Source organism: Pseudochrobactrum sp. XF203 (assembly GCF_020341615.1).
Lineage (GTDB): Bacteria > Pseudomonadota > Alphaproteobacteria > Rhizobiales > Rhizobiaceae > Pseudochrobactrum > Pseudochrobactrum saccharolyticum.
Map to the genome: position 1 here is coordinate 3,316,105 of NZ_CP084392.1, position 57,671 is coordinate 3,373,775.

48 protein-coding genes and 1 pseudogene (2 of these 49 only partly in view) are annotated in these 57,671 nt (G+C 52.6%); 33 read left to right on the forward strand and 16 right to left on the reverse strand.

What is annotated here, in order from left to right; genetic code table 11:
* The 8 genes from LDL70_RS15220 to trxA form a co-directional block, all read left to right on the forward strand.
* Nucleotides 1–173, forward strand: partial view of an HPr family phosphocarrier protein gene (locus LDL70_RS15220; RefSeq protein ID WP_022709257.1) — the 3' portion only. It extends 139 nt beyond the left edge of the window; only the last 173 of its 312 coding nucleotides appear in the window; its start codon lies off the left edge, out of view; its stop codon occupies nt 171–173.
* Between the two features lie 169 nt (nt 174–342).
* Nucleotides 343–1,743, forward strand: coding sequence for an adenosylhomocysteinase (gene ahcY, locus LDL70_RS15225; RefSeq protein WP_075653932.1), 1,401 nt, complete (start codon nt 343–345; stop codon nt 1,741–1,743).
* A gap of 199 nt (nt 1,744–1,942) precedes the next feature.
* Nucleotides 1,943–4,558 carry a PAS domain-containing sensor histidine kinase gene (locus tag LDL70_RS15230; protein WP_225685561.1) on the forward strand — a complete coding sequence of 872 codons (2,616 nt, stop codon included), beginning with the start codon at nt 1,943–1,945 and terminating at the stop codon, nt 4,556–4,558.
* 87 nt (nt 4,559–4,645) lie between these two features.
* Nucleotides 4,646–6,172 (forward strand): tRNA (adenosine(37)-N6)-threonylcarbamoyltransferase complex ATPase subunit type 1 TsaE, encoded by a 1,527-nt coding sequence (gene tsaE / locus LDL70_RS15235; RefSeq protein WP_225685570.1) that lies wholly within the window; start codon nt 4,646–4,648, stop codon nt 6,170–6,172.
* Nucleotides 6,173–6,177: 5 nt separating this feature from the next.
* The gene (locus LDL70_RS15240; RefSeq protein WP_225685572.1) at nt 6,178–6,918 is read left to right on the forward strand and encodes a nucleotidyltransferase family protein; all 741 of its coding nucleotides are present in this window, start codon (nt 6,178–6,180) and stop codon (nt 6,916–6,918) included.
* 134 nt (nt 6,919–7,052) lie between these two features.
* Nucleotides 7,053–10,181 carry a double-strand break repair protein AddB gene (addB, locus tag LDL70_RS15245; protein ID WP_225685574.1) on the forward strand — a complete coding sequence of 1,043 codons (3,129 nt, stop codon included), beginning with the start codon at nt 7,053–7,055 and terminating at the stop codon, nt 10,179–10,181.
* Nucleotides 10,178–13,708 (forward strand): double-strand break repair helicase AddA, encoded by a 3,531-nt coding sequence (gene addA / locus LDL70_RS15250; RefSeq protein WP_370637844.1) that lies wholly within the window; start codon nt 10,178–10,180, stop codon nt 13,706–13,708. The genes addB and addA overlap by 4 nt, the downstream gene beginning before the upstream one ends.
* 110 nt (nt 13,709–13,818) lie before the next feature.
* Nucleotides 13,819–14,139 (forward strand): thioredoxin, encoded by a 321-nt coding sequence (trxA, locus tag LDL70_RS15255; RefSeq protein WP_022709960.1) that lies wholly within the window; start codon nt 13,819–13,821, stop codon nt 14,137–14,139.
* A 74-nt stretch (nt 14,140–14,213) separates the two neighbouring features.
* Here trxA and LDL70_RS15260 read toward each other — a convergent pair whose 3' ends face one another.
* The 9 genes from LDL70_RS15260 to LDL70_RS15300 all read right to left on the reverse strand — a co-directional run bounded on the left by LDL70_RS15260 (nt 14,214) and on the right by LDL70_RS15300 (nt 23,160).
* The gene (locus LDL70_RS15260; RefSeq protein WP_225685579.1) at nt 14,214–15,551 is read right to left on the reverse strand and encodes a folylpolyglutamate synthase/dihydrofolate synthase family protein; all 1,338 of its coding nucleotides are present in this window, start codon (nt 15,549–15,551) and stop codon (nt 14,214–14,216) included.
* A 262-nt stretch (nt 15,552–15,813) separates the two neighbouring features.
* Nucleotides 15,814–16,719, reverse strand: a complete 906-nt coding sequence (gene accD / locus LDL70_RS15265; protein WP_151158823.1) for an acetyl-CoA carboxylase, carboxyltransferase subunit beta — start codon at nt 16,717–16,719, stop codon at nt 15,814–15,816.
* Nucleotides 16,720–16,836: 117 nt separating this feature from the next.
* Nucleotides 16,837–17,676, reverse strand: coding sequence for a tryptophan synthase subunit alpha (gene trpA, locus LDL70_RS15270; RefSeq protein ID WP_075653940.1), 840 nt, complete (start codon nt 17,674–17,676; stop codon nt 16,837–16,839).
* A 2-nt stretch (nt 17,677–17,678) separates the two neighbouring features.
* Complete coding sequence (gene trpB, locus LDL70_RS15275) at nt 17,679–18,923, reverse strand: tryptophan synthase subunit beta (protein ID WP_225685581.1); 1,245 nt, start codon at nt 18,921–18,923, stop codon at nt 17,679–17,681.
* 48 nt (nt 18,924–18,971) lie between these two features.
* On the reverse strand, nt 18,972–19,634 hold the full coding sequence (locus LDL70_RS15280; protein WP_213599640.1) for a phosphoribosylanthranilate isomerase: 663 nt from the start codon (nt 19,632–19,634) through the stop codon (nt 18,972–18,974).
* 67 nt (nt 19,635–19,701) lie between these two features.
* Nucleotides 19,702–20,499 carry a M48 family metallopeptidase gene (locus LDL70_RS15285; protein WP_225685583.1) on the reverse strand — a complete coding sequence of 266 codons (798 nt, stop codon included), beginning with the start codon at nt 20,497–20,499 and terminating at the stop codon, nt 19,702–19,704.
* Nucleotides 20,500–20,601: 102 nt separating this feature from the next.
* Nucleotides 20,602–21,033, reverse strand: coding sequence for a DUF2852 domain-containing protein (locus tag LDL70_RS15290; protein WP_151158819.1), 432 nt, complete (start codon nt 21,031–21,033; stop codon nt 20,602–20,604).
* A gap of 180 nt (nt 21,034–21,213) precedes the next feature.
* A complete protein-coding gene (locus tag LDL70_RS15295) occupies nt 21,214–22,359 on the reverse strand; it encodes a benzoate/H(+) symporter BenE family transporter (protein WP_225685596.1) in 1,146 nt (381 codons plus the stop codon).
* A 33-nt stretch (nt 22,360–22,392) separates the two neighbouring features.
* Entirely contained in the window at nt 22,393–23,160 is a 768-nt protein-coding gene (locus tag LDL70_RS15300) for a carboxylesterase (RefSeq protein WP_225685598.1), read from the reverse strand.
* A 367-nt stretch (nt 23,161–23,527) separates the two neighbouring features.
* On the opposite strand from LDL70_RS15300, the gene infC reads away from it, so the two are divergent.
* From infC to pheT, 5 genes are all read left to right on the forward strand, one after another.
* A complete protein-coding gene (gene infC / locus LDL70_RS15305) occupies nt 23,528–24,067 on the forward strand; it encodes a translation initiation factor IF-3 (RefSeq protein WP_075653946.1) in 540 nt (179 codons plus the stop codon).
* Nucleotides 24,068–24,375: 308 nt separating this feature from the next.
* On the forward strand, nt 24,376–24,579 hold the full coding sequence (rpmI, locus tag LDL70_RS15310; protein ID WP_028233248.1) for a 50S ribosomal protein L35: 204 nt from the start codon (nt 24,376–24,378) through the stop codon (nt 24,577–24,579).
* 24 nt (nt 24,580–24,603) lie between these two features.
* The gene (gene rplT / locus LDL70_RS15315; protein ID WP_022709387.1) at nt 24,604–25,005 is read left to right on the forward strand and encodes a 50S ribosomal protein L20; all 402 of its coding nucleotides are present in this window, start codon (nt 24,604–24,606) and stop codon (nt 25,003–25,005) included.
* Nucleotides 25,006–25,183: 178 nt separating this feature from the next.
* Nucleotides 25,184–26,293: a phenylalanine--tRNA ligase subunit alpha gene (gene pheS / locus LDL70_RS15320; RefSeq protein ID WP_075653947.1), complete on the forward strand. Its 1,110-nt coding sequence runs from the start codon at nt 25,184–25,186 to the stop codon at nt 26,291–26,293.
* 20 nt (nt 26,294–26,313) lie between these two features.
* Entirely contained in the window at nt 26,314–28,731 is a 2,418-nt protein-coding gene (pheT, locus tag LDL70_RS15325) for a phenylalanine--tRNA ligase subunit beta (protein WP_225685600.1), read from the forward strand.
* Between the two features lie 66 nt (nt 28,732–28,797).
* Here the strand turns inward: pheT and LDL70_RS15330 are convergent, their stop codons facing one another.
* The 3 genes from LDL70_RS15330 to LDL70_RS15340 are packed head-to-tail and all read right to left on the reverse strand — an operon-like array spanning nt 28,798 to nt 30,174.
* Entirely contained in the window at nt 28,798–29,151 is a 354-nt protein-coding gene (locus tag LDL70_RS15330; RefSeq protein ID WP_225685602.1) for a VOC family protein, read from the reverse strand.
* 7 nt (nt 29,152–29,158) lie between these two features.
* Nucleotides 29,159–29,545, reverse strand: coding sequence for a GFA family protein (locus tag LDL70_RS15335; RefSeq protein ID WP_075653950.1), 387 nt, complete (start codon nt 29,543–29,545; stop codon nt 29,159–29,161).
* A 20-nt stretch (nt 29,546–29,565) separates the two neighbouring features.
* Nucleotides 29,566–30,174, reverse strand: a complete 609-nt coding sequence (locus LDL70_RS15340; RefSeq protein ID WP_022709392.1) for a TetR/AcrR family transcriptional regulator — start codon at nt 30,172–30,174, stop codon at nt 29,566–29,568.
* 136 nt (nt 30,175–30,310) lie between these two features.
* Between LDL70_RS15340 and LDL70_RS15345 the strand changes: the two genes are divergently transcribed.
* Nucleotides 30,311–31,507 (forward strand): MFS transporter, encoded by a 1,197-nt coding sequence (locus tag LDL70_RS15345; protein WP_225685603.1) that lies wholly within the window; start codon nt 30,311–30,313, stop codon nt 31,505–31,507.
* A 53-nt stretch (nt 31,508–31,560) separates the two neighbouring features.
* Here LDL70_RS15345 and LDL70_RS15350 read toward each other — a convergent pair whose 3' ends face one another.
* Complete coding sequence (locus tag LDL70_RS15350; protein WP_225685605.1) at nt 31,561–32,541, reverse strand: aldo/keto reductase; 981 nt, start codon at nt 32,539–32,541, stop codon at nt 31,561–31,563.
* Between the two features lie 100 nt (nt 32,542–32,641).
* Here LDL70_RS15350 and LDL70_RS15355 point away from each other — a divergent pair, with 100 nt between their 5' ends.
* The 11 genes from LDL70_RS15355 (at nt 32,642) to LDL70_RS15405 (ending at nt 44,292) form a co-directional block, all read left to right on the forward strand.
* The gene (locus tag LDL70_RS15355; protein ID WP_225685607.1) at nt 32,642–33,526 is read left to right on the forward strand and encodes a LysR family transcriptional regulator; all 885 of its coding nucleotides are present in this window, start codon (nt 32,642–32,644) and stop codon (nt 33,524–33,526) included.
* A gap of 14 nt (nt 33,527–33,540) precedes the next feature.
* Nucleotides 33,541–34,167, forward strand: a complete 627-nt coding sequence (locus LDL70_RS15360; protein ID WP_225685609.1) for a nucleotidyltransferase family protein — start codon at nt 33,541–33,543, stop codon at nt 34,165–34,167.
* 15 nt (nt 34,168–34,182) lie between these two features.
* A complete protein-coding gene (locus LDL70_RS15365) occupies nt 34,183–35,154 on the forward strand; it encodes a Gfo/Idh/MocA family protein (protein ID WP_225685611.1) in 972 nt (323 codons plus the stop codon).
* A 317-nt stretch (nt 35,155–35,471) separates the two neighbouring features.
* Nucleotides 35,472–37,379, forward strand: a complete 1,908-nt coding sequence (gene dnaK / locus LDL70_RS15370) for a molecular chaperone DnaK (RefSeq protein WP_225685618.1) — start codon at nt 35,472–35,474, stop codon at nt 37,377–37,379.
* Between the two features lie 390 nt (nt 37,380–37,769).
* On the forward strand, nt 37,770–38,915 hold the full coding sequence (dnaJ, locus tag LDL70_RS15375) for a molecular chaperone DnaJ (RefSeq protein WP_022709399.1): 1,146 nt from the start codon (nt 37,770–37,772) through the stop codon (nt 38,913–38,915).
* A gap of 200 nt (nt 38,916–39,115) precedes the next feature.
* On the forward strand, nt 39,116–39,715 hold the full coding sequence (gene pmtA, locus LDL70_RS15380) for a phospholipid N-methyltransferase PmtA (protein WP_028233481.1): 600 nt from the start codon (nt 39,116–39,118) through the stop codon (nt 39,713–39,715).
* A 130-nt stretch (nt 39,716–39,845) separates the two neighbouring features.
* On the forward strand, nt 39,846–40,406 hold the full coding sequence (locus LDL70_RS15385; RefSeq protein ID WP_022710327.1) for an NADPH-dependent FMN reductase: 561 nt from the start codon (nt 39,846–39,848) through the stop codon (nt 40,404–40,406).
* A 67-nt stretch (nt 40,407–40,473) separates the two neighbouring features.
* Nucleotides 40,474–41,193 (forward strand): orotidine-5'-phosphate decarboxylase, encoded by a 720-nt coding sequence (pyrF, locus tag LDL70_RS15390; RefSeq protein WP_370637712.1) that lies wholly within the window; start codon nt 40,474–40,476, stop codon nt 41,191–41,193.
* A gap of 22 nt (nt 41,194–41,215) precedes the next feature.
* Nucleotides 41,216–41,509, forward strand: coding sequence for a DUF1330 domain-containing protein (locus LDL70_RS15395; protein WP_028233483.1), 294 nt, complete (start codon nt 41,216–41,218; stop codon nt 41,507–41,509).
* Nucleotides 41,510–41,686: 177 nt separating this feature from the next.
* Entirely contained in the window at nt 41,687–42,628 is a 942-nt protein-coding gene (gene gshB, locus LDL70_RS15400) for a glutathione synthase (protein WP_221719088.1), read from the forward strand.
* A gap of 128 nt (nt 42,629–42,756) precedes the next feature.
* Entirely contained in the window at nt 42,757–44,292 is a 1,536-nt protein-coding gene (locus LDL70_RS15405) for a YifB family Mg chelatase-like AAA ATPase (RefSeq protein ID WP_225685622.1), read from the forward strand.
* A 27-nt stretch (nt 44,293–44,319) separates the two neighbouring features.
* Here the strand turns inward: LDL70_RS15405 and LDL70_RS15410 are convergent, their stop codons facing one another.
* Complete coding sequence (locus LDL70_RS15410) at nt 44,320–44,949, reverse strand: transglutaminase-like cysteine peptidase (protein WP_116088675.1); 630 nt, start codon at nt 44,947–44,949, stop codon at nt 44,320–44,322.
* Nucleotides 44,950–45,194: 245 nt separating this feature from the next.
* Nucleotides 45,195–45,482 (reverse strand): annotated as a pseudogene (locus LDL70_RS15415) (septal ring lytic transglycosylase RlpA family protein); the annotation flags it as partial.
* Between the two features lie 801 nt (nt 45,483–46,283).
* Here LDL70_RS15415 and LDL70_RS15420 point away from each other — a divergent pair.
* The 4 genes from LDL70_RS15420 (at nt 46,284) to guaD (ending at nt 50,794) form a co-directional block, all read left to right on the forward strand.
* Nucleotides 46,284–46,757 carry a YbaN family protein gene (locus tag LDL70_RS15420; protein ID WP_083646731.1) on the forward strand — a complete coding sequence of 158 codons (474 nt, stop codon included), beginning with the start codon at nt 46,284–46,286 and terminating at the stop codon, nt 46,755–46,757.
* Nucleotides 46,758–46,811: 54 nt separating this feature from the next.
* Complete coding sequence (locus LDL70_RS15425; RefSeq protein WP_225685623.1) at nt 46,812–47,996, forward strand: aminotransferase; 1,185 nt, start codon at nt 46,812–46,814, stop codon at nt 47,994–47,996.
* Nucleotides 47,997–48,182: 186 nt separating this feature from the next.
* Nucleotides 48,183–49,415, forward strand: coding sequence for a urate hydroxylase PuuD (locus LDL70_RS15430; protein ID WP_075653962.1), 1,233 nt, complete (start codon nt 48,183–48,185; stop codon nt 49,413–49,415).
* A 53-nt stretch (nt 49,416–49,468) separates the two neighbouring features.
* Entirely contained in the window at nt 49,469–50,794 is a 1,326-nt protein-coding gene (gene guaD / locus LDL70_RS15435; protein WP_225685625.1) for a guanine deaminase, read from the forward strand.
* A 66-nt stretch (nt 50,795–50,860) separates the two neighbouring features.
* Here the strand turns inward: guaD and LDL70_RS15440 are convergent, their stop codons facing one another.
* Entirely contained in the window at nt 50,861–52,183 is a 1,323-nt protein-coding gene (locus tag LDL70_RS15440) for an MFS transporter (RefSeq protein ID WP_075653963.1), read from the reverse strand.
* 685 nt (nt 52,184–52,868) lie between these two features.
* Between LDL70_RS15440 and LDL70_RS15445 the strand changes: the two genes are divergently transcribed.
* The 4 genes from LDL70_RS15445 to pstC all read left to right on the forward strand — a co-directional run.
* A complete protein-coding gene (locus LDL70_RS15445) occupies nt 52,869–53,717 on the forward strand; it encodes a DMT family transporter (protein WP_022709186.1) in 849 nt (282 codons plus the stop codon).
* 266 nt (nt 53,718–53,983) lie between these two features.
* A complete protein-coding gene (locus tag LDL70_RS15450; protein ID WP_075654715.1) occupies nt 53,984–55,057 on the forward strand; it encodes an AI-2E family transporter in 1,074 nt (357 codons plus the stop codon).
* A 205-nt stretch (nt 55,058–55,262) separates the two neighbouring features.
* Nucleotides 55,263–56,309, forward strand: a complete 1,047-nt coding sequence (locus LDL70_RS15455; RefSeq protein WP_225685627.1) for a PstS family phosphate ABC transporter substrate-binding protein — start codon at nt 55,263–55,265, stop codon at nt 56,307–56,309.
* 76 nt (nt 56,310–56,385) lie between these two features.
* Nucleotides 56,386–57,671 carry the 5' portion of a phosphate ABC transporter permease subunit PstC gene (gene pstC / locus LDL70_RS15460; RefSeq protein ID WP_022709189.1) on the forward strand. 202 nt of this gene lie beyond the right edge of the window, so only the first 1,286 of its 1,488 coding nucleotides appear in the window; the start codon lies at nt 56,386–56,388; the stop codon falls past the right edge of the window.

Below are 57,671 nucleotides of genomic sequence, written 5' to 3' on the forward strand. Positions count from 1 at the left end.
TCCGTGTTGAAAAAGACGGAATGAGTGTTGGTGGCACATCGATTATGGGGTTGATGATGCTTGCCGCATCACCGGGATGTTGCATTGATGTCAGCGCCTGCGGCGTTGAGGCAACAGCCGTACTTGATGCGCTGGAACAGCTTGTCGGCGATAAATTCGGCGAAGAATGCTAAAGAGACTTATTTCAGTTTTTAAAAGCACCGGTCACTCCGGTGCTTTTTTATTGGCTGACTCAGGTTACATAAAGATATAAAGATTACCTTATATTTTTGTTTGAGCCGCTTTCTCTGATCTGCTACACATATTTTTATTGAAGTTGTAACAGCTGAAAGCGGAGTGCAGATGTCTGTATCGGGAGAATATATCATCAAGGATATCGGTCTGGCTGACTGGGGACGCAAGGAAATTGTCATTGCGGAAACAGAAATGCCGGGTCTGATGGCATCGCGTGAGGAATTCGGGCCGAAACAGATATTGAAAGGCGCACGGATTTCCGGCTCCCTGCATATGACAATTCAGACTGCCGTACTGATTGAAACACTGCAGGCGCTGGGTGCGGAAGTGCGCTGGGCATCCTGCAATATTTTCTCGACACAGGATCATGCGGCTGCGGCAATTGCGGCTGAAGGTACACCGGTTTTCGCAATCAAGGGCGAAACTCTGGAAGAATACTGGACCTATACGGACAAAATTTTCCAGTGGCCGGATGGCGAGCCTTCCAATCTGATCCTCGATGATGGCGGCGACGCTACCATGTATATTCTGATCGGTGCACGCGCTGAGGCCGGTGAAGATGTGCTGTCAAAACCGGGCAGTGAAGAAGAGGAAATTCTCTTCGCTCAGATCAAAAAACGTATGGCAGAAACACCGGGCTTTTTCACCCGCCAGCGCGCGGCGCTGAAAGGTGTGACGGAAGAAACGACTACCGGCGTAAACCGCCTTTACCAGTTGCAGCGTGCCGGTCAGCTGCCTTTCCCTGCGATTAACGTCAATGACAGCGTAACCAAATCGAAATTCGACAATAAATACGGTTGTAAAGAGTCGCTGGTGGACGGTATCCGTCGCGGTACCGATGTGATGATGGCCGGTAAAGTCGCTATTGTTTGCGGCTATGGCGATGTGGGTAAAGGGTCTGCCCAGTCACTGCTCGGTGCCGGTGCCCGCGTGAAGGTCACGGAAGTTGATCCGATCTGCGCTTTGCAGGCGGCAATGGATGGTTTTGAGGTGGTCACGCTCGACGATGCCGCAGCGGATGCGGATATCGTCATCACCACAACCGGCAATAAAGACGTCATCACCATCGAGCATATGCGCAAGATGAAAGATATGGTGATTGTCGGCAATATCGGCCATTTTGATAATGAAATTCAGGTCGGTGCGCTGCGCAATCTGAAATGGACAAATATCAAGCCGCAGGTGGATATGATCACCTTCCCGGATGATAAGCGTCTGATCCTGCTATCCGAAGGTCGTCTGCTCAATCTCGGCAATGCAACCGGTCATCCAAGCTTTGTGATGTCGGCCTCTTTCACCAATCAGGTGCTGGGTCAGATCGAGCTGTTCACCCGTGGCGAGACTTATAAAAACGAAGTCTATGTGCTGCCGAAACATCTCGATGAAAAGGTTGCGCGGCTGCATCTGGCCAAGCTTGGCGTGAAGCTGACTGTGCTTTCTGAGGAACAGGCTGCATATATTGGTGTAACACCGCAGGGGCCGTTTAAATCGGACCACTACAGGTATTAACTATAGTTTAATTAACATACAACATATTGTGGCCGGAAGGATTGACATTCTTCCGGCCTTTATTTTTGCGCCCGCAGCGCTTCAAACAGATTCCCTGTAGCTGTATTGTGCTATGATTCGAAGATAATGGCAGAAAATTCTGCCGCTGATTTTTAAACAGTTATGAAGCAGCAAATGCTGCGGCGGAGAATTTTAAGGCATGTCAGGTGTCAGTTCATTTCGAAATATTGGCTCTGTTATAAGCCGTCATTTTCGCAAAGCTCTGGCAGCGACAGCCGCATTTTCTTCTGTTTTGGTATCCGGTCAGGCACTGGCGCAAAGCTATGATATCGGACGAATTCCGATGCCGGGCGGCAGCACATTAGGCCCGAATGAAGTGGTGCAATTTGCCATTGTTGTGGGGGTAACAGGTGCCGCACTTTTGTCGGTCAGCTGGATCATTCGCAGCCGTAACCGTGTGAACCGCGAGAACAGTGCTTTGCGTGCCCGTGTTGCTGATCTCAGCCATGCGGTGACACGCAGCGAAACCCTGCTTAATTTGAAAGATCAGCGTATTGTGGTCTGGGCAAGCGCGGAACCGGCAAAACGCGGGACGCCACAACATAATACGCAGACAGAAGTGCTGGGTCAGTTGCCGGTGGCCAGCGGAGTGCCGCAGGATCCGGCGGCTTTTTTAAGCTTCGGGCGCTGGTTGCGCACCGATTCCGTAGTGGCACTGGAACGCGCGATTTTATCGCTGCGCGAATATGGCCGCTCTTTCGATTTTCTGGTTGAGACCAATAATGGCACCATGCTCGAAGTGCAGGGGCAGACAACCGGTGCCTATGCCATTACCCGCTTCATTAATGTTGACGGTGTTCAGGCCAGAGCGGCGCAATTACAGGTACAGAATAATGAGCTGTCCGACACGCTGACAATGCTCCATGCACTTCTGAACCGTCTGGATCAGACTGTCTGGACACGGGATGTGGAAGGGCGGCTGAACTGGGCGAATAATGCCTATGTACAGGCTGTCGGTGCGAGTGATCTCGATCAGGTGCTGCAGGAAGGGCGCGAATTGCTGGGTGAGCAGGCGCGCCAGAAGATTGAGCGTGAGCGCGTTCTGTCTGCCGATCCGTCCGCGGTTAATCTGAGCCATCAGCCGGCTATGATGCAGGCAGCACAACAGGGCACATCCATTGCCACTTTCCGTGACCGGCTGGCCACGGTTATTGCCGGTGACCGCCATATGCTGGATGTGGCGGAGGTTTCCTGCTCGGCTGGTTCTGCCGGTTTTGCAGCTAATATGAGCGATCTGGAGCAGGTGCGGGCAGAATTGCAGCGCACGCTCCGCAGCCATGCGGAAACTCTCGACCAGCTTTCAACAGCTGTGGCGATTTTTGATCCTGAAATGAAGCTGCAATTCTTCAATCAGGCTTTTGCCAAATTATGGTCTCTGGATATTGCCTATCTGGAAAGCCACCCGAGCAATGCCATGCTGTTTGATGGTTTGCGCAGTGACGGCAAATTGCCGGAACAGCCGGAATGGCGACGTTGGAAAGAATCCATGCTGTCGGCCTATCGTGCTGTTGATCCGCAGGAACATTGGTGGCATCTGCCGGACAGCCGCACCTTGCGCGTGGTTGCCAATCCGCATCCGCAAGGCGGTGTGACATGGTTCTTCGAGAATATGACCGAGAAATTCGATCTCGAAAGCCGCTATAATACTTTGATGAAGGTGCAGGGCGAAACGCTGGATCATCTTGCGGAAGGTGTGGCTGTGTTTGGTGCTGACGGGCGTATCCGCCTGTCCAATCCGGCCTTTGCCGAATTGTGGTCGATCCCGCCGACAATTGCCGTTGAAGGCACGCATATTTCGGTCATTCGCAAGCAGTGCAAAGAACTGGCCGATGACCGTTATTGGGACGAGTTTGTCTCGGCCGTCACCGGTATTGCCGACAAGCGCGAAGGCACGCAGGGGCAGGCGGAACTGTCTACCGGCACGATCCTTTCTTATGCCGTTGTGCCGCTGCCAAAAGGCCAGATGATGCTGACCTTTGTCGATGTGTCCGATACGGTGCATGTGGAACGTGCGCTGAAAGACAAGAATGAAGCGCTGGAACTGGCCGATCAGATCAAGAATGATTTCGTTCAGCATGTATCCTATGAGCTGCGTTCGCCGCTCACCAATATTATCGGCTTTACCGAATTGTTGCAGACACCGGGCTTCGGTGAGTTGAACAACCGTCAGCGCGAATATGTTGAACATATCAGCACATCGTCCCTGACTCTGCTGACCATTGTGAATGATATTCTTGATTTGGCGACCGTTGATGCTGGTATCATGGAGCTGGATGTCAGCGATGTACCGGTGCGTGATGCTGTTACCGCTGCCAGCGAACGCGTCGCAGACCGTCTGCGCGAACATAATATTGCGCTGCAGATCAATATTGAAAATGCTGTCACCAGTTTCCGCGGCGATGCCAATCGTGTGCATCAGGTGCTGTTCAACCTGCTGAGCAATGCGGCCAATTATGCGCCGGAAGGTTCGGTTGTCGGTCTGGATGCGCGTCTTGATGGTGATCATATTCTTTTCAGTGTCCACGATAACGGGCCGGGCATGCCTAAGGAAGTGCTGGATACGGTATTCAAACGCTTCCAGTCGCACAGCAATGGCGGCCGTCGCCGTGGTGCAGGGCTTGGTTTGTCACTGGTGAAAAGCTTTGTGGAGCTGCATGGCGGCACGGTTGATATCCGCACGGCACCGTCGTCAGGCACAACTGTGCTTGTTCGTTTCCCGCTGGATGCGCGCCTATATCGTGCAGCAGCCGAATAACCGGATCAGGCTGTCTTTTCCTCTGAATATCATTATTCTCATCATGTCCGGAGATGACGGGCAGAGCATATAATAACGGAAGCTGATATGGCTGATGAACAGGATAGCAGCACTCTCTATACGGTAGAGTTGGTGTTGGAAAATGAAGCCGCGATGATCCGTTTTGCGGAAGATATCGCACTGGCGTTGGCTAAAGGCGACCTTGTCACCTTGAAAGGCGATCTGGGCGCAGGCAAATCCACTCTGGCGCGCGCGATCATCCGCACCATAGCCAATGATGATTTTTACGAAGTACCGAGCCCGACTTTTACGCTGGTACAGTCTTATCCTGAATTGCGTTTGCCCATAGCTCACACAGATCTCTACCGCCTGTCCTCGCCTGAAGAGCTGGATGAGCTGGGGCTTGATGAGGCGCTGGAAAGCGGTGCAGTGCTGGTGGAATGGCCGCAGCAGGGTGAGGGCGTTTTACCTGCTCCAATTATTGCGATCAGTATTGATCATGAAGGTGATGGCCGCCGTTTGACGATGGAAGTCACTGCTAAAGCTGCGCGGCGTATTTCCCGCTCGCTCGGTATCCGCAGTTTTCTGGAAAAATCTGACCGCTATCATGCTTCCCGCCGTTATCTGCTGGGCGACGCATCGCCGCGCGGTTATGAGCTGATTACCAGTGAGAGCGGTACCGAAATACTGATGAATGCACCGGCTATGCCCTATGATCCGCCGGTTAAAGATGGTCGTCCGTATCGCCAGATTGCCCATCTGGCGGAGAATATGGATGCTTTCGTTGCGATGAACCGGTTGCTGCGTGAAAAAGGTTTCCGCGCACCGGAAATTCTGGCGCTTAATCTCGATCGTGGTTTTCTGCTGATGGAGCATCTGGGCGCAGAAGGCGTTCTGGATAGTGAAGGCAAACCAATCGCAGAGCGCTATGTAGCGGCAGCACGAATGCTGGCGCATTTGCATCAGCATGATTGGCCGCAGGATACTGCGATCAGTGAAGACCGTACCCATCATCTGCATATGTTTGACCGTGATGCGATGCTGATCGAGGCGGAATTACTGCCGGTCTGGTATCTGCCCTATGTGCAGGGCGAGCCTGCCAGTGCTGACCAGACACAGAGCTTTGAACAGGCATGGGACAGCGTATTCAAAAGCCTTGAGAATGCAGAATATAGCCTGCTGATGCGCGATTATCATTCACCGAATATTCTCTGGCAGGATAAGGCAGAAGGCATAGCCCGTCTTGGCATCATTGATTTTCAGGACGCGATGATAGGCCCGTCCGCCTATGATCTGGCGTCACTGGCAATGGATGCCCGTGTGACAATTCCTGATGAGTTACAAGATCAGATTGTCGTGGCTTATTGTGATGAGCGCCGCAAGCTGGCCAAGGCTTTTGACGAAGAGGCCTTCCGTTCGGCCTATGCGATTATGGCTGCGCAGCGTAACACCAAAATTCTTGGCATTTTTGTACGCCTGTTCAAACGCGATGGTAAGCCGGCTTATTTGCAGCATCTGCCGCGTATTCAGGCCTATGCAGCGCGTGCCTTGCAGCATCCGTCTCTCGCACGGTTACACAAATGGTATCAAGACAATGGTCTTTTGCAGGATTAATACCCATGCCGGATAAGAAGAACTCAGAAGCATTCGCCCCTGATACAGCCATGGTACTGGCGGGTGGCTTGGGTACGCGGATGCACCCGCTGACCCTGACCAAGCCAAAGCCGCTGATTAAAGTGGCGGGGCGCACATTGATTGATCGCGGGCTGGATGTGCTGGTTGAGGCCGGTGTTAAAAAGGCAGTGGTTAATGTGCATTATCTGGCCGATCAGATGGAAGAGCATCTGAAAACCCGTGATGACATTGCGATCACCATTTCCGATGAGCGCGAACTGCTGCTCGATTCCGCAGGCGGTATTGTCAAAGCTCTGCCGGAGCTCGGCGATAAGACATTTTATATCCTCAATGCCGATACATTTTGGGTTGATAGCCAGAATTCCAATCTGAAGCGTCTTGCGCAAAACTGGGATGAAAGCAGAATGGATATTCTGCTGATGCTGGCAGACCGTCATCATTCCACCGGCCATGAGGGGCGCGGCGATTTTCATCTCAATGAAGACAGCACATTGCGCCGAGTGCCTGTGGATGAGCGTTCCGATTATATTTATGCCGGTGCGGCACTGGTTAATCCGCAGCTCTTTGCCGGTAAAGAGATCAGCGTTTCTTCGCTCAACAGCTATTTTAACACCGCCATTGCCGCAGGCCGGCTTTACGGTATGGTCATGCAGGGACATTGGCTGACGGTCGGTACGCCGGAGGCAATCGGCGAGGCAGAAGCTGCCCTTTTGACACTCGCGTAAAGCAGAATATTCAGAGCATTTTCGGTTTGCCGTAACCTATAGAAAATGCTCTATCTATTTATTTCTACGCGTATCTTATCCGAAAACCGCTTCACACTTTTCGGGATACGCTTTGGTATCAGGGAGACGGGTCTATGAGTGAGCGGCGTCCGCGTCTTTATTCGATTGCATCGGGAACACCATTTCTGCCGCGTTTTGCCGATGCTTTGCTGAATGGCGAGCTGATCGAAGGCTTTGGCGCTGATGCAGGCAATCCGCTGGCTCTGGCAGACGCGGTGATCTATGTGCCGACACGCCGTGCGGCACGTGCTTTGCGCGCTTTGCTGGTTGACCGGAATCCGGCTAATGCCGCTCTTTTGCCGTCTATCCGCCCGCTGGGTGATGTGGAGGAAAGTGCAGCGCTGTTTGACAGTGCTGCGGAAGAGTTTCTCCAGCTTGCCCCGCCGATGAGTGAGCCGGAACGACTATTATTGCTCGCGCAGCTGATCCGCCCGTGGCGGGAAAGCCTGCCGTCGCATATTCGTGCCATGTTCGGTGCAGAGGATATTGCCATTCCGGCAACCACTGCTGATGCTATCTGGCTGGCGCGTGATCTGGTGCGGCTGATGGATCAGGTGGAGACAGAAGGGGCAGACTGGAGCGAGCTTGGTCTGATTGCACCGGAAGAGCTTGCCGACTGGTGGCGGGTGACACTGCAATTTCTGGAAATCGTCACCAAAATCTGGCCGGATGTTTTGGCTGAACGCAACCGTTCCAATGCTTCGCAGCACCGCAACTGGCTGATTGAATTTGAAACGCAGCGGATGCAGAAAAATCCGCCGCAAGGCCCTGTGATTGTCGCCGGTTCCACCGGCTCTATTCCGGCAACAGCAAAGCTGGTAGCAACGATTGCCCGCCTGCCAAAGGGCGCCGTGGTATTTCCGGGGCTGGATCGTGATCTGGATGAGAAAGCATGGACCTTGCTTGCCGACGGGCTGAATAATCCGTCCACCTATGGTCATCCGCAATATGGGTTGCGCAAGCTTCTGGATCAGATGCAGTGTCGTCGTGAAGATGTACAGCATCTGGAAATTACGAATCCGGCTAAGCGTATGCGTGAGCACATTGTCAGTGAGGCATTACGTCCGGCAGAAACCACCGATTTATGGGGGCATTTAAAGCTCGATGCACAGGCTGTGCGCGATGCGATGAAGAATGTGGCACTGATCGAAACCGCCAATGAGCGTGAAGAAGCACTGGCAGTGGCACTGGCTTTGCGGGATGCGATTGAAGCGCCGAATAAAACCGCAGCGCTGGTGACGGTTGACCGTAATCTGGCGCGGCGTGTGGTGCTGGAACTTACGCGTTTCGGCATTGATGCGGATGATTCCGGCGGTAAACTCCTGCGCGATACGGAAGCGGTTATTCTGCTGCGCCTGTTGATTACCTGTGTATTTGAACCGGGTGATCCGGTGGCGCTGCTGGCACTGGCCAAGCATCCGCTGGTGCGGCTGGGACAAAAGCGCGGTGATCTGCGCCGTGCCGCGGAAATGCTGGAACTTGTTGCGCTGCGTGGTGGTACGGGCAGGGCGGATATTGCTGATCTGCCGGGCTTTCTTGAACAGAAAATGATGGAAGCCTCCGCCAAGCCTTATGAACCGGCCTGGCAGGATAATATTGCGGCGGCAGAGCTCATCCAGTTGCAGAGTTTCTGTGCAGCAATGACTGCGGCTGTGGCACCGCTGACCGATCTCATCCGCATTCAGGCACGGATTGAAGTGCCGCAGATTATGCGGGCGAGTGTCGAGGCACTGGAAAATCTGGCGCGGGATATCGATGATACCGTGCATCTGCTCTATCAGGGGCAGCAGGGCGAGCAGTTCAGTGCATTTCTGCGCCAGTTGATTGCCGCCGACACAGGGTTGGATTTTCTGCCGGAAGAATGGCCGGATATGTTTGAAGCGCTGCTGGCCAATGAAACGGTTAAGCCGCATCCGGGCGGTCATCCGCGTGTGTTTATCTGGGGTGCGCTGGAAGCACGTCTTCAGACGGTTGATACGGTGATTGTCGGAGGGTTGAATGAGGGCATCTGGCCGGCAAAAACCCGCAATGATCCGTTCATGTCACGCCCGATGAAAGGCATGATCGCGCTTGATCCGCCGGAAGTGCGTACCGGTTTGGCTGCGCATGATTTTGCGATGGCGACGGGGATGGAACAGGTGATTTTCTCCCGCTCGCAGCGCTCTGAAAATGCACCGACTGTGCCGTCGCGCTGGTTGCTGCGGCTGGAAACGGTAACGGGTAAAGCGGTAACGGACGCCATGCGTGAGCGCGGCGGTAAATATCTGCACTGGGCGCGTTTACTGGATGTCAGCCCCGATGTGCCGTTTGTCTCGCGTCCGGAACCGAAACCACCGGTGGATGCGCGACCAAAACATTTCTCGGTGACAGAAATTGAAACACTGCGCCGCGATCCTTATGCGATCTATGCGAAGAAAATCCTGCGTCTGCGTGCATTGGAGCCACTGATCCGTGATCCGGCAGCGGCTGAGCGCGGAACATTGTTTCATGACATTCTCGGCGAATTTACCCGCCGCGACATTGATCCTCTGTCACCGCAGGCAGAAGAAGAGTTGCTGGAAATCGGGCGCGGTGCTTTCACTGATGCCGATCTGCCGCCGGAGATCGAAGCCGTGTGGTGGCCGCGTTTTACTGCGCTGATACCGGAGTTCTTACATTGGGAACGTGAACGTGCGCCTTATGTGCGTGAGCGCCATGCGGAGATTTCATCGGCAAAAGCGGTTGTCGAGCCGCTGGCTGTGACACTGTCCGGACGTGCTGACCGTATTGATGTAATGCGCGACGGCACGACGGTAGTGATCGACTATAAGACCGGCTCCACACCATCGGTGCGTCAGGCCCATGTGCTTTTGTCGCCGCAGCTGGCGCTGGAGGCGGCTCTGTTGCGCCGTGGTGCGTTTAAAGAGATCGGCCAGAGCGATGCACAGGATTTGCTCTATGTGCGCTTGCAGGGCGGCGGAAGGCTCAAGCCGGAATCCATTCTCAGTACGGATCGCGGCGCCAGCGTGAAAACCGCTGTGGAATTGGGTGAAGAATCGTGGACGCGTCTCGGAGAATTGCTGACGGAATATAATCGCGAGGAGCAGGGCTATCGTTCCCGTGCTTTGCCGTTCCGTGAAAGTGATCTGACGGGTGATTATGATCATCTGGCGCGGGTTCTGGAGTGGTCGGCGGGCGGAGCAGACGAAGGCGGAGATGCATAATGAAACCTAAAATCATCCCGCAGGAAACCATTGATGCACAGGCCAAGGCCGCGAACCCTTACGATTCCGTCTGGGTATCGGCCAATGCCGGTTCCGGTAAAACTCATGTGCTCACAGAGCGAGTGATCCGGCTGCTGCTGGAAGGCACAGACCCGTCCAAAATCCTTTGTTTGACCTATACCAAAGCCGCAGCAGCAGTGATGCAGAACCGCGTTTTCCAGCGGCTCTCGGAATGGGCAGTACTGGATGATGAAGGCTTGAGCAAAAAGCTTGAGAGTCTGGAAAAGCGTGAACCCGATGCCATCCGCCTTGAAATTGCACGGCGTTTGTTTGCCCGTGCTTTGGAAACACCGGGCGGTCTGAAAATCCAGACCATTCATGCTTTTTGTGAATCCATTCTGCACCAGTTTCCGCTCGAAGCGAATATTGCCGGTCATTTTGAAATGCTCGACGATATGATGCAGACGGCGTTGGTAGGGGAAGCGCGGCGGCAATTGCTCGAAGTTGCATCCACCTCTGCCCATGCGGATCTGGCTGAAGCTTTTGCCACGGTGCTGGAAACCGCCGGTGAAATGGGGCTGGAAAACCTGCTGGATGAAGCGGTGTCCAAGCGCCATGCCTTGCATGGATTTATACGGCAGACCGGTGTTGCGGAAACCCGTCAGGATGTTTTCTACCGTCATTTCGGCTTTGATCCGGAAGACACTGAAGCCGATATTCTCTCCGATCTCTGGCCGGTGGCTGAGTTTTCCGAAGATGTGCTGGATGCGGTGATGAACCTGCGCAAGCCTGCTGCCCGTGCGCAGGATGTGGTGCTGCAATTGCGGATGATTAAACCGCAGACCACACCGGCACAAATGCAGGAGATTCTGCGCAAGGCATTTCTCAAATCCACAGGTGAGCCGAAAAACGGCTCATGGGTGGCAACCGCTGCGGTTAAAGCGGAACTACCGGATTTCGAAGACGACTTTAACCGTGTTGCTGCCGATATTCATGAGGGGCTCGACCGGCTTAAACTGCTGAAGCTGATCCGGCTCAACCTTGCGGCCTTCACACTGATTGATGATCTGCTGTCGCGCTATGAGAAGATGAAGCGCAATCGTGGACTTCTGGACTTTGATGATCTGATCAACCGCACCGTCTCACTGCTGTCACGCAACGGTGCAGGCATGTGGGTGCAGTATAAGCTTGATCGCGGTATCGACCATATTCTGGTGGATGAGGCGCAGGATACCAGTCCTGAGCAGTGGCAGGTTATCAATATGCTCTCTGCTGAGTTCTTTTCCGGCTCGGGGCAGCGTGATGTGCGCCGTACCCTTTTCGCAGTGGGCGATGAGAAACAGTCGATCTATTCGTTTCAGGGCGCACGTCCGGAAGATTTTGCGGCGACCGGTAAAGCCGTTTCACGCATGGCAGCCCGTGCGGAATTGAGCTTTGAAAAAGTCAGTCTCAATTTCTCGTTCCGCTCCACACCGGATGTATTGTCGGCGGTGGATACGGTGTTTTCGCGTGAAGAGGCTTTTCGCGGACTTGGCATTGAGCGGCAGCCGACCGTCCATGCGGCGATCCGCTCCAATGATGCCGGTGAGGTTGAGGTCTGGGATATTCTGACGCCGGAAAAGGTTGAAGAAGTTGAGGACTGGCGCACGCCGATTGACCAGTTGCCTGCACCGGCAGTTAAGCTGGCAGAGCAGATTGCCACGACTATTCGTCATTGGCTGGATACGGGCGAGCCGATCCACGGCAAAGGGCGGCGTATGGAGCCGCGCGATATTATGGTGCTGGTGCGCAAGCGTGATCTGTTCATGCCAGCACTTTCCCGTGCATTGAAAAATCGCGGCGTGCCGGTGGCCGGTGCTGACCGTTTGCGCCTCACCAGTCATATCGGGATTAAAGACCTGATGGCTGTCGGACGTTTTGTACTGCAACCGGCGGATGATCTGTCACTGGCAAGTGTACTAAAAAGCCCGCTCTTTGGTTTGACCGAGGAGCAGCTTTATCGTCTTGCGCAGCCGCGCGGCACCAAGCAGACGCTTTATGCCGCCATGGAGAAGCTGGGGGACAGCGATGCACCGGATGCGGGCGCATGGCAGGTGCTGTACACAAAACTGCGTCGCTGGCGCAATATGGCCGATACAATGCCGGTCTTTGAGTTCTATGCCCGTATTCTCGGACAGGATGGCGGACGGCGTAAATTGCTGGCGCGGCTCGGGCCGGAAGCCGGTGATGTGATCGACGAATTCCAGAATTACGCATTGGCAACCGAGCGCAGTGGTCTGCCAGGGTTACAGGCCTTTTTGGAAACACTGGAAGCGGCTTCACCGGAAATCAAGCGCGAGCTGGATCAGAACCGCGATGAAGTGCGTATCATGACGGTGCATGCCTCCAAGGGGCTGGAAGCGGCTGTGGTTTTCATGGTTGATCCCGGCAATGCCGCATGGTCGGCAGGGCGTGCACCAAAGCTGTTGAGCTTTGATATGGCTGAGCCGGACGGTTATGAGGGCAAAGGCTTTCTCTGGCTGCCGAAAAGCGATTACGGTACTGGTTTTACTGCGGAGCTGCTGGAAGAGCTTAAAACCCGCTCTGAGGAAGAATATCGCCGTCTGCTTTATGTGGGTATGACCCGCGCCGAAGACCGGCTGATCCTGTGCGGTTATCGCGGCGAGCGCGAGAGCGAAAACACATGGTTGAAACTGACCTCTGACGGGCTGGGTGATGAGGCCGTGGCCTATGATCATCCGGTTGAGGGTGTGAGTGCGCGGCGTTATCGCAAGACAGAACTGGCAGCATTGGAAATACAAGACAAAGCGGATACGGCTGAGACCGCCTATCCGCCGCTGCCTGACCATTATCGCAGGCCGCTGGAGCCGGAACAGGGGCTGCCACGCCCGCTGACACCATCCGGCGCCTCAGCTTTGATTGAGGCAGATGCCGAGCAGGTTGTGCGCAGCGGTTCGCCCGTTCTGGAGCAGGGCGCACAAAGTGAGGGCAGTGGCCGCAGCTTCGGTTTACAGCGCGGTACAGTGATCCACACATTGTTGCAGCGCCTGCCGGATTTGCCTGCGGAACAACGCGAGCAGGCGGCACAGCGTTATCTGAATATTGCTGCCGGTGATTGGCATGAATCGCAGCGCGAAAAAGCACTGGCAGCGGTCAGCACTATTCTGAATGATCCGCAATTTGCTGCGGTATTTTCACCGGCTTCCAAAGCGGAAGTCTCATTGATGGGTAAGCTGCAGCTGCGCGGCAAGGAACAGGTTGTTTCCGGCCAGATCGACCGGATTTGTGTTGAAGACGACCGTGTGTTGATTGTGGATTATAAAAGCAACCGTCCGCCAGCCCGCACGCAGCAGGAAGTGCCGCAGGCCTATATCACTCAGCTTGCACTGTATCGCGCGCTGGTTGAGCCGCTTTATCCGCATAAACGTGTTGAGGCTGCATTGCTGTTCACTGAAGGGCCGCATCTGATTGTACTGGATGAGGATGTGATGGAACAGGCACTGATTGCTCTGGGCAAGGCTGTATGAAGAGGCCGCTTCGAAAACTATATTGACCTTTCATCACAATGACACCACATATCAGCTAATAATGAATTTCATAGCAGGTTTTGGCCTGTAACAGCGAAAGAGGAAAGCCTATGGCGACCGTTAAAATTGACAATAGCAATTTCGAATCCGATGTGCTGAAAGCTTCTGAGCCGGTTGTGGTGGATTTCTGGGCTGAATGGTGCGGACCTTGCAAAATGATTGCACCGGCTCTGGAAGAAATTTCATCGGAAATGTCCGGTCAGGTGAAGATCGCTAAAGTCAATATCGATGAAAATCCGGAACTGGCTGCGCAATATGGCGTACGTTCCATCCCGACATTGCTGATGTTCAAAAATGGTGAAATCGCTGCCAATATGGTTGGTGCTGCACCAAAGAGCCGTCTGGCCGACTGGATTAAAGCTTCGGCTTAATCAGATTAAGCATTATCAAAAAAAGTCCCGCATGAGTGCTCATGCGGGGCTTTTTTATTGATACAGATCATCATTTATTGCGGCGGTGTGTTATTTGCTGCCAGCACATCGCCTGCCAGATATAGTGAGCCGCCGATCAGAATGCGCGGTGCAATCACCTCATCTTTGACTTGTTCTTTGATGGCTTTAAGCCCTTCAGCAACACTTGCAACCGGCAGAGCTTCCAGACCGGCTCTGCGCGCTGCATCGGCCAGTGTTTCATGGTCAATACCGGAATCGCTGGAGCTGATTGCTACCGTATAGACCTGTCTTGCCATGCCGGTGAAAGCTTCAAAATAGCCGACCGGATCTTTGGTATTGATCATACCGGTAATCAGATAGAGCGGACGCGGATCGCGTTCTTCAAGTTCGGCAAGTGCCTCGGCAATGACCACGCCTGCACCCGGATTATGCCCGCCATCAAGCCAGACTTCAGCCTTTTCAGGAGCAAAGCGCATCAGATCGCCCTGTGTCAGACGCTGCATGCGCGCTGGCCATGTCACAGATGTCATGGCTTTTTCAACTGCCTGATCGCTTAGAGCAAAACCGGCTTCGCGCACGGCTTTGATCGCTGCCGCTGCATTGGCAATCTGGTGACGGCCTGGGAGACGAGGCAGCGGCAAATCAATCAATCCGCTCTCATCCTGATAGACCATGCGGCCATGTTCCTGATAGGCAAGGAAATCCTGTCCGAAAACGCTCAGCGGACAGCGCAGACGGTCTGCAATATCAATCATCACCTGACGGGCATCATCGCTGCTCTGGAAGCCGATCACCACCGGACAACCGCGTTTGATAATTCCGGCTTTCTCGGCGGCAATGATTTCGACTTTATCGCCGAGATAGGACTGGTGATCGAGCGATACCGGCATAATCAGCGATACGGCTGGTTTGGTGATGACATTGGTGGCGTCAAAGCGTCCGCCAAGACCAACCTCCAGAATAACTGCATCTGCGGGATGCTCGGCGAAGAGAACAAAGGTCACGGCGGTCAGAAGCTCGAATACGGTGATCATATGCTCACCATTCGCCTCTGTTACCCGTGCAACGGCATCCGACAGCGTTGCATCATCAACCAGCTGGCCGGTTTCACCTTTGCGCCCCAGACGATAGCGCTCATGCCAGTTCACCAGATGCGGGGAGGTGTGCACATGCACGGCCAGCCCTTCCGCCTCCAGAAGCGCGCGGGCGAAAGCAGTGGCTGAACCCTTGCCGTTGGTGCCGGCAATATGGATGATCGGCGGCAACTTATCCTGCGGATTGCCCAGCGCTTCCAGCAGGCGGCTGATGCGCTCAAGTGACAGATCAAAACCCTTCGGGTGTTTTTCCAGAAGGCGTTCAATACGATGTGCGGCGGTGAGATTTTGTGTCATGGCAGATCCGGGAATGCTCTATCTATTTGCTTTTACGCGTATCTTATCCCAATCGAAGCAGGAAAAGAAATCAGTCCAGTGAACTGATTTCCCTGCGAAGGCGCTTCACACTTTTCGGGATACGCTCTGATAATCGCAGATGAACTGACCAGTTTGCAGTCTGTTTTGCAACAGGGTACTTATAAAAGAAAACGCGCCGCTGGTTTAGCGGCGCGAAAAGTCATCTTACCGGCAAAAAACTCTGCCGGTCAGGATAAATCCGTCAGGCAGAAGCTGCGCGTGCAGCATCTTCAGCAATAGCAGGTTTTACTTCGGCTGCAGGCTGCTTCATCATGATTTTCAGGATGCGGGCAACGGTTTCTTTCATCTCGAGACGGGAAACCACCATATCGATCATGCCGTGATCCAGCAAATATTCCGCGCTCTGGAAGCCTTCCGGCAGCTTTTCACGGATCGTCTGTTCAATCACGCGTGCACCGGCAAAACCGATCATTGTGCCCGGTTCAGCAATATGAACATCGCCGAGCATGGCATAAGAAGCGGTTACGCCACCAAATGTCGGGTTGGTCAGAACCACGATATAAGGCAAGCCTGCTTCTTTGAGCATTTCCACGGCAACAGTGGTGCGCGGCATCTGCATCAGTGACAGGATGCCTTCCTGCATACGCGCACCGCCGGAAGCGGTGAACAGTACCAGCGGGCGTTTCTTCGCAATGGCTGTTTCTGCTGCTTTGATGATCGCGTCACCAGCAGCCATACCGAGGGAGCCGCCCATGAAAGCGAAGTCCTGAACGGTAGCAACAATCGGCAGATCTTCAATCGTACCCAGCGCATTGATGATGCAATCATCCTGCTGCGTGCGGTTACGATAGTCCTTCAGACGATCAACATATTTCTTTTCATCGCGGAATTTCAGCGGATCTGTTGCAACCTTAGGGTTTTCCAGAACTTCATATTTGCCTTCATCAAAGAAGAAGCGCAGGCGGTCTTTAGCCGGAATGCGCATATGATGGCCGGAAGCAGGGATCACCCACTGATTGCTTTCCAGATCTTTGTGAAACACCATTTCACCGGTTGACGGGTCCTTGATCCAGAGATTCTCCGGCATATCCCGACGCCCCAGCATGGAGTTGAGCTTCGGACGGACATAATTCGTAATCCAGTTCATATGGGCTTTCCGTTGTTCTTAATTCCTGAAGTCTTTGTGTCTTTAAACATAAATCGTATAAAACACAAAGAAAGCCGCAAATTTGCGGCACTCTGTTAATTATCTATTTTACGCTGCTTATTGGGCAGGAGCAAGGCGGGCGCTGCGAACACCGGATGCAAGCTCGCTGACAACAGCCGTTGCGGCAGCAACAGGATCACCCTGAACCTTGTCATTGGCATCCAGTGTGGCGGCAATGGCAGCCACAATTGCGGAGCCGACAACCACGCCGTCAGCCGATGCACCGATTGCTTTTGCCTGCTCGCCTGAACGGACACCAAAGCCAACGCAAACCGGCAGGTCTGTATGGCTTTTGATCCGTGCAACGGCTTCACTAACCTGTGCTGTATCTGCCAGAGCCGAACCGGTAATACCGTTCATCGACACGTAATAGACAAAACCGGACGTGTTTTCGAGCACTTTCGGCAGACGCTTTTCATCTGTTGTCGGGGTAGCCAGACGAATGAAATTGATGCCGGCTTTAATCGCCGGAATGCAAAGTTCTTCGTCCATTTCCGGTGGCAGATCGACAACGATCAGGCCGTCAATGCCAGCTTCCAGCGCATCTTTGATGAAGCGCTCAACACCGTAAATATAGATCGGGTTGTAATAACCCATCAGCACAATCGGTGTTGTGTCATCGCTCACGCGAAAGTCACGCACCATCTGCAGGGCTTTCGGCAAAGTCTGGCCTGCATGCAGTGCGCGCAGGGCTGCGGCCTGAATGGCAGGGCCATCAGCCATCGGATCGGAAAACGCCATACCGATTTCAATCACATCGGCACCGGCCTTTGGCAGGGCTTTCATGATTTCAACCGATGTTGCGTAATCAGGATCACCACCCATGAAATACGTGACCAGCGCAGGGCGACCTTCAGCGCGAAGTGCCGCGAATTTCTCATCCATACGTTTTGTCATGATTACATTTCCATTCCGAGAATTTCGCCGACTGTGTGCACGTCTTTATCACCGCGGCCGGAGAGATTGACGATCATGATCTGGTCCTGATCCATTTCCGGTGCCAGCTTCAGAGCCTGTGCAATCGCATGGGAGGATTCCAGTGCCGGAATAATGCCTTCCGTGCGGGTGGTGATCTGGAAAGCTTCGAGCGCTTCATCATCCATAATCGGCACGTAATTCACGCGACCGGTATCTTTCAGCCATGAATGTTCAGGACCCACACCCGGATAATCGAGACCGGCAGAAACCGAGTGGCCTTCAAGAATCTGGCCATCTTCATTCTGCAGCAAGTAAGTGCGGTTGCCATGCAACACGCCCGGATTGCCTGCGGTCATGGAAGCGCAATGCTTGTCACCGTCAAGGCCTAGGCCACCGGCTTCAACACCGTAGATTTTAACTGATGTATCATCGAGGAACGGGTGGAACAGGCCGATCGCATTGGAACCGCCGCCGACAGCCGCAATAATCGCATCCGGCAGGCGACCTTCACGTTCCAGCATCTGTTCACGGGCTTCAGTGCCGATTACAGATTGAAAATCGCGTACCATTTCCGGATACGGATGCGGGCCGGCCGCCGTGCCGATCAGGTAATAGGTGTCTTCCACATTGGTGACCCAGTCACGCAGGGCTTCGTTCATCGCATCTTTCAGCGTGCCGTTACCGGCGGTCACAGCATTGACCTTCGCACCGAGCAGCTTCATGCGGAACACATTCGGCTTCTGGCGTTCAACGTCTGTTGCGCCCATATAGACCACGCATGGCAGACCAAAGCGCGCAGCAACGGTGGCCGATGCCACGCCGTGCTGACCGGCACCGGTTTCCGCGATGATGCGGGTTTTGCCCATGCGCTTGGCAAGCAGAATCTGGCCGAGGCAGTTATTGATTTTATGGCTGCCGGTATGGTTCAGGTCTTCGCGTTTGAAATAAATCTTCGCGCCGCCTTTGCCGCCCTTGGCTTGCGCCTGTTCACGCACATAACGGGTCAGGCCTTCAGCAAAATAGAGCTTGGAAGGGCGACCGGCATAATGGGTGGAGAGTGCCTGCAATTCGGCTTTGAATTCAGGGTCTTCTTTGGCTGCATCATAAGCAGACTGCAGATCGAGGATCAGCGGCATCAGGGTTTCAGCAACGAAACGCCCGCCGTAAATACCAAACATGCCGTCTTCATTCGGCCCGGTTTTGAAAGAATTGAGCTCGCTCGACATGAGATATGCTTCCGATCTTTGATTCAAATGGATGCCTATAAGGCAGTCTTATTTCGTATTGCTTGCTTCACGCACGGCTGCAAAAAATGCATCAATCAGATGCACGTCTTTTTTGCCCGGCTCGCTTTCAACACCTGATGAAATGTCGATAGCAAAGCTGCCTGTTTTGGCAAGAGCCACATTAATATTTTCTGCGTTCAGACCGCCTGAAAGCATGTAATTGCCCAGATCCTGCCGTGCTTTCAGAAGGTTCCAGTCAAAAGAGACACCATTGCCGCCCGGCAGTTCTGAACCCTTTGGCGCTTTGGCGTCAAACAGAAAACGGTCTGCAATGCCCTGATAGGGTGCAACCACATCAAAATCGCTGTTTTCACGGATGGAAAAGGCTTTCATCACCGGCAGGCCGTAGCGCTGCTTCACCTCAGCCACCCGTTCCGGTGTTTCATTACCGTGCAATTGCAGAATATCCGGCTGCAGCACAGCGACAATTTCATCCAGCTGCGCATCATCCGCATTCACAGTTACAGCGACGATTTTCGCTTTTCCACGAGCCGCAGCGGCAAGCCTGGCTGCTTGTGCAGGCTCGAGATGACGCGGGCTTTTCGGGAAAAAGATGAAGCCGATATGGCTGGCGCCGTTTTTCAGAACGGTTTCCACGGCTTCCGGCGTTTTCAGGCCGCAGATTTTAACTTCGATAGCGGAGGAGGACATTTGCTTAATTTCAGACTGTTTATTGAGTAGGTATGGAGTTTAGCGCGTAAAAAGCCATAGGGACAGCTTAATCCGTCACTGAGGCAAAGGAAACCGCATGGAGTGCACTGCCATGCCGTTTGAGCCATGCCCGTGATGTTGGTGTATCAGGGCAGAGTCTGGTGCAGAGCGCCCAGAAATCCGGCCCGTGATTCATTTCGATCAGATGGGCAACCTCATGAGCGACCAGATAATTGATCACCTCTGCCGGTGCCATCATGATGCGCCACGAGAATGCCAGATCCCCCTTCGAGGTGCAGGAGCCCCAGCGACTGGTTGTGTCTTTAAAGCGGACGGAAGTTGCCGGTTTACCGATGCGCCCCGTATGCACCAGCACCAGCCCGTTAATATCGGTTTTAGCCAGTTTCTTCAGATAGTCGGCAATGCGTCGTCCCATATGCTGGGCATCGCCATGCACGATCAGAATGGCTTGACCGTTTTCATCGTGATCCTGCCTTGTGGTGCCACGCTTTGCCGGTTCATGCACAATCCGGTGCGCAATGCCGCGAATATGAATGGTGCTGCCGTCCATAAAAGGCACAGCGACGGGTACTTTGGAAATTTGTGCTTCAATCCAGCCGTGATGACGGGCAATGAACAGATCAAGCTCACGCTCCGGCAGGCGCGGCGGAACGGTAACACGGATAGCTTTGCCACCGGTTTCAATGCGCAGGGTCAGTCTTTTGGCACGGGGATTTTCCCAGACACTCAGCGGCAGATTGCGTCCCGCAACGGAATAAGCCCGCTCGGCACGCAGTGCTTTCGGAGCAGGTTGTTTTTTCGCTGCTTTTTTAAGCGGAGGTTTGCGGAACAAGGACAGGATCATGCGGGGATCATAGGTGATTCGCCAATGGAGTTATAAGCGGAACTATAAGAAAGGCGCATCTGCCGATGCGCCTCTGAGATAGTGTGTAAATATGCGCGCTGGTTACAGCTCAATCACATCATCTTTTGATGTGTTTTTGCGGCGTTCAGCCATGAAGCGTTCGAATTCTTCACGGTCGCGGGCGCGGCGCAGTTCACGAATATGCGCTTCAAATTCCGAACGGGCTTCATCAAGCTTGCGGCGTTCTTCATCAAGGCGTTTCAACTCTTCATCACGCCAGTCATCAAAGGCGCTGTTGCCGGATGATTGCATACCGCCGGTGAAGCGGGAGAAATCCTGACCTTTGCGGCGGCATTTACCGACAAATTCATCAGTCGCCTGATTGATGTCGCGTTTCACGCCGGGCAGACGGTCACCCCAGATGATATAAGCCAGCATGGCAAGACCAAGCGGCCAGAAAAAGATAAAGCCTAAGACCATCAGTGCAATTGTTGCCGGTGTCCAGGCTGGACGGATCAATGCGGATGTGTTCATGAGATGGCTCCGTAAATCAGCTTGATGATCCGAAGTAATCATCAATCGCTAAAATACGTGGTGTGTACGGAGCCGGAATTCAAGAAAAACCCCGCAAAATCGGTGTTTTTGCGGGGTTAGCAGATCGGTTTTACCAGTGTTTCAGAACTGATTTTTAAACTTTTTCAAAGCTTTAAATTCTCAGCGGAATTTTGAAAGATATTCCGATCCGGCAACGATCAGACCGGCAATCAGCGCCCAGAAGGCCGAGCCGATGCCTAAGATTGTAATGCCGGAAGCAGTGACGGCAAAAGTGATAATTGCGGCAAAGCGCTCATGCTCGTTTTTCAAAGCGAGCGACAAGGCATTGATGAACGGGCCGATCAGCCCCAGACCGGCAATCAGCATAATTAATGCTGGCGGCAGCACCGCAAAAACCGCCACCAGTGACGCGCCGAAAATCGCAAAAATCAGATAGCACAGTGCATAAAACGGTCCGGTCAGCCAGCGTTGTTTCGGATCGGGATGTGCATCATGACCGGTACAGATTGCTGCTGAAATCGCTGCCATATTGCTGGTATGGGCACCAAAAGGTGCAGAAATCAGCGAGACAAGACCGGTTACCTGCAGACAGGCAGCGGTTGGCGGTTCATAACCGGCGGCACGTAGCACAGCAAAACCGGGCAGATTTTGAGAAGCCATGGTCACCAGATAAAGCGGCAGTGCCAGCCCGATCATCGCAGACAGCGAAAATTCCGGCACAATCATAGTCAGAGTGGAGAGTTCCGGTGTTGGTAGATTATCGGCACGGCCAAGCAGCAGCGCAAAAATCACACCGCCGATCAGCACACTGATGACAGCCATAGCCGGATTATAAAGACGGATAATCAGAAACAGGCCGATCAGCGGCAGTACTAGTAACGGGTCAAGCGACAGTGTTTTGGCGGCATTGATGACAAAGCTCGATAAAACACCGGCCAGCATACCGGAGGCGATGGATGCGGGAATCCGCTCGACAAATTTTGCCACCGGTTTGATGAGGCCGGTGATGATGATGGCGACGGCGGTGACGATGAATGCGCCGACAGCCTCCTGCATGGTAAAGCCGATGCTGGCACCGATTAGCGCCAGCCCCGGTGTTGACCATGCGGTAATGATGGGGATGCGATAGCGCCAGCTGAGATAACCGGACGAGACTGCGAGTGCCAGTGATATGGCAGTGACCCAGCTTGCTGTCTCAGCCTGTGTTGCACCAAGCGCTGTGGCTGCCGCAATAATCAGCGCCAAAGTGCCGCCAAAGCCGACAAAAGCTGCAACCGCAGCCGATGCTACCACTGAAAACCGCATGATCCCCTCCCGATTATTGCAGGCTTTTTATTGTTATATTTGCGCGATCATGGCTTCCACAGTGCGTGTCAGCAAATCAAGATCCTGTGGGCGTGAGAGGCGGTGATCGCCGTCGCGGATCAGCGTCAGTGTCACATTATCAACCGGCAGATGTTCGACGAGGCGCAGCGCATGGGCATAAGGCACATCAGGGTCTTCCATGCCTTGCAGAATATGGACAGGGCAACCGGTTTCAATAATACCGTTGAGCACCTGATTGCTACGTCCGTCCTCGAGCAGGTTTTTGGTGTAGATATAAGGCTGCGGTGAATATTCTGACGGCTCTTCCATATAGCCTTGTGTTTCAAGCTGGTTTTTCTGATCTTCCGTCAGCGCTGGTTCTACCAAGGCTTGAGTAAAATCCGGAGCGGGGGCAAGCAGGATCAGACCGGCAGGCTTTTCACCGGCTTTGATGAGTTCCTGCACTATCCGCAGCGCAATCCAGCCGCCCATAGAGGAGCCGATCAGAATCTGCGGGCCGGTTGTGAAGGCGCGATAGGTGGCAAGGCTCTGTTCCAGCCAGAGCGAGATTGTACCGTCTTTGAATTCACCGCCGGATTCGCCATGGCCGGAATAGTCAAAGCGCAGCATGGAATGATTATGCGCTTCCGCCCATTGGTTGAGATGCTGGGCTTTGCCGCCGAGCATGTCGGAGCAATAACCGCCGAGCCAGACAAGACCGGGGGCTTTGTCACCTTTTCTGTGACGCAGGGCGATTGATGTGCCTTTGACATCAAGAAACTGCGGGGCCTGATCGGTCATGGGGTGCTCCTGACTATGCTTATAAGTTTAGGCGTATAAAATTTGTTTGGTGGCGAAACATTGCTGTCACAAGCTATAAACTTGAAATTCTGCGAGGCAATGCTCATTTTAAAAGCAGCCACACAGATGCCGATTTGTCATCATAGTAATGAAACTGTGATGAGAAGCAGCTTTTAAGCCGGTTTTCGGGTGATTTTACTGCATTGATATTGCCCCGAGGGGGGTGATTTGCATTTCAAAAGATGCTATTGACTTTCGCGCTGCCCTGCGTGCCTTAGACAGGCTGAAGATGCAGCTGCGGTATTCGTAGCCCGTATCCGGACATGAATTCACCGTATATGTTTAATAATTCGAGGAGAATACGACCATTCGCCGACCGTTCAGAGCGACGCCGGTCCAGAAAGACGGACCGCGCTCCAACCGAGATATCCGGGTACCCCGGGTTCAGCTTATTGACGCCGAAGGCCAGAACCATGGCACAGTGACGATTCAGGAAGCCATTGCACTCGCTGAAGAGGCGGGTCTGGATCTTGTTGAGATTGTTCCTAATGCGGAGCCGCCGGTCTGTAAGATCGTTGATCTTGGCAAGCTGAAATATCAAAACCAGAAAAAAGCTGCCGAAGCGCGTAAGAAGCAAAAGACGGTTGAGATCAAAGAACTCAAAATGCGTCCGAATATCGACGATCACGATTATGAAGTGAAGTTGAAGGCTGCAGGACGTTTCTTTGAAGACGGAGATAAGGTCAAAGTTACTTTGCGTTTCCGTGGCCGTGAAATGGCGCATCAGGAACTTGGCATGAAGCTGTTGCAGCGTGTTAAGGAAGATACTGCGGAAATCGCTAAGGTTGAAGCAGAGCCAAAGCTTGAAGGCCGTCAGATGATGATGGTTCTCGCACCGCGCGGATAAGCATAACAGTTTCTGTTTTGTAAAATGAAATAGCCGCCTACGGGCGGCTTTTTATTTAGACTCTTTAGAGTTGCTTTTTACTGTATTTATGCGTATTGAAGCGCTGTTCAAACCGACCGGCAGGGCATGCCGTGGCGGTTTTGTATGCTTTTCGGGCTTTGGTCGGCCTGAAAGTACAATCGAGTCTTTGTTTTATGCAGACAAAACGTCTTGAAAATAAGCCCCGGAGTGCAGCGCACGAGGGGGATTAAAATAAGAGGCGTGGAGTATCGCAGATACGACAGGGACTAAAATTAAGGAGTAGCAAAATGCCCAAGATGAAGACCAAATCTGCTGCCAAGAAACGGTTCAAAATCACCGGTACTGGTAAAGTGATGGCTGCTGCAGCTGGCAAGCGTCACGGTATGATCAAGCGTTCAAACAAGTTCATTCGCGATGCACGCGGCACCATGGTTCTCTCCGAGGCCGATGCCAAAGTTGTTGTCAAGAATTACCTGCCGAACGGCCTGTAAGCATTAGTTTAAGGATATCATACTATGGCACGTGTTAAACGCGGCGTGACAGCTCACGCAAAGCACAAAAAAGTCCTGAAGCAGGCTGAAGGTTTCCGCGGTCGTCGTAAAAATACGATCCGCACTGCTAAAGCTGCTGTCGATCGTTCGAAACAGTATGCATACCGCGATCGCAAGAACCGCAAGCGCACTTTCCGCGCTCTGTGGATTCAGCGTATCAATGCTGCTGTTCGCATGCATGGCCTGACCTATGGCCGTTTCATCGATGGTCTTGCTAAAGCGAACATCGAAGTAGACCGTAAGGTTCTGTCGGATCTGGCTATTCATGAGCCAGCAGCATTCGGCGCGCTCGTTGCATCCGCAAAGAAAGCGCTTGAATATCTGAAAGACACAACTCCAAACGCTTTTGAGTCCGCTGTCAACTAAGCCAGCCGCTCTTCCAAAGCTTTTGAAATTGTATTTGGAGAACCCGCGCTGGTGGTACTGGCGCGGGTTTTTCGTTTGAAATAAAAACGATACCGGATGGAGCAGAAGCGGCTTACGCATTGTTTCATGCGAGAAAAACAGATGTTGTTGCACGGCACAATTATCAAGGATCTGAATAATGAGCGATCTTGAACAACTCGAACAGGGCATTTTGGCAGAGATTGCCGCTGCCGGTGATGAACAGGCGATTGAGGCCGTGCGTGTTGCCGTTCTCGGCAAAAAAGGTTCGGTTTCAGAAAAGCTGAAATCGCTGGGCGCAATGAGCCCTGAAGAGCGCCAGACACAGGGACCGGCCATTAATGGACTGAAAAACCGTGTCACGGATGCGTTGACGTCACGTAAAGCCGAGCTGCGTAAAATTGCAATTGCTGAGAAGCTGGAGCGCGAGAAGGTCGATGTGACCTTGCCGGTGCGCCCTTCCGCTGCATCGCGCGGTCGTATTCACCCGATTTCTCAGGTGATTGATGAGATTACGGCAATTTTTGCCGATATGGGTTTCTCTATTGCCGAAGGTTCGGACATTGAAACCGACTATTACAATTTCACGGCGCTGAACTTCCCTGAAGGTCATCCGGCGCGTGAAATGCACGATACATTCTTCTTCCAGCCGGATGAAAATGGTGAGCGCAAGCTGCTGCGCACCCATACTTCGCCGGTACAGGTACATACGATGGAGCGCTTTGCGAAACTGCGTGAAAGCCAAGGTCGCGATGAGCCGATCCGTATCGTTATTCCGGGCAAGACCTATCGTATGGATTCTGATGCCACCCACTCACCGATGTTCCATCAGGTGGAAGGTCTGGTTGTCGATAAATCCTCGAATGTTGCCAATATCAAATGGGTGCTGGAAGAGTTCTGCAAGGCGTTTTTTGAAGTGCCTTCAGTCAAGATGCGTCTGCGTCCGAGCTTCTTCCCTTTCACTGAGCCGTCGATGGAAGTTGATATTCAGTGCGACCGTTCCGGTGGCAATGTGAAATTCGGCGAAGGCAATGACTGGCTGGAAATTCTCGGCTGCGGCATGGTGCATCCGAATGTACTGCGCAATGCGGGCTATGATCCGGATGTCTATCAGGGCTTTGCATGGGGCATGGGGATCGACCGTATCGCGATGCTGAAATACGGCATGCCTGATCTGCGCGCTTTCTTCGATGCGGATGTGCGCTGGCTCAATCACTATGGTTTCCGCCCGCTTGATCTGCCGACATTGTTCGGCGGTCTGAGCGCGTAAATACAGGAAGGTATAAACAGATGAAATTCACGCTTTCCTGGCTCAAGGATCACCTTGAAACCGACGCCACGCTGGAAGAAATTCTCGAAAAGCTGACAGATATCGGTCTGGAAGTGGACGGGGTTGATGACCGCGCGGCCTTTAAAACATTTAAAATCGCCAAAGTGCTGACAGCCGTTCAGCATCCGGATGCGGATAAGCTGCGCGTTCTCACCGTTGATACCGGTGAGGGTCAGCCGGTACAGGTCGTGTGCGGTGCACCGAATGCCCGCGCCGGTCTGGTGGGTGTCCTTGGTAAGCCTGGTGACTATGTGCCGGGTCTCGATGTTACGCTGTCTGTCGGCAAAATCCGCGGTGTTGAGAGCTTCGGCATGATGTGTTCCGAGCGCGAGCTGGAACTGTCTGATGAGCATAACGGCATTATCGATCTGCCGGAAGATGCGCCGGTAGGCATGAGCTTTGCGACCTATATGGGCATTGATGATCCGGTCATCGAAATCGGCCTCACACCAAACCGTGCGGATTGCACCGGTGTGCACGGTATTGCTCGCGATCTGGCAGCAGCCGGTCTCGGCAAGCTGAAAGGTGATGTGATTACACCGGTTAAAGGTGCAGGCGCTACACCGGTTAAAGTTATTCTCGATCAGGATGCTGACAAGCCGTTCTGTAATGGTTTCTCGCTGCGTCTGGTGAAGGGCGTTAAAAACGGCCCGAGCCCGAAATGGCTGCAGCAGCGCCTCACAGCAATCGGTCTGCGCCCGATCAATGCACTGGTGGATATCACCAATTATGTGACCTTCGATTATGGCCGCCCGCTGCATGTGTTTGATGCTGCCAAAGTGCAGGGCAACCTGACTGTTCGCGCTGCCAAAGAAGGTGAAACCGTACTGGCACTCGATCAGCGCGAATATAAGTTGTCTGCAAATCATTATGTGATTGCCGATGAAAAAGGCGTGGAATCCATTGCCGGTATCATGGGCGGTGAACATTCCGGTTGCGATGAAAACACCACGGATGTGCTGATTGAATCCGCGCTCTGGGATGCGCGTATGATTGCGCGTACCGGTCGTGAGTTGGGTATCATCACCGATGCACGCTATCGTTTTGAACGCGGCGTTGATCCGGAAATGATGGAATCCGGTGTTGAACTGGCAACGAAACTGGTGCTGGATTTCTGCGGCGGTGAGCCAACCGAAACAGAAACTGTCGGCTACACACCATACAGCCCGCGCGCGATTGAATTTCCGGTATCGGAAGTCAAGCGCCTGACCGGTATTGAAGTCTCCTATCAGGAATCTGCGGATATTCTGGCACGCCTCGGCTTCGCGGTTGAAGGTGATGGCAAGGCTGTGCTTCAGGTAAAGGTACCGTCATGGCGCGGCGATGTGGAAGGCAAAGCTGATCTGGTTGAAGAAGTGATGCGTATTCACGGCATCAATCAGATTGAACCGCAGCCGCTGCCGAATATGGGCAGTGTAAACACAAAAATCCTGACCACTCTGCAAATTCGTACCCGCCTTGCTAAACGCATTCTGGCAACACGCGGCATGATGGAAGCGGTGACCTATTCCTTCATTTCGGAAGCACAGGCCAAAGCTTTCGGCGGCGGCAAACCGGAATTGAAGCTGGCAAATCCGATTGCATCCGATATGTCGGATATGCGCCCTTCGCTGCTGCCGGGTCTGTTGTCCGCAGCCCAGCGTAATGCGGATCGCGGTTTTGCTGATCTGGCGCTGTTCGAAGTGTCGGGTACCTATGAAGGCGACAAGCCGGAAGACCAGCGCCGTGTGGCTGGCGGTATCCGTCGCGGTACAGCCGGTGTTGAAGGTGCAGGTCGCTTCTGGTCCGGCAATGCGCAAAATGTTGGCGTGTTTGATGCCAAAGCGGATGCACTGGCGGTTCTTGAAGCCTGCGGTGCGCCGGTTGACCGTATTCAGATCGAAGCCGGTGGTCCGTCATGGTATCATCCGGGTCGTTCCGGCACTCTGAAGCTCGGCCCTAAAGTGGTGCTTGGTACTTTCGGTGAGTTCCATCCGGATGCACTGGAACTGCTTGATGTTTCGGGCGCTCTGTGCGGCTTTGAAGTGTTTATCGATGCGATCCCTGAGCCAAAACAAAAATCCGGTGCGACCAAACCTGCTCTGACACTGTCGCAGTTCCAGAGCGTGAAGCGTGACTTTGCTTTTGTTGTCGACAGCACTGTTGATGCAGCAGCGATTGTCCGTGCGGTAAATTCTGCTGAGAAGAAGCTGATTGCCGGTGCACAGGTGTTTGACATTTTCACCGGCGCATCGCTGGGTGAGGGCAAGAAGTCTGTGGCTGTGGAAGTGGTGTTGCAGCCGCTTGACCGCACACTGACCGATGAAGATCTGGAAGGCGTAGCCAGGCGGATCGTCGAAGCTGTTACCAAGCAGACCGGCGGCACATTGCGAGGTTAATCCGGGCGCGGCTGATTTAGCTAATATTGACAACAAAAAACCCGCCATTCCGGCGGGTTTTTTATTTTAGCCACGAAGGCCTATGCAATTGCCCCATGGATCGCGGATTTGGCACATGCGCAATCCGTCCTGAATATTTAACGGGCCGCGATAAAGAGTGCCGCCGACTGAAAGCAGATGCGCGACAGCCTGATCGAAATCCTCCACCTGCCAATAGACGACTGAACCGGCAGTACCTGAGGCCACTTTTTCATCCGCAGGCACGATCTCCAGATCAACAGAACCGATTTTGAGATAGTTGAAATCAAACTCATCTAGTCGGCAGGCTACAGCCTGCGGAATAGCCCGCTGATACCATTGCAAGGCTGTAGCAACATCACTGACATGGATGAGGACGGAGGCGATTGTCTGGCTGGTCATTGTGGTTCTATCGGCGTTCCGGATGCCACCAGTCGGGCTTCATATCTTCAAAAGACGTATATTCCGGTGCGAATTCCGGCTGATTATTATCGTCGAAACAGCCGAGCAGCAGCGCCACAACCGGTTCATCATCAATCGCTCCGACAGAGCTGCCACAAGCAGGGCAAAAAGCGCGTTTGGAATAATGGGAGGAGCGATATGTGGCAGGCTCGCCGCCTTCCCCTGTCCAGCGCACGGCCTGAGCCGCAAACTCCACCCACACGGCTGTGAGTGAACCGGTATGTTGCTGACAGTTCTTGCAGCAGCAACCATGGGGCTTGAGCTTTAAGGGATCACTTTGCGCTTCAAAACGGATGGAGCCACACAGACAGCCGCCACTATAGGTTTTCATCATTTCTTCTGATGTCCCGTTTGTCAGGCCGGTACTGTTACACGCTCCGGCATGGCGCGCATAGCCATTTCAATAATGCTTTGCACAGACTCGCGGCTGCCGCCGTCACGGGCTTCATAGGACAGGCTCTGCAACATGGCATGGTAGAATTCTGCCATCTGCGTCAGGTCTGTGCCTTGCGGCAGGTCGCCGTCTTTCAGCGCGCGCTCACAGCGGGCGAAAATCCGCTCAAAAGCCGTTTGACGAATGGTTTTGAGAAATTCTTTGACCTGTTTGTTTTCCGGTTTGCACTGGATGCTGCTGACGCTGACCATGCAGCCGCCTGCAGAACAAGCATAGGTTTTATCCGCATGAGTTTCCAGCATGGCGCGGATGCCCTGCTGAATCGTCTCCGCTTTATCCAGCGCAACCAGAGGCGCTCCGCCGATTGTTGCGGTGTAATGATCCACCGCCTCACGGAAGGCCTGCTCCTTGGAGCCAAAAGCGGCATAAAAACTCGGCGGGGTAATGCCAATAGCCGCAGTAAAGTCGTTAATCTGGGCGCATTCATAGCCTTTTTCCCAGAAAACTTTCATAACTCTGTCCAGCGCATCTTCGCGATCAAAGCTGCGCGGTCTGCCGCGTAAAGCCATTTCATACCTTTCTTTAGTATGTCTTATATAATTCACTTGACCGCAGCATTCAAGTTGCTATGAATTATGTAATCATCACTACATAATGAGATTCACGATGACTGATATTTGCGATTCCGCGCTGCCCGCGGAGCGAATGACTAATATTGCTGTTAACACGATTACGCGTTCTGAAGCGCATAAACCAGCAATTCCGCTGGTTGTTTATTGCTTATCGCTGGGTGTTTTTGCTTTAACAACATCCGAATTGATGATTTCCGGTCTGTTGCCGTCGCTGCAGCAGGCCTTTGGCCGGTCCATTGCCGATATCGGCAATCTGATTTCCCTCTATGCTTTGGGTATGGTTTTTGGCGGGCCGGTGGTGACGCTGCTGTTTCTGGCTTTGCGTGTTGAACATAAAAACGGATTGCTTGGTCTCCTGATCTTCTATGCCATTGCTCAAAGCGTTGCAGCCTCGACCTCAAGTTTTGAGGTGATGATGATTGCCCGTGTGCTCACCGGTATTGCAGCTGCGGCAGGATTTGGCCTGATGCTGGCAATCACTGCGCGTCTGGTTGCTGCCAATATGCGGGGGCGTGCTGTGTCGCTGGTCTTTGCGGGGCTGATGTTGGCGACGGCGCTCGGGGTGCCACTGGCAACATGGATAGACAGCCTGTTTGGCTGGCGCGTCAGCTTCTGGCTGATTGTACTGGTTGTATTATTCTGTGCCCTGACTGTTGCGCTGAAAATTGAGAAAAGCCCTGCGGGTCACTCGGCAACCTTGCAGACTGAGCTTCAGGATATGCGCAACCCTGCTCTCTGGGCAGCTTATGCCACCAGCGCATTGGCAATCGGCTCGTCCTTTGCTTTTTACAGCTATTTCTCCCCGATTATGACTGATCTGGCACAGTTTCCGGTTCATCTTATGCCGTTTCTGCTTGCCCTCTATGGTATTGCCAATATTGCAGGTAATTTTCTGAACGGCCGCTTTGCTGATCGCTATACGATGCCGCTTCTGATTGGCGGTATCGCGGTTATGGTTGTTGCAATGCTGATTTTTGCGTGTTTCGCAGAATCAAAACCGGCGGCACTTCTTTCTGTTGTTCTGATCGGTCTGACGGGGATTGCGCTTAATCCTCCGCTGGTTGCCCGTATCATGCGCATTGCCCATCCCGGTGCACTGGTTAATGCCATGCATGCCTCGGTGATTAATATCGGCCTGAGCTTTGGCCCCTGGGCAGGTGGTTTGGCGCTGGAAAACGGCTCCGGCCTGCATGCCCCGCTCTGGGTTGGTTTTGGCATGGCACTGGCAGCATTGCTGACACTGGCACCCCGTTCATTGCGCCGTCTGTGATGGGGGTGTGATTGAGTGACGCTGTTTCATCCGTTGAAACAGCGTCATTTTGTTTAAAGACCCGTCATGGCCAGCGAAGCATCCGTGTAGCGTTTGCCTGATACCTGATCGGGCGTGATGATAGCGCCGATCTGTTTTAACTCCTCAGCCGAGAGGCTAATCTCTGCAGCTTTGATATTCTCATTGAGACGGCTGGTTTTGCGGGTGCCGGGGATCGGCACAATAAATTCTGCCTGATTGAGCACCCATGCCAGCGCCAGCTGTGCCGGTGTGATCTGTTTACCGGCTGCAATCTGTTCGATCAGATCAATCTGTGCATTATTGGCAGCGAGATTTTCCGGCTGGAAGCGCGGCAGGGTTTTGCGGAAATCATTCTCTGCCAGATCAGCTTGTGTGCGGACACTGCCTGCCAGCATGCCACGACCAAGCGGGCTGTAAGGCACAAAGCCGATGCCCAGTTCCCGGCAAACCGGTAGCACTGTGCTTTCCGGATCGCGCACCCAGAGCGAATATTCGCTTTGTAATGCAGCTATCGGGTGTACTGCATGAGCACGGCGCAGTGTTTCAGGCCCCGCTTCAGACAGGCCTATGGTGCGGATTTTTCCCTCAGTAATCAGGTCTTTCAATGTACCGACCACATCTTCAATCGGCACAGCCGGATCAACGCGGTGCTGGTAGAACAGATCAATCACCTCAATACCAAGGCGTTGTAAGGAGGCTTCTGCCACAGCGCGGATATGATCGGGATGACTGTTCACACCATTTGATGTGCCGCCTTCAATTTTAAAGCCGAATTTCGTGGCAATAGTCACTTTATCGCGATGCGGTTTCAGTGCCTTGCCAACCAGTTTTTCATTTTCAAAGGGGCCGTAGACTTCTGCCGTGTCAAAGAATGTCACGCCGCTGTCCACCGCATGATGCAGGGTGCGGATGGCTTCTGCCTCATCCTGCCCGCCATAGGCATGGCTCATGCCCATGCAGCCAAGACCAAGAGCCGAGACTGTCAGTTCAGAGCCGAGTTTGCGCATTTTCATGGTGATTTTCCTTATTTCATCCGGTGACGAAAACATATGTCTGTTTTGATTGTTCGATAATCCGGTTTTATTTTTACGCCCTGTTCGGTAAAACAGATCAATGAAACGCTCTCAGCTCTCCCAATTGGCGGTTTTCGCCACAGTTGCCGATCATGGCAGTTTTCGTGCGGCGGCAAAAGAACTGGCTATTGCACCCTCTGCCGTCAGTCAGGCTGTTGCCCAGCTTGAGGCTGATCTTGGCATTACGCTGCTTTCACGCACTACCCGTTCCGTACATTTGACAGAGGCAGGACAGCGCTTGCTGGCGGAGCTTTCACCGGCGCTGGGTGGTATCAATGCCGCATTGCTGGCCGTGCAGGATATGCGTGCCAGACCTGCCGGAACGGTGCGGATCAGCACGCCACGCTCTGCCGCGCATCTGTTTCTGGCACCGAAATTTCAGGCATTCGGTGCGGCCTTTCCGGATGTGGTGCTGGATATCCACATTGAAGATCAGTTTGTAGATATTGTCGCTGCCGGTTTTGATGCCGGTATCCGCTTAGGAGAAAGTCTTGAAAAAGATATGATTGCGGTGCCGCTCGGACAGGCATTGCGCAGTCCGGTAGTCGGTTCTCCGGCCTATCTTGAGCGCCATGGCACACCGCTGCATCCGCGGGATCTGATGACACATCGCTGTATTCTCAAGCGGTTTTCTTCCGGCAGTCTTTATCACTGGGAATTTGAAAAACAGGGGCACCGGCTGGATGTTAAACTCAATGGCCCGTTGATATTGGATGACAATCATCTGTTGTTGCAGGCGGCACTGGACGGTGCAGGGCTGGTCTCGCTGCTGGAACCCTATGTGGAAGAATACATACAGAAAGGTACGCTGACAGAGGTTTTGCCGGACTGGACACAGCAATTTCCGGGTATGTATATTTATTATCCGAACCGGCGTAACATGCGTCAGGCGCTTCGTGCTTTTATTGATTTTTTCAAATTATAACCGTCGGAAATCCCATGTCCCATTTGCGTTTTTCCGGACTGCCCGCACAGGAGCAGCAAGATATTTTTCTGGATATTATCCGAAACAGCCCGCTTCTGAAGGATGTGCTGAGCCGCGCACAGCAGCTGAACCTACCGGATTGGTATATTGTATCCGGCGCGCTCTATAATCTGGTGTGGAATGTGCTGACCGGCAGGCCGGAAGCCCATGGCATCAAAGATATTGACCTGTTTTATTATGATGCTTCCGACATATCCTACGAGGCAGAAGACCGGATCATCAAGACGGGTGACGAGGTATTTGTCGGTGTGCCTTTGCCGGTGGAAATCCGTAATCAGGCGCGGGTGCATTTGTGGTATGAAAAGCATTTCGGACTGGTTTGCCCGCCTTTGCGCTCCAGTGAAAACAGCATTGACCGCTTTGCTTCGAAAACCCATGCGGTCGGCATAAGACTTGAGCCGGATGGCAGCTTGAAACTCTATGCGCCTTTCGGTCTGGATGATATTTTCTCGCTTCGGATGACACCCAATCCGGTGGCTGATAATCGTGAAACACATCATATCAAAGGTCTGCGGGCACAGAAGAACTGGCCGGAAGTGACAGTTGTTCCCTGGCCTGAAATGACCGCACTCAATTCATAACGGAAAGGTATCCTCATGTTCCGCTGGGGTATTTTATCGACCGCCAATATTGGTATCATGCAGGTACTTCCTGCAATCGCGGCATCCGAAACCGGTGTGGTTCAGGGCATTGCCAGCCGTGATGCAGCGCGCGCCCGTGCTGTGGCCGACCGGTTTAACGCGCCTTTGAGCTTCGGCTCCTATGAAGAATTACTGGCAAGCGATCAGATTGACGGCGTTTATATTCCGCTGCCGACATCGCAGCATATTGAATGGTCGTTGAAAGCGGCAGAGGCAGGCAAACATGTGCTCTGTGAAAAGCCAATCGCTTTGAAGGCGGAGGAGATTGACCGTCTGATCGCTGCGCGTGATCGCCATCAGGTGGTGATCTCCGAAGCTTTCATGGTCTATTATCATCCGCAATGGGCAAAGGTACGTGAGCTGATCTCCTCCGGTCAGATCGGCCGTTTGCGCATGGTGCAGGGCTGCTTCACATATTTTAATAATGATCCGGCGAATATGCGCAATCAGGTTGCACTTGGCGGCGGTGCCTTGCCGGATATCGGGGTCTATCCGACTGTAGTGACGCGTATGGTGACAGGGCAGGAACCGCAGGAGATTTTTGCCCGTATTGAACGCGATCCGGATTTCGGCACCGACCGTTATGCAACTGTGCTGGCACGTTTTGCGGATTTTGATCTGAGTTTTTATGTGGCGACGCAGCTATCTGGGCGTCAGCAGATGGTTTTCCATGGTGATCAGGGGATGATTACGGTTCATGCACCGTTTAACGCCGGAAAATACGATCATGCACGGGTCACATGGCATGACAGTTCACACACTGCTTCACAGGAATGGACTTTTTCCAATATAAACCAATATAGCCTGCAGGCAGATGCTTTTGTGCGCTTTGCCCGCGGAGAGAAAGAAGTGCTTTTCAGTCTTGAAAACTCAAAAGCCAACCAACATGTTATTGACAGGATTTATGCAGCAGCCGAAAAGCAGTGACATAAAGCGCATCCTAAAAAGCGGAAACCGGTTTTTGGATAAGATGTGCGGCATGCTTCGTGCTGTAATAATTTTTTAAATTCTGAAAAAGCCGTCAAAATCACTCAAAACAGATAAAAAACGCATCAAAATGCGGGATTTTTGTCGCAACCGCGGGCTTGTGGCTTGCAGTGAAAATCCCCCCTTCTTATATACCCCTCGACTCGTGGCGATCAGGCGTTTAAAAGCCGGTTCGTTTTGTCAAAAACCCGATAGGGGCTGCCACATGGAATGCTCGGCAGAGGTCCCGGCAGTTCGCTGAATGGAGAAGAATAAATATGGCTAAAGTAATTGGTATCGATCTGGGAACGACCAACTCCTGCGTCGCCGTTATGGACGGTAAGACTGCGAAGGTCATTGAGAATGCTGAAGGTGCACGTACAACGCCTTCGATTATTGCTTTTACCGATGGTGACGAACGTCTCGCTGGCCAGCCTGCGAAACGTCAGGCTGTTACCAATCCGGAAGGCACACTGTTTGCTGTTAAGCGCCTGATCGGCCGCCGCTTTGATGATCCGATGGTCACCAAAGACAAAGATCTCGTACCTTACAAGATCGTTAAGGGCGACAATGGCGATGCATGGGTAGAAACCCATGGCAAGAAATATTCGCCTTCGCAGGTATCCGCGATGATCCTTCAGAAGATGAAGGAAACCGCTGAATCCTATCTCGGTGAAAATGTAACACAGGCTGTTATTACAGTTCCTGCTTACTTCAACGATGCTCAGCGTCAGGCAACCAAAGATGCCGGTAAGATTGCCGGTCTGGAAGTTCTGCGTATCATCAACGAACCAACCGCTGCGGCTCTGGCCTATGGTCTTGATAAGAGCGAAGCCAAAACCATTGCTGTTTACGACCTTGGTGGTGGTACATTCGACGTGTCCATCCTCGAAATCGGCGATGGCGTGTTCGAAGTGAAGTCCACCAATGGTGACACTTTCCTCGGCGGTGAAGACTTTGACATGCGTCTGGTTGAATATCTGGCAGCAGAATTCAAAAAAGAGCAGGGCATTGATCTGAAGAACGACAAGCTGGCTCTGCAGCGCCTCAAGGAAGCTGCTGAAAAAGCGAAGATCGAACTGTCTTCTGCTCAGCAGACCGAAATCAACCTGCCGTTCATTACCGCTGATGCAACCGGTCCTAAGCACCTTGCCATCAAACTGTCGCGTGCGAAGTTTGAGAGCCTGGTGGATGATCTGGTTCAGCGCACCATTGAACCATGTAAAGCTGCACTGCGCGACGCTGGCCTCAAAGCCGGTGAAATCAGTGAAGTTGTGCTGGTCGGTGGTATGACCCGTATGCCGAAAATTCAGGAAGTTGTTAAAGCTTTCTTCGGCAAGGAACCGCATAAGGGTGTGAACCCTGATGAAGTGGTTGCGATGGGTGCTGCTATTCAGGCCGGTGTTCTGCAGGGTGACGTTAAAGACGTTCTGCTGCTCGACGTAACACCGCTGTCGCTCGGTATTGAAACACTTGGTGGTGTGTTCACCCGTCTGATCGACCGCAACACAACCATTCCGACCAAGAAATCGCAGACCTTCTCGACCGCTGAAGATAATCAGTCGGCTGTGACGATCCGCGTTTCGCAGGGCGAGCGTGAAATGGCTGCAGACAACAAGATGCTTGGCCAGTTTGATCTGGTTGGCATTCCGCCTGCACCACGCGGCGTACCGCAGATTGAAGTGACTTTTGACATCGACGCGAACGGTATTGTTAACGTGACCGCGAAAGATAAAGGCACCGGTAAAGAACATCAGATCCGTATTCAGGCATCCGGCGGTCTGTCCGATGCTGATATTGAGAAGATGATCAAAGATGCGGAAGCCAATGCGGATGCCGATAAGGCACGCCGTGAAGCTGTGGAAGCCAAGAACCAGGCTGAAGCTCTGATCCACTCGACCGAAAAGTCGCTGAAAGACTATGGCGATAAAGTTTCCGGTGATGACAAGGCTGCGATCGAAACAGCTCTTGCTGCACTGAAAACCGCTGTTGAAGGCGATGATGCGGAAGACATCAAAGCGAAAACACAGACCCTTGCTGAAGCTTCCATGAAGCTTGGTCAGGCTATGTATGAATCAGCACAGGCTGAAGAAGGTGGCGAAGACGCTACTGATGCCCGCGCTGATAAGGACGATGTTGTTGACGCAGATTTCGAAGAAATCGACGAAGACAAAAAGAAATCCTGATTTATCAGGTTGAAAGGCAAAGCCCGGCTTAGTGCCGGGCTTTTGTCCATTCAGTTGCCTGTGGTTTTGCATGTCTTTTACGGCAAAATGCAAAATTCAGGGCACATGAATTTACCCGTCTCTGGACATCGGTTTGCGGTGTCACCACATAAACCGGACGGGATGAACAGGTCAGCGCCGGATATTGGTTTGTTAAAAACTAGAGCATGTCTCCCAAAAGTGGGTACCGGTTTTGGGTTTAAGACATACGTAAAACAAACCGTTAGAGCGAGAGCCGTGGATACGATTAAACGCGACACGCTCTAGGGCTGCGACAACCTTCAATGACTGTCTGAAAATGTTCTGATCGGGGCGGCATCATCAGACAACAGCCATCGGGACGAATGGTTTATGAAAGTGGATTACTACGAAACGCTCGGCGTTGTCAGAACTGCGGATGATAAGGTTATTAAAACGGCCTATCGCAAACTGGCAATGCAATATCATCCGGATCGCAATCCGAATGATGCGGAAGCAGAGCGCAAATTTCTTGAGCTGGGCGAAGCCTATGACGTGCTGAAAGATCCGCAAAAACGTGCGGCCTATGACCGTTTCGGTCATGCAGCCTTTGAAAATGGCGGCGGCGGTGCCGGCGGATTTGGCGGCTTCGGCGGCGGCGGTTTTGGTGCCGGTGGCTTTGCTGATATTTTCGAGGATATTTTCGGCGATGTTATGGGCGGCGGTCGCAACCGTCGTTCCGGCGGCCGTGAGCGCGGTGCCGATCTGCGCTATAATATGGAAGTAACACTCGAAGAAGCCTATGCCGGTAAAACGGCACAGATCAGTGTTCCGGGCTCTATTTCCTGTGAGGAATGCACGGGTACCGGTGCCAAGAAAGGCACACAGCCGGTTACCTGTACAACTTGCGGCGGCGCCGGTCGTGTGCGCGTGGCGCAGGGCTTTTTCTCTGTGGAGCGTACCTGTCACACCTGTAACGGCCGTGGCCAGATGATTAAAGATCCGTGCCCGAAATGTGACGGTGCGGGACGTATCAGTCAGGAACGCAATCTGTCGGTCAATATTCCGGCAGGGATTGAAGACGGCACACGCATTCGCCTGACCGGTGAAGGTGAAGCCGGTACACGCGGCGGACCGAGCGGCGATCTTTATATTTTCTTGTCGATCAAGCCGCATGAATTCTTCCAGCGCGACGGATCAGACCTTTATTGCAAAGTGCCGATCTCGATGGCGACAGCGGCTCTTGGCGGTCAGTTTGAAGTGGCAACGCTTGATGGTACGCAGACCCGTGTGAAAGTGCCGGAAGGCACCCAGAACGGCAAACAGTTCCGCCTCAAGGGTAAGGGCATGCCGGTGCTGCGCCAGCAGACAACGGGTGATCTCTATATCCAGATTGCGATTGAAACACCGCAGAATCTGAGCAAGCGTCAGCGTGAATTGCTCGAAGAGTTTGAGCAGATTTCATCAAAGGAAAACAGCCCGCAATCGACCGGCTTTTTCTCGCGGATGAAAGAATTCTTTGAAGGTATCCGCGATTAGAGCTTTAAAATTATGCTCTGAGCGCTTTTATTGCAGAAAATAACCGGAGCGGCATTTGTATTTCATGCAAGTGCCGCTTTTTTTATCCGCCCTATTTTATGGGGTTCACAAAGAAAAATATCATCTCTCTCCGTTTTTGCCTTGCTTCCGCCGCGAAACGCGGCAATTCTTTGTCTGCTGGCGACATATGGGAGTATTTGATGGCTGGGCTGATACCAAAGAAACTTGCACAAAAATTCGATGAAGAGATTCGCTTCTTCAAAGGCTGGATCGATAAGCCGAAAGCTGTCGGTGCCATCCTGCCGACAAGTGGTGTTACAGCACGCCGCATGGCCAGCATTGTTAACCCGTCATCGGGGCTGCCGGTTCTGGAGCTGGGACCCGGCACCGGTGTGATTACCAAAGCCATTCTTGAGCGCGGAATTGAGCCGCAGAACCTGTATTCAGTTGAATATTCGGCTGAGTTTTTCCACCATTTGCAGAGCACTTATGCAGGTGTGAACTTCCTGCAGGGCGATGCCTTTGATCTTGATAATGTGCTTGGTGAAGCGCGGGATCAGCAGTTTGACAGCGTGATTTCCGCTGTGCCGCTGCTTAATTTCCCGATGGAAAAAAGACTGGCATTTCTTGGCGATTTGCTGACCCGTATTCCTGCCGGCCGTCCGGTGATGCAGATTTCTTACGGGCCGGTTTCACCGCTGCCGGTCGGGCGCGGTGCCTATAGTGTCGAAGGTTTCGATTTTATTCTGCGCAATCTGCCGCCTGCGCGCCTGTGGGTTTATCGCCGGATTCTGGTATAGATTACGACCAACCGTAGAATGCAGCACAGAACGCCGTATCAGAATGTTGATGCGGCGTTGCTTTTTTATATGCGGCGCTAAATAGTGATGTTCTGACTATTTGTTTTGCCGCCATTGAAAGGATCAGCCTATGTCCTCAGTTCTCGTTTTTGCCGGATCCACCCGTAAAAATGCCTATAGCGGTCAGCTTGCCGGAGCTGCCGTGCAGGAACTGACGCGGCAGGGCGCAGACGTAACCTATATTTCGCTCAAAGATTATCCGCTGCCGATTATGGATCAGGATCTGGAAGCGGAAGAGGGGATTCCGGAAAATGCTTATAAGCTTGCACGGTTGTTTGCGGCGCATAAAGGCCTGCTGATTGCTTCGCCTGAATATAATTCCTCAATTCCGCCTTTGCTGAAAAACACGCTGGATTGGATCAGCCGCATTCATGAGGATGGTGGTAAGCCGTTTCAGCCGACATCGCATCTGACGGTGGCACTGTGCTCCTCGTCGCCTGGCGGATTTGGCGGTATGCGCGGTCTGTATCATCTGCGCTCGGTTATGATGATGCTCAATACCCAGATTATTTCCGAACAATGTTCTGTTCCCCATGCCCATCAGGCATTCAATGAAGACGGCGCTTTGCGCGATGAACGCACGGCGCAGACCCTTGCCCGTGTCTGTCGCAGCCTTATCAGCAAGATCTGATCTTTTCACTCAGCGCTTGTTGTGCGATGAGGGATAAATTTCAGATCAGAATGAAGTGCGGAGACAGATGATGGATGTGAGCAGCGTGCGCGACCGGTTGATTGTTGGCCTTGATGTGCCGGATGTAATTGCGGCGGAAAAGATCGTTGAGGAACTGGGCGATACGGTTTCGTTCTATAAGATCGGTTATCAGCTGGTATTCTCACAGACAATGCAGGGTGGCGGTCTGGATTTTGCCTCGCAGCTGCTTTCGATGGGCAAAAAAGTCTTTCTCGATGTGAAACTGCTCGATATCGATAATACAATCGCCAAGGGCGTGGAAAATATCGCTAAGCGCGGTGTGACCATGATGACGCTGCACGCCTACCCAAAAGCGATGCGTGCCGCTGTGGAAGCTGCCAAAGGCTCAGACCTCTGCCTGCTTGGTGTGACTGTGCTGACCTCAATGGATCAGGCGGATATGCTGGAGGCCGGTTACACTATGTCACCGGAAGAACTGGTGTTGCGTCGTGCACAGCAGGCACGTGATGCAGGGATGGGCGGTATTGTAGCCTCTGCCGCTGAGTCGGCCGCTATCCGTAAAATTGTCGGGCCGGATATGGCGATTGTTACACCGGGTATCCGTCCTGCGGGCAGTGAAGCCGGAGACCAGAAACGTGTGATGACACCGGCAGATGCACTTCGCGCCGGTTCGAGCCATCTGGTTGTGGCGCGTCCGATTGTTGGTGCTGCAGATCGTAAAGCGGCGGCACAGAGCATTCTGGAAGAAATGGCTGCAGCTGTGTGAAAATCATGAATGGGAGTAAATGATGACGAAAGCTTACTGGATTGCCCGTGTCGATGTGCGTGATGCTGAGCGTTACAAAGATTATATCAGCACAGCCAAGCCCGCTTTTGAGCGCTTCGGTGCCAATTTTATTGCCCGTGGCGGCGCTGCCCATGCGGTAGAAGGGCAGGGACGCGCGCGTAATGTCATCATCGAATTTCCAAGCATGCAGCATGCATTGGATTGTTATAATTCACCGGAATATCAGGCAGCTGTGGCAATTCGTCAGACTGTTGCCGATGGTGAGGTTATAATTGTTGAAGGCAATGCAGCCTGATACTATTTATATAGTTGAGATTATAAATACCGGCCTTTACCTGAGCGGTTGAAAACCGCTCATTTTCTTTGAGTTGACGCAGTTTCTAACGAAAACCGGCACCGGTTTTCTGAAACTGCTTAAGCCGGTATTTTTTAATAAAGATGCGGCAACAGCGTAATTTCATACGAGGACATCATGGCTTTAAAAATTGCGGTTCAGATGGACCATATCAATTCCATTCGTATCGCGGGTGATACCAGCTTTGCTTTGTGCCTTGCGGCAGCAGAGCGCGGCCATGAGCTTTATCATTACACACCGGATCGCCTGTCGATGCGTGATGGTGTTGTCAGCGCGGCTCTGGAGCCGTTGCAGGTGCGTGATATTGAAGGCGATCATTTCACACTCGGTGAAGCCGTGCATACGGATTTGTCGGAAATGGACGTTATCCTGCTGCGTCAGGATCCGCCTTTTGACATGAATTATATCACCACAACCCATCTTCTGGAGCGTATTCATCCGAAGACACTGGTGGTGAATGATCCGGCATGGGTGCGCAACAGCCCTGAGAAAATCTTTGTTACAGAATTTCCGGATCTGATGCCGGAAACACTGATTACCAAAGACTTGCAGGAAGTGCTCAAATTCCGTAGGGAGTTCGGCGATATCATCATCAAACCGCTTTACGGCAATGGCGGCGCAGGCGTGTTCCATCTGACGACAGATGACCGCAATCTGACATCACTGCTGGAAATGTTTGAACAGATGTATCGTGAGCCGTTTATTGCCCAGCGTTATCTGAAAGATGTACGCTCCGGCGATAAGCGCATTATTCTGATTGATGGCGAGCCAGTTGGTGCCATCAACCGCGTACCGGCGGAGAGCGATGCCCGCTCCAACATGCATGTCGGCGGCCGTGCTGAAGCCACAGAACTGACGGCACGTGAAAAAGAAATCTGCGCACGCATCGGACCATCGCTGAAAGAACGCGGCTTTATTCTGGTCGGTATTGATGTGATCGGTGATTACATGACCGAAATTAATGTGACCTCACCAACGGGTATCCGCGAGATTAAACGCTTCGGCGGTGCGGATATTGCGCAATTGTTCTGGGATGTGGTTGAAGCCAAGCGCGCTTAAATTTCATCTTTATAACTAATTGATATAATTAATAAAACACCGGAAACTCATTTGCAGTTCCGGTGTTTTTGTTTGTTGATGTTGCGCATTTCCCCTGCTTAAAATGATGTATCGGGTGGGGGCATGAAATGATTGCACGGGTCAGTACGGTTGCTTTTCAGGGCATAGAGGCCAAGCTTGTTGATGTGCAGGTAATGGCTGCACCGGGCAAGATGAGCATGTCGATTGTCGGCTTGCCGGACAAGGCTGTGGCTGAGAGCCGTGAGCGGGTGCAGGCGGCGCTTCATGCTTCCGGTCTGTCGATGCCGGTGAAGAAAGTGACCATCAATCTGGCACCGGCGGATTTGCCCAAAGAAGGCTCGCATTATGATCTGCCGATTGCCATGGGGCTGATGGTGGCGGTCGGTGCTTTGCCGGAAGATTGTCTGCAATCCTTTGTGGTGCTTGGTGAACTGGCTCTGGATGGCACAATCGCACCGGTTGCCGGTGTGCTGCCCGCAGCGATAACCGCCAATATGCATGATCTGGGATTGATCTGCCCGCAGGCTTGCGGGGCAGAGGCTGCATGGGCTGATGCGGATATGCCGATCCTCAATCCGCGCAGTCTGATCGCATTGGCCAATCATTTTCGTGGCTCACAGGTATTAGCCCGTCCGCAACCGGCCATACAGAGCTTTTCGGAGGGGCCGGAGATGTTTCCTGATCTGGCGGATGTGAAGGGGCAGGAGACGGCTAAGCGTGCTCTGGAAGTGGCCGCTGCGGGCAACCACAATTTGCTGTTTGTCGGCCCTCCGGGTTCGGGTAAATCGATGCTGGCGCAGCGTCTGCCCGGTATTCTGCCGCCTTTGTCGCCGCGGGAGATGCTGGATGTCTCAATGATTGCCTCAGTTTCCGGTACGTTATCCGGAGGCAGGCTCACAGACCGGCGGCCGTTTCGCAGCCCGCATCATTCGGCATCAATGGCGGCAATGGTTGGCGGCGGGCATAAAGCCAAGCCCGGCGAGATATCTATGGCTCATCACGGTGTGCTGTTTCTTGATGAATTACCGGAGTTTTCTCCGCAGGTGCTGGATTCGATGCGTCAGCCCTTGGAAACAGGTGAATGTATGATCGCCCGTGCCAATCATCGCATCACCTATCCGGCACGGTTTCAGCTGGTAGCGGCGATGAACCCGTGCAAATGCGGTATGGCGGGAGAACCGGGCTTTACTTGTGCACGGGGGCCGCGTTGTCGCAGCGATTATCAGGCGCGGATATCAGGGCCATTGCTGGATCGTATTGATCTGCGTGTGGATGTGGCTGCTCTCAAACCCTCTGATCTGATTTTAACAGGTCAGGCAGAAAGCAGCGCTTCCGTTGCACAACGTGTGGCGCAGGCGCGGCAAATCCAGCAGGAGCGATACCGGCAATCGGGCATGGCGCATATTATGACCAATGCGGCCTGTCCGCCCAATATTCTTGAGGAGGTAGCCGCAGTCAGCAATGACGGACGCAGATTGCTCTATGATGTGAGTGAGAAATTGCGACTGTCAGCACGTGCCTATCATCGTGTTTTGAAAGTCGCACGTACGCTGGCTGATCTTGATGCGGTGGCGCATGTGGAGCGCAGACATGTGGCTGAAGCTGTTTCCTATCGCACCTCGACGGAAATGGTCAGTGCCTGACCAGGTCGTTTATATTACGCTGCTGGCTTATTTAACAGCGCCGACAACCAGATTGCCCGGAGTTTCAATGGAAACCCAGCGACCGGTATGGTTCGCAGCCTGACGCTTCAGATAGGTATAATCGGTTTCCTGCCAGTTTTTCACGGCATCGGTCAGATTATCGAGAATGAAATCACCGCGATCTGTACGCACGGTCAGAACCGCATGACCTTCACCGTCCGGCTTACGCAGAACAGTGATGAGCAATGAACTGAGCGGAATACCGGCTTTGGCAAGTTCACGACGCTTGAGCAAGACATATTCTTCACAATCGCCGACAGTAGTCGAATAAGTCCAGTATTCTTCCACGCCATAGATTTCCATATCAGTCATTGGCTGGATCAGCGCGTTGACTTCAATATTGACCTGAACAATTTTCGCCCATGTTGCCTGATCGAGCTTGACCGGCGCTGTCTGCGCAGAAGTAACATTGCATTCGGCTGGCAGTCGTTTGCAGAATTCGTAATGACCGATTGGCTGTGATGTCAAACCGCCGGTTGCCATGAACGGGCTGCCTGTCTGGGCTGCAAGTGCTGATGAGCCAAGCGCCAATACCAAACTTGCTACCAAGCCTGCGGCTGACAGTGTCAGATTTTTAAATTTTACAAAACTGAACATACACAACGCCTCAGCCACAGCTACTTATTAACGAAATGTTAATATCGGTAACAGGTAAGAGTCAATTGTGCGGGGCGCGCTGCGCCCGAGTTTATTAAGAAATGGTTAACAAGCATTAAGAGGCAGTTTTGCCCCTTTAATATTCCCGAAAAAGCGGAAACCGGTTTGCGACCGGAAATGCGTGAAAGCAAACAGGCAGAGCATTTCCGGTGTGTCAGGATGAACAGGAAATGCTCCGGCGTTGATTACAGCTTGTTGTAGCAAACCTTGGTATGGCCTGCGCCGACAAAGCCGAGTTTCTGCGCTGCGCCTTTGGAAAGATCCAGAACACGGCCTTTGATGAACGGGCCGCGGTCGTTAATCCGTACCACGAGCGATTTTCCGTTGTTCTGATTGGTCACACGGACTTTGCTACCGAGCGGCAGGGTGCGGTGTGCGGCAGTCATACCTGCCGGATTCATGCGTTCACCTGATGCGGTTTTTGATGTCAGTGCATACCAGGAGGCGCGGCCGCAATTGGCAGCAGCAGCTTCAGCCTGACTGCTGGAAAAAGCAGAAATTAAAAAGACAGCAGCAGAAAATGCAAAGAGGGCAGGCAGGCGCTTGGTGCGGATTGTCGTCATAGGTCGTACCGGTGTCAGCAGCCGGAGGTTGTACAATCAGTGTACAAAATATCGGGCGCGACGGTTGTGTCAGAGCGCGGGCGCAGAATGCTGATAAATTGCAGTCAGTCATCCGGTCTGTCGTTATCAATAATCTGAAGTAACAGAAGTTCAGGCGCTCAACTGCAATGTAAATGTGGCGCTGAAATGGTCACAAATGGAATATATTTTGGATTGAATTTTAGGTTAACAATTTGTAAAATTTCGTTATATTGAGTATATATTATGAGTTAAGACTTTTATATTTTCAAGTTTGTCTTTTATGAATCAAAAATATATTTGGCATTATTTATTTTTATGGAAATATGACTCTGCGCCTGATCGCATTTCAAGAACTGGACATGTTTACTTTCGGATTCAAGACTGAGTCCAAGGGGCAGGCGGTACAATCTGTGTTTGCAGACCAAGTTTAAAAAGTTTTCCGCCAAGGTGTAAATATTGTGGCGAAATTGTGATTTTGGCCGGTGATCACGTTTTTGAAAGCTGATTGCTTGTCTCACCTTTTGCGTTTAGAGCTTAATGCAGGCGTTTTTGGATGCACAATAAGACCGGCAGGCAGAATCGGGGAGGATGGTTTTGCTGCTGAAAAACGTGCAAACTCAGCCCGAAAACGTAGGCAAGAAAACGTTGGCAGGCAAAAGCCGGAACAGAAGATTATATCGGATCGTATTTATGTCGCTTCCTCCATCGGATCATTCCCAGAGCAGGCCTGAGCTCAAGCCGGTCACGACACCGGAGAGCGTGCAGCAAGAGCAGACGCCTGCTCAAGCGGTTGTTCTGTCCGGCCCGCAACGCTTTCTTTATCTGTGTCTCGGTTTTCTGATGCTGGCATTGGGGATTATCGGTGCAATTCTGCCGGTGATGCCGACGACAATCTTTATTATTCTGGCGGCATGGTTTTTTGCCCGCTCATCACCCAAGCTGGAAAAGCGCATTCTGGCGCACCCGCAATTCGGGCCTTTGGTCATTAAGTGGCGCGATCGCGGAGCGATTCCGCGTCGCGCCAAGAAATTTGCCTGCGGCGGTATGATGATCGGTTATGCGATTTTTCTCTGGAGCGCCCAGCCCGGATTATATTTAGGCGCAGGCGTTGCGCTTTTTATGTTGGCTTGTGCTTACTATGTGGTATCCCGACCAGAGGAGTAAAATCCGGCGCATATCTGATGGTGCTGCCGGATGCATAATATCTGGGAGCCTATTATGAGTGACAATGCTGCGCCGCGGATTAATCCGGCAGTTTCTGCTTTATCTTTGCCGCCAATTCCTGCTGTTAAAGCATGGGCGCAGGCCTATGACGGTGCTTTGGGGCCGTTGATTGATTTGTCACAGGCCGTACCGGGTTATCCGCCGCATGATGAAATGCTGCGTTTTTCCGGCGAAGCGGCATCTTCCAAAGCTTTTGCCAATTACGGGCCGATTGAAGGTCTGCCGGCGCTGCGTGAAGCCTATGCCGCGCATGTGAGCCAGCTTTATAAAGCCAAACTGGATGCAGCACAGGTGCAGATTACAGCCGGTTGCAATCAGGCTTTTATTGCGGCCGTGATGGCGCTGGCCGGTGCCGGTGATACGGTGATGCTGAGCAATCCGCTCTATTTCAACCATGAAACTTCGCTGGCGATGCTCGGTATCAAGCTGGAGCTGATGCCATGCCGTGCGCAGAACGGTTTTGTACCTGACCCGCAGGAACTGAAACAGGTTCTCCATGCAGGCATTAAAGTTCTGGCGCTGGTCACTCCGAATAATCCGACCGGTGCGGTCTATTCACCGGACGTGCTGAAGCAGATTTATGAAATTTGCCGTGCCAATGGCACATGGTTGATTCTCGATGAGACCTATCGCGATTTTCTCGAAGATGCCGATGCGGTGCCGCATCATTTGTTCGATGAGGCTGACTGGAATGATTATCTGATCCAGCTTTACAGCTTTTCCAAATCCTTCTGTATTCCGGGTCACCGCCTTGGTGCGATTATTGCGGCGGAAGCTGTGATTTCAGAAATCGCCAAGATCATGGACAATCTGCAGATTTGTGCGCCGCTGCCACCACAGGCTGCAATTGCGCAGGCGATTGAACCGCTGACCGAATGGCGTAATGAAAACCGCCGCGAAATTGCGCATCGTGCGCAGGCTTTGCGTAGTGCAATTGCGCAGATGGAAGGCTGGGAAGCCATTTCCGTAGGCGCCTATTTCGCCTTTGTCCGCCATCCGTTTAAGGGTGTTGAGTCTGCGGCTGTGTCAGAGAAACTGGCAAAGACCTGCGGGATTATCACCATTCCCGGCGCTTATTTCGGTGAAGGGCAACAGGACTTCCTGCGCTTTGCCTTTGCCAATGTGGATGCGGAAACCATTACGAAACTGCCGGAACGTGTAGCTGCGCTGCGGTTTTAACTGCTGTTCATTGTGCCGCATACAGAGCATTTTCATTTAGAATGAAAATGCTCTGTTTTTTTATTTGCGCATTATCCTACGCAAAACCGGTTCCCACTTTTGCTGGAAATGCTTTAGCCATCTGGCATTTCATCTGATTCTTCCCCTATAGTGGCAGACGGTCTGCTGCATATCGGGGAGGAATGCATGTTTGAACTGGCAATCGCGTGGGACTGGCTTGGCTTTGCTGCCCGCTGGCTCCACGTTATCACCGCAATTGCGTGGATCGGCTCATCTTTCTATTTCATTGCTCTTGATCTGGGCTTGCGCAAAGCGCCCGATCTGCCGCCCGGTGCCTATGGTGAGGAATGGCAGGTTCACGGCGGCGGTTTCTATCACATTCAGAAATATCTGGTGGCACCGTCGCGGATGCCGGAAGACCTGATCTGGTTCAAATGGGAATCCTATGCCACGTGGCTGTCAGGCTTTGCGCTTCTGGCCATCGTCTATTACGGCAGTGCTGATCTCTATCTGATTGATCCGCAGGTGCTGAATGTTTCCCGCACCACGGCGATCATCATTTCACTGGCTTCCATTGCCGGTGGCTGGATCATCTATGATCTGCTGTGTAAATCTCCGCTCGGGCGCAATACCACCCAATTGATGGTGATCCTCTATTTTGTGCTGGTTCTTATGGCATGGGGCTATACACAACTCTTTACCGGACGCGCGGCCTTCCTGCATCTCGGCGCTTTCACAGCCACGATTATGTCCGCCAATGTGTTTATGATTATCATTCCGAACCAGAAGAAAGTGGTCGCGGATCTGATTGCGGGGCGCACACCTGACCCCAAATATGGCGTGATCGCCAAGCAGCGTTCCACCCATAATAACTATCTGACGCTGCCGGTTATCTTCCTGATGTTGTCGAACCATAATCCTCTGGCATTCGGCACGAAATATAACTGGATTATTGCATCGCTGGTGTTTCTGATGGGGGTAACAATCCGCCATTGGTTCAATACCCGCCACGCGCGCAAGGGCAGCCCGACTTGGACATGGCTGGCAACGGTTTTGCTGTTTATCGTGATTATGTGGCTGTCCACCGAGCCGAAACAGCTGGACAATGCCGGAGAGGCGCAAGCCTCGACACTCCAGCAAAAATACATCAATACGCCGGAATTTGAGACAGTGCGCGATACGGTTCTGGGGCGTTGTTCCATGTGCCATACGGCGGAGCCGTCATGGGAGGGTATTCTGGTGCCACCAAAGGGTGTCATTCTCGACAGTGATGTTGCGATCGCTGCCCATGCCAAAGAAATCTATCTCAATGCAGCGCGCTCCCATGCCATGCCGCCTGCCAATCTCACCGGTATGAGTGCGGAGGAGCGTCTGTTGTTGCGGCGCTGGTATGAGACGGCGTCAGCTTCTAAACCCTGATCAAAACTATGTTGTAATACTGACTATTTCTGCTTTTCAGCGAGGGTATTTTCATGTCTGTGAATATGACACAAAAGCATAATCAGCGTCTTATCCGCGGGCGTGTTTTGAGTTTTATCCGTGAGCCGCAGGATATCAGCGATACAGCGTCTTATATTTATCATGAAGATGGTGCGCTGCTTGTTGAAGACGGGGTGATTAAAGCTGTTGGTGATTATGCGACCGTTGCGGCACAAAAATCAGCGGACACACCGGAAACCGATCATCGCCCGCATCTGATCCTGCCCGGATTCATTGATACGCATATCCATTTTCCGCAAAGCCAAGTAGTTGCGTCCTATGCGGCGGAACTGCTGGACTGGCTCAATGATTATACTTTCATCGAAGAGCAGAAATATGCCGATGAGCAATTCGGCGAGCATATTGCTGAGCGTTTTATTGATGAATTATTGCGTCACGGCACCACGACTGTTGTGGCCTATGGTTCTGTACACCCGCAAAGTGTGGATGCATTTTTTCGCGCCAGTGAGCGGCTGAATATGCGTAACATTGCCGGTAAGGTGATGATGGATCGCAATGCACCTGCCGCTTTATGTGATACTGCGCAATCTTCCTATGATGACAATAAGGCGCTGATTGCCCGCTGGCATGGCAAAGGGCGGTTGGATTATGCGATCACGCCACGCTTTGCGATCACCTCCACACCGGAACAGCTTGAGGCTGCGCAGGCTTTGGTGCGCGAACATCCGGAATGTTATGTGCAGACGCATTTGTCTGAGAACCATGCAGAAATTGACTTTACCTGTTCGCTTTATCCCGATGCGCCGGATTATACCGGAATCTATGAACATTACGGCCTGCTCGGGGAAAAGACATTGCTCGGACATTCCATTCATTTGTCGGAGCGGGAAGTGAAGGTGCTGGCTGATAGCCGGTCTGTGGCGGTGTTCTGCCCGACCTCCAATCTGTTTCTCGGCAGCGGATTGTTTGACCGCGATGGCCTGCGTGATGCCGGTGTGCGCATTGGCGTAGCCACAGACATTGGCGGCGGCACCAGCTGGTCGATGCTGAAAACGCTGGATGAGGGCTATAAAGTGCTGCAATTGCGTGGCCAGCGGCTCAATCCGCTCAGTTCATTCTATATGATGACTTTGGGCAATGCGCGGGCACTGTCGATGGAAGACAGGATCGGTACTTTGGACGCAGACACGGAAGCAGATTTTGTGGTGCTGAATAGCCGCGCCACATCTGCGATGCGGCTGCGTATGGATGCAGGCTCCAATCTGGCGCAGGAATTGTTCCTGTTGCAGACGCTCGGGGATGACCGTGCGATTGTGGAAACCTATGTGTCTGGTCAGCCGGTGAAAACGGCTCACTGACAAAAAGCAGTTTAAAGAAAAACCGGCCGGAAAGTGATTTCCGGCCGGTTCTTCAATTTAGATATTTTAGTCTTCGTGGATCAGGCTGTGATCGCGGGTTTCTTTCATACGGATATAGATAATCAATGAAAGACCGATCATGATTGTCACATACCAGAAGAACCATGTTTCATAACCGGAGAGTTTGAATTTCAGCGCTACCCATTCAGCGGTACCACCGAAAATCGTATTGGCCAGTGCATAAGGCAGAGCAACGCCAAGCGCACGGATATGCGCAGGGAACATTTCTGCCTTCACCACCGCATTGATCGAGGTGTAACCGGTCACGATAATCAGACCTGCCAGCGACAGACCGAAAGCCACATATGGATTGGTTGTTGTCGAGAGGGTGGAGAAGATCGGATAGGTAAACAATACGCCCATCACACCAAAACCGATCATCAGCGGCTTGCGGCCAACGCGGTCGGAAAGCGCACCGGCCAGCGGTTGGATCAGCATGAAGATCAGCAGCGCGAGCGCAGTGATTTCACTGGCGGATTCCTTGCTGAAACCGGAAGTGTTGACGAGGAATTTCTGCAGATAGGTTGTGTAAGTGTAGAATGCCAGCGTACCACCGGCTGTCAGTGCCAGAACGGTGAAGGCTTCTTTCGGATAATGCTTGAACAGGGCAAAACCGCTGGAGCGTGGCTTGTCGCTGGTTTTGGCGTTATCGAATGACTTTGTTTCCACAAGGCCACGGCGTACCCAGAATACGAAGATCGCCAGCAGGCCGCCGATGAAAAACGGAATACGCCAGCCCCATTCACCGAGCTGTTCCGGTGTGAGAAGACGCTGAAGGATCAGCAAGACGCCGAGGGCTGTCAGCTGACCGGCAATCAGGGTCACATATTGGAAGCTGGAGAAGAAACCGCGACGGCTTTTGCCAGCCATCTCGCTCAAATAAGTGGCGCTGGCGCCATATTCGCCACCCACACTCAGACCCTGCAACAGGCGGGCAAAAACCAGCAATGCCGGTGCCATAACGCCAATTGTTTCATAGGCCGGTGTCACTGCAATAATCAGCGAGCCGATACACATCAGCGTAACAGAAAGGGTCAGACCGGCTTTGCGGCCTTTGCGGTCGGCATAAATACCCATGATCCATGCACCGATCGGGCGCATCAGGAAGCCGACGGCGAAAACAGCCGCAGCACTCAGCAGCTCTGCTGTCTGGTTGCCTGACGGGAAGAATTTAGGCGCAAAATAAAGCGTAAAAGCAGCATAGACATACCAGTCATACCACTCAACAAGATTACCGGCAGAACCGCCGAGAATAGATTTTATGCGGGTTTTTCGGTCGAGCTCCGGCGCCGGCGAATGAGCCGGTGAAGCATTGTCTTTAGGCGACATTTCAAATCCAATCTTACACCAAAAAGCAAAACCGGATTTTGCAAAGCGAAATATCGGTCTGAGAAACTGAAAACGGAAACGTCTTGGGAGACACGTTTATCCGTTCTGTTTCAGGCGATACGCTTTATCCGGTCTTGCCGTTCTCTAAAAAGGAAACGAAAAACACTCTGCTGCCGCAGATATTATCCGGCGCACAGAGCCAGACCATGTGTTTAACTACAGCCTGACTGATCGGGAGATGCAGCCTGAAAAATGCCTGAACAGAGAGGTTCTTTGACTTTAACGTAAACGGCCTATGCCGATAAATCGGTTTTGTCTACTGGCTGGCGGGCAATTTATGAGGCATTGGCTTGTATTCTTTAAATGCTTGAAAGTTTCGTGCGTATGAGAGTTTTAAAATGTTATAAAATTGCATCTGCATAGCTGCTGAAAAGAATAGATACGGGCCATTGTTGAAATCGAAACAGCTCTCTTGCTTTCTTCAAAAGAAACAGTAACGTCGCGCTCGCAACAGAGCCTTATGTTTCAGACTATGCTTTGGTGCCGATAATTGATCTGACGTCACATGCTGAATGTGAAGGGGGCTGAGTGTGGGGAGCGCCAGTCTGCCGGAATACTCTCCGAAAACCCGCACATTTATGGCCCCATATTTTTTATGGCCCAGCACCTTTACGGCAGTGACAATATGAATACGCAAACGCATAATCTCCGCGCAGCTTTGATCGCCTTTATTGCTTTCACAGCATTTTCAGGGGCGGATACAATTGTCAAAACACTGAGCGCCCGCATCGGTGTTTATGAGACAACATTTTTGCTGTCCGTTTTTGCTCTGTCTTTCATTGTTGTTCATGGCTGCCTCAGCGGGCAGGCCAAGCGTTTACTGCCGGTTTATCCAAAACTGGCCTTTGGCCGTGCGCTGCTTTTGTCGATGAATACGCTGCTGATCTATTATGCGTTTTCGGCTTTGCCACTGGCTGAAGCTTATGTGCTGGGCTTTCTGTCCCCGATTTTTGTCGCGATTGTCGCTTTTATCATGGTGGGAGAGCGCCTCTCCTTGCGGGGCTGGTTCGGCGTTCTTCTCGGTTTTGCCGGTGTGATCTGGATTTTGCAGCCGGGCGCGGCACCATTGTCTGCGGGGCATTTGGCCGCTTTGGGTTCGGCATTGTTTTTCGCCATTGCGCAGGTTTTGCTGCGCCGTGCCAAAAGCGATGAGTCCGATAAGGCGCTGGTTGTTGCTCTGCTGATTGTCCAGTCCTGTTTTGCCGGATTACTGGCGCTTTATAACGGCCTGATTACACCGCAGTGGCAGGATCTGGGGCTGGCGCTTCTCGGCGGCGGGCTGATTGCTTTTGCGCAGACGATGATTGTTAAAGCCTTCCGTCTGGGATCTGCCGCGATTGTTGCGCCCGTTCAATATAGCCAGATTATCTGGGGGCTGTTCTATGGGGCATTACTGTTTAACGCTCCGGTGGAAATTCACATGCTGGCCGGTGCCGTTGTTATCCTGATTTCCGGCTGGCTGGTGCTGAATTAAGATATGCTTTTGCTTTGAACCAGCCGGATCATGCCGGCTGGCGGACTATATTTATCGCTTTATATTGACGGCATTGCTGTCTCCCTTAATTTACCGGCATAGCGGGAATAATCCGCATAGGAATGAGGGGGAGGTGGATGCAGATGCCGCATGATAATAAGACGTCGATATCCGATGCTGAAAATGAGCTGATTTATCCGGCGCATCCTTTGCCTGAGAGCGGAAATCTGCAAAATCTGACGAAATATGTGCGTACAGGTCGCGCAATGCTGACCGGTATTTTTCTGATGATGCTGGTTTATGCGCTGTATTTTGCACGGGATTTTTTCATGCCGGTCACGCTGGCCATTTTGCTGGCGCTGATGCTGACACCGATTGTCCGTTTCTCCAAAAAACGACTCGGCATTTCCGAAGCTATTTCGGCCACTCTGCTTGTGGTCTTTTCTTTCTCCTTCATCGGAGTGACTGGCTATCTTTTAAGCGGGCCGGTTACAGAAATGGTGAGTGAAGCACCGGAGATCGGGCGGGAGCTGACAGAGAAACTGCACCGTTTGCGCGCACCGGCAGAACATTTGCTCAATATCAGCAAGCAGGTCGATCAGGTCGCACAAATGGGACAAGACCCGAAAGTGCAGACAGTTTCGCTGGCGCAGCCCGGCATTCTTTCACAGGCTGCGGGCAATGTTTTGTCAGGCGGCACGACAATTGCAGTGACATTTATCCTGACACTGTTCATTCTTGCCTCGGGAACCATGTTCTATGAAAAGATCATCCAGTCTTTTGGCAAGCTGAGCGAAAAGAAGCGTGCTTTGCGCGTCGTCTATGATGTGGAACAGGTTATTTCCAGCTATCTGCTGACGATCACGGTCATTAACGGGCTTTTGGGACTGGCAATCAGTCTGGGACTGTGGGCATTGGGGATGCCGACACCGTTTGTCTTCGGTGTGATGGCGGCGCTGCTCAATTTCCTGCCCTATATCGGCGCATTGACGACAATTGTCGTGGTCGGGATCATTGCTATCGTGTCCTTTGACCAGATCGCCTATGCCATGCTGGCTCCGGCTTTTGTGCTGGCCTGTAATATTCTCGAAGGGCAGATTGTGACACCGACCATTATCGGCCGGCGTCTTGAACTGAATACGGTTGCAGTTTTTGTAGCCGTTGCCTTCTGGTCATGGCTGTGGGGCTTCATCGGCGCCCTGATAGCGGTGCCGCTTCTGGTTGTCATAAAAGTTTTCTGTGACCACTTTGAAACATTGCGCCATGTGGGCAATTTCTTGTCGGCGCAGACCACAGAAGATGAGAACGAGACCGGTGAGGAAAAAGCGAAGCCATCCTAACCGATTGTTTTCATTTTGCTTTCAGGGTCAGAATTTTCTGGCTCTGTATTGGTCGTTCGGGAAGCTGCATTTTTTTATTATAAAATGCTGAATTGAGCACTGATACAAACCTGTAATATTAGTGTCATATAGCTGTTATATAGAGCGCGTAGATGGCTGGTAACGTCCAAAACGTTACCTCATTCTTCTAACTGGAGCTGCTCCTATGAACAAGCTGATTACAACGACTGCTGCATTGGCAATTGCTGCTGTAGCCGGTGCTACTGCCGCTCAGGCTCGCGACCAGATTCAGGTTGCCGGTTCGTCAACCGTTCTGCCATATGCCAAGATCGTTGCTGAAACTTTCGGCGAAACCTATCCGGATTTCAAAACCCCTGTTATTGAATCCGGCGGTTCGGGCGCAGGCATCAAAGACTTCTGTAAAGGTGTAGGCGAAAACACAATCGATATCGCCAATGCATCCCGCGCAATGAAGTCTTCTGAACTGCAGTCCTGCATCGATGCAGGTGTAAAAGATGTTCAGGAAGTACGCATCGGTTATGACGGTATCGTTTTCGCAACCGACATTAACGGTCCGGACTGGAAGCTGGCTCCGGTTGATGTTTACAAGGCACTTGCTGCTAAAATCGTTGTAGACGGTAAGCTGGTTGATAATCCGAACACCAAATGGAATCAGGTTAACGCCGCTCTGCCGGATTGGGATATTGCTGCTTACATTCCGGGTGAAAAACACGGTACCCGTGAAGTTTTCGAAGAAAAGCTGCTCGCTGACGGTTGTAAGACAAGCGGTGCGCTGGAAGTCATCAAAGCCGGTGGTGCAGATGACAAGGCAGCTGCCAAGACCTGTATCGCTGTGCGTAAAGACGGCAAGGCTGTTGATATTGACGGTGACTACAGCGAAACACTCGCCCGCATCAGCGCCAATAAAACCGGCGTTGGCGTATTCGGCCTGTCCTTCTATGAAAACAATGCTGACAAGCTGAAGGTTGCAACTGTGAACGATATCGTTCCAAGCGTTGAAACCATTGCCAAAGGCGAATATCCGGTTTCCCGTCCGCTGTTCTTCTACGTGAAGAAAGCGCATCTGGGCGTGATCCCTGGTCTGAAAGAATATGTGGAATTCTTCCTTTCCGATCAGATGATTGGTGATGAAAGCCCGCTGGCAGACTATGGTCTGGTTCCGGCACCGGAAGCAGAGCGCAAAGAACAGCGCGATGCATTTGCAGCCGGTACTGTAATGCAGGTTAAATAATTTGAATATGGTCCGGGTGCAGACAAGCTCTGCGCCCGGATTGTCTTTTGTCGTGGACGGTGATCAGGGAATTTAAATGTCGATCATGCTGGTCTTAACAATTGTCTTCGTGCTGGGCGTCGCAGGATTTTTCCTTGGTCGCGCCAAAGCGGTTGCACAATTGAATACCGTAAAAAACGTGGCAGATAAAAAAGAGAAACCACATTCCCGTCCGCATTATCACGGATGGTGGGTTTTCTCTCTGACAGTCATGCCGGCAATTATTTTATTTGTCGTCTGGTCGCTGAGCGCCACCGTCTATCTGGAGCAGACTGCCAAATCGCAGTTGCAGGATGCTCTCGGCAACACTGAAAATTACAGCGAAAGCCTGTCGCTCGGCGTGGTGAAAAGCCTCGCACACGGGTTTGAGCGTCTTGATCCGTCGAGCCGTGAAAACCTGCCGCAGACCTATTCTGAAGTTCGCGCTTTGATGGCTGAAAAAGGCATCGCGCTGGCGACAGAAGGTCAGGATGTGATGGTGCCGGTTGCGGTACAATGGAACAAGGCAGCCGCCTTATCCTCAAATATCCGCGCAGGCCTGACGATTGCTCTGGCTATTGCCGGATTTATCTTTGGCTGGATGACAATTGCACCGCGCGTCCGTGCCCGCAACAATGTGGAAAGCATTGTGCTGTGGGGGCTGATCGCTGCATCAACCATCGCCATTCTTACCACTGTCGGCATCGTCTTCTCGATGCTGTTTCAGACAATCAATTTCTTCAGCGATGTTCCTGCCTACGAATTCTTCTTCGGAACGGTTTGGGATCCGCGTTTTGCCGCTGCCGGTGCCACAGATTCCCATGGCCAGTTCGGTCTGATCCCGCTGCTTGCCGGTACGCTTTATATCGCACTGGTCGCCATGGTCTTCGCGGTGCCGGTTGGTCTGTTCGCCGCGATTTATATGTCGGAATATGCCGGTGCCAAAACCCGCGCTATCGTCAAGCCGCTGCTGGAAGTGCTGGCCGGTATTCCGACAATCGTTTACGGTTTCTTCGCGCTGGTCACAGTCGGCCCGTTCCTGCGTGACCTGAGTGCCGCACTGACCGGTGGTCAGGGTTTCATCATGGCGCAGAGCGTGCTCACTGCCGGCTTAGTGATGGGCGTGATGCTGATCCCGTTCGTATCCTCTTTGTCCGACGATATTATCACTGCCGTGCCTCGCTCCCTGCGTGACGGTTCTCTGGGCTTGGGTGCTACCCGCTCCGAGACGATCAAGCGTGTGATCTTGCCTGCTGCGCTGCCGGGTATTGTCGGTGCGCTGCTGCTGACCGCTTCCCGTGCCATCGGTGAGACCATGATCGTGGTGCTCGCCGCCGGTGTGGC

What these genes read in the sequence shown, in the direction of transcription:
- ahcY (WP_075653932.1), top strand. Translation starts at nt 343, where the DNA reads ATGTCTGTATCGGGAGAATATATCATCAAGGATATCGGTCTGGCTGAC.
- LDL70_RS15230 (WP_225685561.1), top strand. Translation starts at nt 1,943, where the DNA reads ATGTCAGGTGTCAGTTCATTTCGAAATATTGGCTCTGTTATAAGCCGT.
- tsaE (WP_225685570.1), top strand. Translation starts at nt 4,646, where the DNA reads ATGGCTGATGAACAGGATAGCAGCACTCTCTATACGGTAGAGTTGGTG.
- LDL70_RS15240 (WP_225685572.1), top strand. Translation starts at nt 6,178, where the DNA reads ATGCCGGATAAGAAGAACTCAGAAGCATTCGCCCCTGATACAGCCATG.
- addB (WP_225685574.1), top strand. Translation starts at nt 7,053, where the DNA reads ATGAGTGAGCGGCGTCCGCGTCTTTATTCGATTGCATCGGGAACACCA.
- trxA (WP_022709960.1), top strand. Translation starts at nt 13,819, where the DNA reads ATGGCGACCGTTAAAATTGACAATAGCAATTTCGAATCCGATGTGCTG.
- LDL70_RS15260 (WP_225685579.1), bottom strand. Translation starts at nt 15,551, where the DNA reads ATGACACAAAATCTCACCGCCGCACATCGTATTGAACGCCTTCTGGAA.
- accD (WP_151158823.1), bottom strand. Translation starts at nt 16,719, where the DNA reads ATGAACTGGATTACGAATTATGTCCGTCCGAAGCTCAACTCCATGCTG.
- trpA (WP_075653940.1), bottom strand. Translation starts at nt 17,676, where the DNA reads ATGACAAAACGTATGGATGAGAAATTCGCGGCACTTCGCGCTGAAGGT.
- trpB (WP_225685581.1), bottom strand. Translation starts at nt 18,923, where the DNA reads ATGTCGAGCGAGCTCAATTCTTTCAAAACCGGGCCGAATGAAGACGGC.
- LDL70_RS15280 (WP_213599640.1), bottom strand. Translation starts at nt 19,634, where the DNA reads ATGTCCTCCTCCGCTATCGAAGTTAAAATCTGCGGCCTGAAAACGCCG.
- LDL70_RS15285 (WP_225685583.1), bottom strand. Translation starts at nt 20,499, where the DNA reads ATGATCCTGTCCTTGTTCCGCAAACCTCCGCTTAAAAAAGCAGCGAAA.
- LDL70_RS15290 (WP_151158819.1), bottom strand. Translation starts at nt 21,033, where the DNA reads ATGAACACATCCGCATTGATCCGTCCAGCCTGGACACCGGCAACAATT.
- LDL70_RS15295 (WP_225685596.1), bottom strand. Translation starts at nt 22,359, where the DNA reads ATGCGGTTTTCAGTGGTAGCATCGGCTGCGGTTGCAGCTTTTGTCGGC.
- LDL70_RS15300 (WP_225685598.1), bottom strand. Translation starts at nt 23,160, where the DNA reads ATGACCGATCAGGCCCCGCAGTTTCTTGATGTCAAAGGCACATCAATC.
- rpmI (WP_028233248.1), top strand. Translation starts at nt 24,376, where the DNA reads ATGCCCAAGATGAAGACCAAATCTGCTGCCAAGAAACGGTTCAAAATC.
- rplT (WP_022709387.1), top strand. Translation starts at nt 24,604, where the DNA reads ATGGCACGTGTTAAACGCGGCGTGACAGCTCACGCAAAGCACAAAAAA.
- pheS (WP_075653947.1), top strand. Translation starts at nt 25,184, where the DNA reads ATGAGCGATCTTGAACAACTCGAACAGGGCATTTTGGCAGAGATTGCC.
- pheT (WP_225685600.1), top strand. Translation starts at nt 26,314, where the DNA reads ATGAAATTCACGCTTTCCTGGCTCAAGGATCACCTTGAAACCGACGCC.
- LDL70_RS15330 (WP_225685602.1), bottom strand. Translation starts at nt 29,151, where the DNA reads ATGACCAGCCAGACAATCGCCTCCGTCCTCATCCATGTCAGTGATGTT.
- LDL70_RS15335 (WP_075653950.1), bottom strand. Translation starts at nt 29,545, where the DNA reads ATGATGAAAACCTATAGTGGCGGCTGTCTGTGTGGCTCCATCCGTTTT.
- LDL70_RS15340 (WP_022709392.1), bottom strand. Translation starts at nt 30,174, where the DNA reads ATGGCTTTACGCGGCAGACCGCGCAGCTTTGATCGCGAAGATGCGCTG.
- LDL70_RS15345 (WP_225685603.1), top strand. Translation starts at nt 30,311, where the DNA reads ATGACTAATATTGCTGTTAACACGATTACGCGTTCTGAAGCGCATAAA.
- LDL70_RS15350 (WP_225685605.1), bottom strand. Translation starts at nt 32,541, where the DNA reads ATGAAAATGCGCAAACTCGGCTCTGAACTGACAGTCTCGGCTCTTGGT.
- LDL70_RS15355 (WP_225685607.1), top strand. Translation starts at nt 32,642, where the DNA reads ATGAAACGCTCTCAGCTCTCCCAATTGGCGGTTTTCGCCACAGTTGCC.
- LDL70_RS15360 (WP_225685609.1), top strand. Translation starts at nt 33,541, where the DNA reads ATGTCCCATTTGCGTTTTTCCGGACTGCCCGCACAGGAGCAGCAAGAT.
- LDL70_RS15365 (WP_225685611.1), top strand. Translation starts at nt 34,183, where the DNA reads ATGTTCCGCTGGGGTATTTTATCGACCGCCAATATTGGTATCATGCAG.
- dnaK (WP_225685618.1), top strand. Translation starts at nt 35,472, where the DNA reads ATGGCTAAAGTAATTGGTATCGATCTGGGAACGACCAACTCCTGCGTC.
- dnaJ (WP_022709399.1), top strand. Translation starts at nt 37,770, where the DNA reads ATGAAAGTGGATTACTACGAAACGCTCGGCGTTGTCAGAACTGCGGAT.
- pmtA (WP_028233481.1), top strand. Translation starts at nt 39,116, where the DNA reads ATGGCTGGGCTGATACCAAAGAAACTTGCACAAAAATTCGATGAAGAG.
- LDL70_RS15385 (WP_022710327.1), top strand. Translation starts at nt 39,846, where the DNA reads ATGTCCTCAGTTCTCGTTTTTGCCGGATCCACCCGTAAAAATGCCTAT.
- pyrF (WP_370637712.1), top strand. Translation starts at nt 40,474, where the DNA reads ATGATGGATGTGAGCAGCGTGCGCGACCGGTTGATTGTTGGCCTTGAT.
- LDL70_RS15395 (WP_028233483.1), top strand. Translation starts at nt 41,216, where the DNA reads ATGACGAAAGCTTACTGGATTGCCCGTGTCGATGTGCGTGATGCTGAG.
- gshB (WP_221719088.1), top strand. Translation starts at nt 41,687, where the DNA reads ATGGCTTTAAAAATTGCGGTTCAGATGGACCATATCAATTCCATTCGT.
- LDL70_RS15405 (WP_225685622.1), top strand. Translation starts at nt 42,757, where the DNA reads ATGATTGCACGGGTCAGTACGGTTGCTTTTCAGGGCATAGAGGCCAAG.
- LDL70_RS15410 (WP_116088675.1), bottom strand. Translation starts at nt 44,949, where the DNA reads ATGTTCAGTTTTGTAAAATTTAAAAATCTGACACTGTCAGCCGCAGGC.
- LDL70_RS15420 (WP_083646731.1), top strand. Translation starts at nt 46,284, where the DNA reads ATGTCGCTTCCTCCATCGGATCATTCCCAGAGCAGGCCTGAGCTCAAG.
- LDL70_RS15425 (WP_225685623.1), top strand. Translation starts at nt 46,812, where the DNA reads ATGAGTGACAATGCTGCGCCGCGGATTAATCCGGCAGTTTCTGCTTTA.
- LDL70_RS15430 (WP_075653962.1), top strand. Translation starts at nt 48,183, where the DNA reads ATGTTTGAACTGGCAATCGCGTGGGACTGGCTTGGCTTTGCTGCCCGC.
- guaD (WP_225685625.1), top strand. Translation starts at nt 49,469, where the DNA reads ATGTCTGTGAATATGACACAAAAGCATAATCAGCGTCTTATCCGCGGG.
- LDL70_RS15440 (WP_075653963.1), bottom strand. Translation starts at nt 52,183, where the DNA reads ATGTCGCCTAAAGACAATGCTTCACCGGCTCATTCGCCGGCGCCGGAG.
- LDL70_RS15445 (WP_022709186.1), top strand. Translation starts at nt 52,869, where the DNA reads ATGAATACGCAAACGCATAATCTCCGCGCAGCTTTGATCGCCTTTATT.
- LDL70_RS15450 (WP_075654715.1), top strand. Translation starts at nt 53,984, where the DNA reads ATGCTGACCGGTATTTTTCTGATGATGCTGGTTTATGCGCTGTATTTT.
- LDL70_RS15455 (WP_225685627.1), top strand. Translation starts at nt 55,263, where the DNA reads ATGAACAAGCTGATTACAACGACTGCTGCATTGGCAATTGCTGCTGTA.